The 55,376-nt window shown below is 70.0% G+C and carries 54 protein-coding genes and 6 pseudogenes (1 of these 60 only partly in view); 18 read left to right on the top strand and 42 right to left on the bottom strand.

From position 1 onward, the window contains the following. Positions 1 to 168, bottom strand: the 5' portion of a protein-coding gene (locus ACFYW7_RS36255) for a hypothetical protein (RefSeq protein WP_389510430.1). The gene continues 324 nt to the left of window position 1, outside the view; only the first 168 of its 492 coding nucleotides appear in the window; it begins with the start codon at positions 166 to 168; the stop codon falls past the left edge of the window. Between the two features lie 217 nt (positions 169 to 385). Here ACFYW7_RS36255 and ACFYW7_RS36250 point away from each other — a divergent pair, with 217 nt between their 5' ends. Beyond that, positions 386 to 958 carry a GNAT family N-acetyltransferase gene (locus ACFYW7_RS36250; protein ID WP_389510428.1) on the top strand — a complete coding sequence of 191 codons (573 nt, stop codon included), beginning with the start codon at positions 386 to 388 and terminating at the stop codon, positions 956 to 958. Positions 959 to 965: 7 nt separating this feature from the next. Here the strand turns inward: ACFYW7_RS36250 and ACFYW7_RS36245 are convergent. From ACFYW7_RS36245 to ACFYW7_RS36215, 7 genes and pseudogenes are all read right to left on the bottom strand, one after another. After that, positions 966 to 1,148 (bottom strand): annotated as a pseudogene (locus ACFYW7_RS36245) (transposase); the annotation flags it as partial. 7 nt (positions 1,149 to 1,155) lie between these two features. Beyond that, entirely contained in the window at positions 1,156 to 2,439 is a 1,284-nt protein-coding gene (ruvB, locus tag ACFYW7_RS36240; protein WP_389510426.1) for a Holliday junction branch migration DNA helicase RuvB, read from the bottom strand. Between the two features lie 44 nt (positions 2,440 to 2,483). Further along, on the bottom strand, positions 2,484 to 3,644 hold the full coding sequence (gene recA / locus ACFYW7_RS36235) for a recombinase RecA (protein ID WP_389510424.1): 1,161 nt from the start codon (positions 3,642 to 3,644) through the stop codon (positions 2,484 to 2,486). A 60-nt stretch (positions 3,645 to 3,704) separates the two neighbouring features. After that, complete coding sequence (locus ACFYW7_RS36230; protein WP_389510422.1) at positions 3,705 to 4,208, bottom strand: single-stranded DNA-binding protein; 504 nt, start codon at positions 4,206 to 4,208, stop codon at positions 3,705 to 3,707. A gap of 211 nt (positions 4,209 to 4,419) precedes the next feature. Beyond that, positions 4,420 to 5,211, bottom strand: a complete 792-nt coding sequence (locus tag ACFYW7_RS36225; protein ID WP_389510419.1) for a hypothetical protein — start codon at positions 5,209 to 5,211, stop codon at positions 4,420 to 4,422. Then, entirely contained in the window at positions 5,208 to 5,723 is a 516-nt protein-coding gene (locus ACFYW7_RS36220; RefSeq protein ID WP_389510416.1) for a hypothetical protein, read from the bottom strand. The genes ACFYW7_RS36225 and ACFYW7_RS36220 overlap by 4 nt, the downstream gene beginning before the upstream one ends. After that, positions 5,720 to 6,676 carry an ATP-binding protein gene (locus ACFYW7_RS36215; protein WP_389510414.1) on the bottom strand — a complete coding sequence of 319 codons (957 nt, stop codon included), beginning with the start codon at positions 6,674 to 6,676 and terminating at the stop codon, positions 5,720 to 5,722. The genes ACFYW7_RS36220 and ACFYW7_RS36215 overlap by 4 nt, the downstream gene beginning before the upstream one ends. A 393-nt stretch (positions 6,677 to 7,069) precedes the next feature. Between ACFYW7_RS36215 and ACFYW7_RS36210 the strand changes: the two genes are divergently transcribed. Together ACFYW7_RS36210 and ACFYW7_RS36205 are read left to right on the top strand one after the other, a co-directional pair. Next, on the top strand, positions 7,070 to 7,327 hold the full coding sequence (locus tag ACFYW7_RS36210) for a transposase (protein ID WP_389510451.1): 258 nt from the start codon (positions 7,070 to 7,072) through the stop codon (positions 7,325 to 7,327). Beyond that, positions 7,305 to 7,988 (top strand): annotated as a pseudogene (locus ACFYW7_RS36205) (IS3 family transposase); the annotation flags it as partial. The gene ACFYW7_RS36210 and the pseudogene ACFYW7_RS36205, both read left to right, overlap by 23 nt. Before the next feature lie 18 nt (positions 7,989 to 8,006). Here ACFYW7_RS36205 and ACFYW7_RS36200 read toward each other — a convergent pair. Further along, positions 8,007 to 8,372 (bottom strand): winged helix-turn-helix transcriptional regulator, encoded by a 366-nt coding sequence (locus ACFYW7_RS36200; protein WP_389510449.1) that lies wholly within the window; start codon positions 8,370 to 8,372, stop codon positions 8,007 to 8,009. Between the two features lie 156 nt (positions 8,373 to 8,528). On the opposite strand from ACFYW7_RS36200, the gene ACFYW7_RS36195 reads away from it, so the two are divergent. Continuing rightward, a complete protein-coding gene (locus tag ACFYW7_RS36195) occupies positions 8,529 to 9,410 on the top strand; it encodes an NAD(P)-dependent oxidoreductase (protein WP_389510412.1) in 882 nt (293 codons plus the stop codon). Positions 9,411 to 9,841: 431 nt separating this feature from the next. Here ACFYW7_RS36195 and ACFYW7_RS36190 read toward each other — a convergent pair whose 3' ends face one another. The 6 genes and pseudogenes from ACFYW7_RS36190 to ACFYW7_RS36165 form a co-directional block, all read right to left on the bottom strand. Continuing rightward, positions 9,842 to 10,861: an NADPH:quinone reductase gene (locus ACFYW7_RS36190; RefSeq protein ID WP_389510410.1), complete on the bottom strand. Its 1,020-nt coding sequence runs from the start codon at positions 10,859 to 10,861 to the stop codon at positions 9,842 to 9,844. A gap of 90 nt (positions 10,862 to 10,951) precedes the next feature. Beyond that, positions 10,952 to 11,125 (bottom strand): annotated as a pseudogene (locus ACFYW7_RS36185) (aldo/keto reductase); the annotation flags it as partial. 101 nt (positions 11,126 to 11,226) lie between these two features. After that, positions 11,227 to 11,784 carry a TetR/AcrR family transcriptional regulator gene (locus ACFYW7_RS36180; protein WP_389510408.1) on the bottom strand — a complete coding sequence of 186 codons (558 nt, stop codon included), beginning with the start codon at positions 11,782 to 11,784 and terminating at the stop codon, positions 11,227 to 11,229. A 314-nt stretch (positions 11,785 to 12,098) separates the two neighbouring features. Continuing rightward, a complete protein-coding gene (locus ACFYW7_RS36175) occupies positions 12,099 to 12,992 on the bottom strand; it encodes a 2-dehydropantoate 2-reductase (RefSeq protein WP_389510447.1) in 894 nt (297 codons plus the stop codon). 435 nt (positions 12,993 to 13,427) lie between these two features. After that, positions 13,428 to 14,045, bottom strand: a complete 618-nt coding sequence (locus tag ACFYW7_RS36170) for a hypothetical protein (protein ID WP_389510406.1) — start codon at positions 14,043 to 14,045, stop codon at positions 13,428 to 13,430. A 63-nt stretch (positions 14,046 to 14,108) separates the two neighbouring features. After that, complete coding sequence (locus ACFYW7_RS36165; protein WP_389510404.1) at positions 14,109 to 14,567, bottom strand: pyridoxamine 5'-phosphate oxidase family protein; 459 nt, start codon at positions 14,565 to 14,567, stop codon at positions 14,109 to 14,111. A 153-nt stretch (positions 14,568 to 14,720) separates the two neighbouring features. On the opposite strand from ACFYW7_RS36165, the gene ACFYW7_RS36160 reads away from it, so the two are divergent. Beyond that, positions 14,721 to 14,873, top strand: a complete 153-nt coding sequence (locus ACFYW7_RS36160; protein ID WP_389510402.1) for a hypothetical protein — start codon at positions 14,721 to 14,723, stop codon at positions 14,871 to 14,873. Between the two features lie 122 nt (positions 14,874 to 14,995). Here ACFYW7_RS36160 and ACFYW7_RS36155 read toward each other — a convergent pair whose 3' ends face one another. The 12 genes and pseudogenes from ACFYW7_RS36155 to ACFYW7_RS36100 form a co-directional block, all read right to left on the bottom strand. After that, positions 14,996 to 15,811 carry a DUF4239 domain-containing protein gene (locus ACFYW7_RS36155; RefSeq protein ID WP_389510400.1) on the bottom strand — a complete coding sequence of 272 codons (816 nt, stop codon included), beginning with the start codon at positions 15,809 to 15,811 and terminating at the stop codon, positions 14,996 to 14,998. 235 nt (positions 15,812 to 16,046) lie between these two features. Next, positions 16,047 to 16,241, bottom strand: a pseudogene (locus ACFYW7_RS36150) (hypothetical protein); the annotation flags it as partial. Between the two features lie 106 nt (positions 16,242 to 16,347). After that, entirely contained in the window at positions 16,348 to 16,830 is a 483-nt protein-coding gene (locus ACFYW7_RS36145) for a VOC family protein (RefSeq protein ID WP_389510398.1), read from the bottom strand. Between the two features lie 178 nt (positions 16,831 to 17,008). Further along, complete coding sequence (locus ACFYW7_RS36140) at positions 17,009 to 18,259, bottom strand: RNA polymerase sigma factor (protein WP_389510396.1); 1,251 nt, start codon at positions 18,257 to 18,259, stop codon at positions 17,009 to 17,011. Beyond that, a complete protein-coding gene (locus ACFYW7_RS36135; protein WP_389510394.1) occupies positions 18,256 to 18,657 on the bottom strand; it encodes a YciI family protein in 402 nt (133 codons plus the stop codon). The genes ACFYW7_RS36140 and ACFYW7_RS36135 overlap by 4 nt, the downstream gene beginning before the upstream one ends. Before the next feature lie 208 nt (positions 18,658 to 18,865). Continuing rightward, entirely contained in the window at positions 18,866 to 19,027 is a 162-nt protein-coding gene (locus ACFYW7_RS36130) for a hypothetical protein (protein WP_389510392.1), read from the bottom strand. Between the two features lie 381 nt (positions 19,028 to 19,408). Further along, entirely contained in the window at positions 19,409 to 19,921 is a 513-nt protein-coding gene (locus ACFYW7_RS36125; RefSeq protein ID WP_389510390.1) for a GNAT family N-acetyltransferase, read from the bottom strand. Between the two features lie 290 nt (positions 19,922 to 20,211). Continuing rightward, positions 20,212 to 21,270 (bottom strand): hypothetical protein, encoded by a 1,059-nt coding sequence (locus ACFYW7_RS36120; RefSeq protein ID WP_389510388.1) that lies wholly within the window; start codon positions 21,268 to 21,270, stop codon positions 20,212 to 20,214. 22 nt (positions 21,271 to 21,292) lie between these two features. Then, complete coding sequence (locus ACFYW7_RS36115; protein WP_389510386.1) at positions 21,293 to 22,591, bottom strand: hypothetical protein; 1,299 nt, start codon at positions 22,589 to 22,591, stop codon at positions 21,293 to 21,295. A gap of 240 nt (positions 22,592 to 22,831) precedes the next feature. Then, entirely contained in the window at positions 22,832 to 25,174 is a 2,343-nt protein-coding gene (locus ACFYW7_RS36110; protein WP_389510384.1) for an FUSC family protein, read from the bottom strand. A 304-nt stretch (positions 25,175 to 25,478) separates the two neighbouring features. Continuing rightward, positions 25,479 to 25,844 (bottom strand): ferrous iron transport protein A, encoded by a 366-nt coding sequence (locus ACFYW7_RS36105; protein WP_389510381.1) that lies wholly within the window; start codon positions 25,842 to 25,844, stop codon positions 25,479 to 25,481. Positions 25,845 to 26,159: 315 nt separating this feature from the next. Beyond that, positions 26,160 to 27,212, bottom strand: a complete 1,053-nt coding sequence (locus ACFYW7_RS36100; protein ID WP_389510378.1) for a PP2C family protein-serine/threonine phosphatase — start codon at positions 27,210 to 27,212, stop codon at positions 26,160 to 26,162. Positions 27,213 to 28,438: 1,226 nt separating this feature from the next. Between ACFYW7_RS36100 and ACFYW7_RS36095 the strand changes: the two genes are divergently transcribed. Continuing rightward, a complete protein-coding gene (locus ACFYW7_RS36095; RefSeq protein ID WP_389510376.1) occupies positions 28,439 to 29,320 on the top strand; it encodes a phosphotransferase in 882 nt (293 codons plus the stop codon). Continuing rightward, positions 29,317 to 30,303: a hypothetical protein gene (locus ACFYW7_RS36090; protein WP_389510374.1), complete on the top strand. Its 987-nt coding sequence runs from the start codon at positions 29,317 to 29,319 to the stop codon at positions 30,301 to 30,303. The genes ACFYW7_RS36095 and ACFYW7_RS36090 overlap by 4 nt, the downstream gene beginning before the upstream one ends. Positions 30,304 to 30,429: 126 nt before the next feature. On the opposite strand, the pseudogene ACFYW7_RS36085 reads toward ACFYW7_RS36090, so the two are convergent. Together ACFYW7_RS36085 and ACFYW7_RS36080 are read right to left on the bottom strand one after the other, a co-directional pair. Next, a pseudogene (locus tag ACFYW7_RS36085) lies at positions 30,430 to 30,694 on the bottom strand (Lrp/AsnC ligand binding domain-containing protein); the annotation flags it as partial. 133 nt (positions 30,695 to 30,827) lie between these two features. Next, positions 30,828 to 31,715 (bottom strand): helix-turn-helix transcriptional regulator, encoded by an 888-nt coding sequence (locus ACFYW7_RS36080; protein WP_389510372.1) that lies wholly within the window; start codon positions 31,713 to 31,715, stop codon positions 30,828 to 30,830. Positions 31,716 to 31,927: 212 nt separating this feature from the next. Here ACFYW7_RS36080 and ACFYW7_RS36075 point away from each other — a divergent pair, with 212 nt between their 5' ends. The 6 genes from ACFYW7_RS36075 to ACFYW7_RS36050 all read left to right on the top strand — a co-directional run bounded on the left by ACFYW7_RS36075 (position 31,928) and on the right by ACFYW7_RS36050 (position 36,735). Continuing rightward, on the top strand, positions 31,928 to 32,944 hold the full coding sequence (locus tag ACFYW7_RS36075; protein WP_389510370.1) for a zinc-dependent alcohol dehydrogenase family protein: 1,017 nt from the start codon (positions 31,928 to 31,930) through the stop codon (positions 32,942 to 32,944). Between the two features lie 44 nt (positions 32,945 to 32,988). After that, complete coding sequence (locus tag ACFYW7_RS36070) at positions 32,989 to 33,399, top strand: cupin domain-containing protein (RefSeq protein ID WP_389510368.1); 411 nt, start codon at positions 32,989 to 32,991, stop codon at positions 33,397 to 33,399. Between the two features lie 17 nt (positions 33,400 to 33,416). Continuing rightward, a complete protein-coding gene (locus tag ACFYW7_RS36065) occupies positions 33,417 to 34,082 on the top strand; it encodes an SDR family NAD(P)-dependent oxidoreductase (protein ID WP_389510366.1) in 666 nt (221 codons plus the stop codon). 209 nt (positions 34,083 to 34,291) lie between these two features. Beyond that, on the top strand, positions 34,292 to 34,639 hold the full coding sequence (locus ACFYW7_RS36060) for a cyclophilin-like fold protein (protein ID WP_389510364.1): 348 nt from the start codon (positions 34,292 to 34,294) through the stop codon (positions 34,637 to 34,639). 41 nt (positions 34,640 to 34,680) lie between these two features. Next, positions 34,681 to 35,937 carry an MFS transporter gene (locus tag ACFYW7_RS36055; RefSeq protein WP_389510362.1) on the top strand — a complete coding sequence of 419 codons (1,257 nt, stop codon included), beginning with the start codon at positions 34,681 to 34,683 and terminating at the stop codon, positions 35,935 to 35,937. Positions 35,938 to 35,967: 30 nt separating this feature from the next. Beyond that, positions 35,968 to 36,735: an SDR family NAD(P)-dependent oxidoreductase gene (locus ACFYW7_RS36050; protein WP_389510360.1), complete on the top strand. Its 768-nt coding sequence runs from the start codon at positions 35,968 to 35,970 to the stop codon at positions 36,733 to 36,735. 121 nt (positions 36,736 to 36,856) lie between these two features. Here the strand turns inward: ACFYW7_RS36050 and ACFYW7_RS36045 are convergent, their stop codons facing one another. Further along, complete coding sequence (locus ACFYW7_RS36045) at positions 36,857 to 37,471, bottom strand: TetR family transcriptional regulator (RefSeq protein ID WP_389510358.1); 615 nt, start codon at positions 37,469 to 37,471, stop codon at positions 36,857 to 36,859. 104 nt (positions 37,472 to 37,575) lie between these two features. Here ACFYW7_RS36045 and ACFYW7_RS36040 point away from each other — a divergent pair, with 104 nt between their 5' ends. Further along, positions 37,576 to 38,514 (top strand): aldo/keto reductase, encoded by a 939-nt coding sequence (locus tag ACFYW7_RS36040; protein ID WP_389510356.1) that lies wholly within the window; start codon positions 37,576 to 37,578, stop codon positions 38,512 to 38,514. A gap of 605 nt (positions 38,515 to 39,119) precedes the next feature. Here ACFYW7_RS36040 and ACFYW7_RS36035 read toward each other — a convergent pair. The 8 genes from ACFYW7_RS36035 to ACFYW7_RS36000 form a co-directional block, all read right to left on the bottom strand. Further along, entirely contained in the window at positions 39,120 to 40,058 is a 939-nt protein-coding gene (locus tag ACFYW7_RS36035; RefSeq protein WP_389510354.1) for a helix-turn-helix transcriptional regulator, read from the bottom strand. A 137-nt stretch (positions 40,059 to 40,195) separates the two neighbouring features. Then, positions 40,196 to 40,534, bottom strand: coding sequence for a hypothetical protein (locus ACFYW7_RS36030; protein ID WP_351611345.1), 339 nt, complete (start codon positions 40,532 to 40,534; stop codon positions 40,196 to 40,198). Between the two features lie 96 nt (positions 40,535 to 40,630). Then, positions 40,631 to 41,233, bottom strand: a complete 603-nt coding sequence (locus ACFYW7_RS36025) for a flavodoxin family protein (protein WP_389510351.1) — start codon at positions 41,231 to 41,233, stop codon at positions 40,631 to 40,633. A 394-nt stretch (positions 41,234 to 41,627) separates the two neighbouring features. Beyond that, positions 41,628 to 42,743, bottom strand: a complete 1,116-nt coding sequence (locus ACFYW7_RS36020; protein ID WP_389510349.1) for an MBL fold metallo-hydrolase — start codon at positions 42,741 to 42,743, stop codon at positions 41,628 to 41,630. A gap of 61 nt (positions 42,744 to 42,804) precedes the next feature. Further along, entirely contained in the window at positions 42,805 to 43,821 is a 1,017-nt protein-coding gene (locus tag ACFYW7_RS36015; RefSeq protein WP_389510347.1) for an alpha/beta hydrolase, read from the bottom strand. A 118-nt stretch (positions 43,822 to 43,939) separates the two neighbouring features. Then, a complete protein-coding gene (locus ACFYW7_RS36010) occupies positions 43,940 to 44,617 on the bottom strand; it encodes an NAD-dependent epimerase/dehydratase family protein (protein ID WP_389510345.1) in 678 nt (225 codons plus the stop codon). 62 nt (positions 44,618 to 44,679) lie between these two features. After that, positions 44,680 to 45,606: an SDR family NAD(P)-dependent oxidoreductase gene (locus tag ACFYW7_RS36005; protein ID WP_389510343.1), complete on the bottom strand. Its 927-nt coding sequence runs from the start codon at positions 45,604 to 45,606 to the stop codon at positions 44,680 to 44,682. Between the two features lie 92 nt (positions 45,607 to 45,698). Beyond that, positions 45,699 to 46,514, bottom strand: coding sequence for an SDR family oxidoreductase (locus tag ACFYW7_RS36000; protein ID WP_389510341.1), 816 nt, complete (start codon positions 46,512 to 46,514; stop codon positions 45,699 to 45,701). A 122-nt stretch (positions 46,515 to 46,636) separates the two neighbouring features. On the opposite strand from ACFYW7_RS36000, the gene ACFYW7_RS35995 reads away from it, so the two are divergent. Then, complete coding sequence (locus tag ACFYW7_RS35995) at positions 46,637 to 47,215, top strand: TetR/AcrR family transcriptional regulator (protein WP_389510339.1); 579 nt, start codon at positions 46,637 to 46,639, stop codon at positions 47,213 to 47,215. Between the two features lie 351 nt (positions 47,216 to 47,566). Further along, positions 47,567 to 47,943: pseudogene (locus ACFYW7_RS35990) on the top strand (PaaI family thioesterase). Positions 47,944 to 48,044: 101 nt separating this feature from the next. Here the strand turns inward: ACFYW7_RS35990 and ACFYW7_RS35985 are convergent. Genes ACFYW7_RS35985 through ACFYW7_RS35975 form a run of 3 tightly spaced genes read right to left on the bottom strand, consistent with a single transcriptional unit; the run spans position 48,045 to position 52,206 of the window. Next, positions 48,045 to 48,566, bottom strand: a complete 522-nt coding sequence (locus ACFYW7_RS35985; RefSeq protein WP_389510337.1) for a hypothetical protein — start codon at positions 48,564 to 48,566, stop codon at positions 48,045 to 48,047. Continuing rightward, positions 48,563 to 51,061: a hypothetical protein gene (locus tag ACFYW7_RS35980; RefSeq protein ID WP_351620148.1), complete on the bottom strand. Its 2,499-nt coding sequence runs from the start codon at positions 51,059 to 51,061 to the stop codon at positions 48,563 to 48,565. The genes ACFYW7_RS35985 and ACFYW7_RS35980 overlap by 4 nt, the downstream gene beginning before the upstream one ends. Continuing rightward, on the bottom strand, positions 51,058 to 52,206 hold the full coding sequence (locus tag ACFYW7_RS35975; RefSeq protein WP_389510445.1) for a tyrosine-type recombinase/integrase: 1,149 nt from the start codon (positions 52,204 to 52,206) through the stop codon (positions 51,058 to 51,060). Before ACFYW7_RS35975 ends, ACFYW7_RS35980 begins: the two co-directional genes overlap by 4 nt. A gap of 146 nt (positions 52,207 to 52,352) precedes the next feature. Between ACFYW7_RS35975 and ACFYW7_RS35970 the strand changes: the two genes are divergently transcribed. Then, complete coding sequence (locus ACFYW7_RS35970) at positions 52,353 to 53,336, top strand: ATP-binding cassette domain-containing protein (RefSeq protein ID WP_389510334.1); 984 nt, start codon at positions 52,353 to 52,355, stop codon at positions 53,334 to 53,336. 284 nt (positions 53,337 to 53,620) lie between these two features. Beyond that, the gene (locus ACFYW7_RS35965; RefSeq protein WP_389510332.1) at positions 53,621 to 54,034 is read left to right on the top strand and encodes a hypothetical protein; all 414 of its coding nucleotides are present in this window, start codon (positions 53,621 to 53,623) and stop codon (positions 54,032 to 54,034) included. Between the two features lie 321 nt (positions 54,035 to 54,355). Here the strand turns inward: ACFYW7_RS35965 and ACFYW7_RS35960 are convergent, their stop codons facing one another. After that, positions 54,356 to 55,150 carry an LppX_LprAFG lipoprotein gene (locus ACFYW7_RS35960; RefSeq protein ID WP_389510329.1) on the bottom strand — a complete coding sequence of 265 codons (795 nt, stop codon included), beginning with the start codon at positions 55,148 to 55,150 and terminating at the stop codon, positions 54,356 to 54,358. Between the last annotated feature and the right edge of the window lie 226 nt (positions 55,151 to 55,376).

Below are 55,376 nucleotides of genomic sequence, written 5' to 3'. Positions count from 1 at the left end.
CTGGGTGTCCCGCTCGGATTCGCATGGGGCGCCGAAATCCGCTTCGAGCCGGCGGACCAGCCCACCGAACGCTAGGCCCGTCGCGGCGCGGTCGTAGTGCAACGGCCGCTCCAGCCGTCCGGGGTCGTCGAGTTCGCGCAGGATGACCAGCAGCTTCGTCTCATCCATCGGCATCCGCCCATCCTCCCGTCCGACGGGCGGGAGTGGCAGAGCGGGCCGGCACCTGCGGCTGACACCGACGAGCACGAACAACGGCGGTCAGCGCTGGATCTCAGCGGAGGCTCTCGACTGAAGCGCGGGGCTGGTCGACCGGCTCCGGCAGCTTTCTCGTGATCGACTTGATAAGAATGAGTCCGCCATGCGGAACCGTTCAAGGGGGCGTCGAATGAAGCGACAAGGGGCCATCGCGATAGTGCTCATGGATGGTTCGGCGGCGGTGCAGGCCACGGACGCGTTCAGGCTGATCTACGCCGAAGCGTTCGCTGAGCCCCCTTACAACGAGACCGAGGAGGGCGTCGCTGCCGCCTTCCGTCGCTTCCCCGTGCAGGCTCGCAACCGCACCTTTCGGGCCGCTCTGGCCCATGCCGAGGACGGCGAGCCGATCGGCATGGCGTACGGCTGCTCGCTCAAGCCCGACACGGGGTGGTGGGACGAGCTGACCCACTCCGTGCCCGACGACGTGCGGCGCGAGGACGGGAAGCGCACCTTCGGACTCATGGAGCTCGCCGTGCGCGGATCATGGCGCGGGCAAGGCGTTGCACGGCGTCTGCACAGGACCCTGATCGACGGTATCGAAGCCGAGCGCGTGCTGTTGAACGTCCACCCGGCCAACAAGGTGGCCTCGACCGCCTATCGGGCGTGGGGGTATCGCAAGCTCGGTGAGGCGCAACCATCGGGCGAGGCCGCAGACCTCCATGACGTGATGTTGCTCGATCTCCGTCGCGTCGAGTCCTCGTAGGCCTGAAGGGCGGAAGCTGCCGCCACGTGCAGCCCGAGGTGGCCACGAAGATGATCGCTGCCAGACATTCACGGTCACCGGCCCGCCGTCTTCCGCCGCCTTGCGGGCGTATGACCTCCGTCGACGGGACCACCCGCCGGAAAGGCGTCCACAACTCGTCCGGCACCAACCGCTCCACCAGATCAGTCATGCACGGCTCAACGAGTGATCACGCCACTAGAACCGGCGTCCTGGCGGTTCTCGTACGGGCAGCCATGGGTCTCACCGTCGCGGGGGCCGGTGCCGGGGGCGGCCGGGGAGGTGGTCCGTCCGGTGCGGCCTCCGGGCGGGGCGGCCTGTCCGGAATTGCCGTTCTGGTGTCCCGGGGGCGCGGACCGGGACGGCCCGGGCGGCGGTACGAGCCCGAAGTGGGCCCAGGCGGCGGGCATCGCGACCCGTCCCCGGGGCGTCCGGGCCAGCAGCCCCTCCCGGACCAGGAAGGGCTCGGCGACCTCCTCCACCGTCTCCCGCTCCTCCCCCACGGCGACCGCGAGGGTGGACAGACCGACCGGTCCGCCACCGAACAGCTTCAGCAGGGCGTGCAGCACGGCCCGGTCCAAGCGGTCCAGGCCACGACCGTCGACCTCGTAGACCCCCAGGGCCGCGGACGCGATCTGGCGGGTGACCGCTCCGTCCGCGGTGACCTCGGCGTAGTCCCGCACCCGGCGCAGCAGCCGGTTGGCGATGCGGGGCGTACCGCGGGAGCGGCCGGCGATCTCGGCGGCGCCCGCGGGCTCGACCTCCACCTCCAGCAGCTGGGCGGAGCGGTGGACGACGCGCTCCAGTTCGGCCGGGTCGTAGAACTCCATGTGGGCGGTGAAGCCGAAGCGGTCGCGCAGCGGCGGCGGCAGGAGTCCCGCGCGCGTGGTGGCGCCGACGAGGGTGAACGGCGGCAGCTCGAGCGACATGGCGGTCGCGTCGAGGCCGGTGCCGACGACGACGTCGACGCGGAAGTCCTCCATCGCCAGGTAGAGCATCTCCTCGGCGGGCCGGGACATCCGGTGGATCTCGTCGAGGAAGAGGACCTCGCCCCCGGTGAGCGAGGCCAGGACCGCCGCCAGGTCCCCGGGGCGCTGGATGGCGGGGCCGGAGGTGATGCGCAGTGGGGCTCCCATCTCCGCGGCGATGATCATAGCCAGGGTGGTCTTGCCGAGCCCCGGGGCACCGGAGAGCAGCACGTGGTCGGCGGTGACGCTCCGCTGCCGCGCGGCCCTGAGGACGAGGTCGAGCTGTTCGCGGACCCGTGCTTGGCCGATGAACCCGTCCAGGTCCTTGGGGCGCAACGTCGCCTCGGTGACCCGGTCCTCGCCGTCGGCGGCGGCCGCGACCGGCCGGTGGACCGGCTCCGCCGCAGTGGGCCGGCCGACGGCGGTCCTGCCCGGGGTCGGCGTCTCGTCCCTAGGCGTGGCGGCGCCGGGGAACATGGTGCCGCCCCGGTTCACCGGCGTTCGCCTCGCGCCGGAGTGAGGGAGCGGCCGGCTGGTCTTCACGGCCCGGCCGGGGTGCCGTCGAGGAGGACGCGGGGGGCCGGACCGCTCGGGGCCGGCCCGGTGGAGCGCCGGCCGGCCGCGGCCGGGTCGAACGGCGCAGTGCCGGGTGCGGCCGCTCGGTTCGCCCTGTCCGCCCAGGGCTCCGCCGCCGGGGCCTCCGGCTTCGCCCCGATGCCCAGTTTCTCCCTGGTCTTCTTCTCGAGCTCGTCGGTGGGGTCGGGGTGGTCCCTGAGGAAGGCGCGGGCGTTCTCCTTGCCCTGGCCGAGCCGGTCGCCCTCGTACGTGTACCAGGTGCCGGACTTGCGGACGAGGCCTTGCTGGACGCCCAGGTCGATCAGCTCGCCCTCGCGGCTGATGCCCCGGCCGTAGAGGATGTCGAACTCGGCCTGCCTGAACGGCGGGGCGACCTTGTTCTTGGCCACCTTGACGCGGGTGCGGTTGCCCACCGGCTCGGTGCCGTCCTTGAGGGTCTCGATCCGGCGGATGTCCAGGCGGACCGAGGCGTAGAACTTCAGGGCGCGGCCACCGGTCGTGGTCTCCGGCGAGCCGAAGACCACGCCGATCTTCTCGCGCAGCTGGTTGATGAAGATCATCGTGGTTCCGGAGTGGCTCAGCGCGCCGGAGATCTTCCGAAGCGCCTGGCTCATCAGCCGGGCCTGCAGGCCGACGTGCGGGTCGCCCATCTCGCCCTCGATCTCCGCGCGCGGCACCAGCGCGGCGACGGAGTCGATGACGATGAGGCCCAGGGCGCCGGAGTGGATGAGGGTGTCGGCGATCTGCAGGGCCTGTTCGCCGTTGTCCGGCTGGCAGACCAGCAGGGTGTCGGTGTCGACGCCGAGCCGCTTGGCGTACTCGAGGTCGAGGCCGTACTCGGCGTCGATGAACGCCGCGGTCCTGCCTGCCTTCTGCGCGTTGGCCATGGCGTGCAGGGCCAGGGTCGTCTTGCCGGAGGACTCCGGGCCGTAGATCTCCACCACGCGGCCGCGCGGCAGGCCGCCGACGCCGAGGGCGAGATCCAGGGCGATCGAGCCGGTGGGGATGACCTCGACGGGGACCCCCGGCTCATCGCTCAGGCGCATCACCGAGCCCGCGCCGAACTGTTTTTCGATCTGGGCGAGGGCGAGTTCGAGCGCTTTCTCGCGGTTCTGTTCCTTCATGGGTCCGCCTCGGATGGGTGCGGTGTGTGGTCGCGGCCGGCGCACGGGTGCGCCGGCCCGTCAGAAGGGCTCCGTTTCCTTGTGGAGGGCATGCTGTCCGCTCTCGGCGGGGACCGGCCGCTCGTCGCCGCCGGGCCGGGTGAACGGGTCTTCGGTGGGAGGGCGGGGGCCGCCGTGGGAACCGGCGGGGCCGGCGGTGTGCGGGGGTTTGGTGATCGTCACGGCGGCGAACCGCAGCGACGGGCCGATCTCGTCGGCCTCCAGCTCGATGACGGTCCGCTTCTCGCCCTCCCGGGTCTCGTACGTCCGCTGGCGCAGCCGCCCCTGGACGATGACGCGGGTGCCGCGGGTCAGGGACTCGGCGGCGTGCTCCGCTTCCTGCCGCCAGACCGAGCAGCGCAGGAACAGCGTCTCGGCGTCCCGCCATTCGTTGCTCTGCCGGTCGAAGGTGCGGGGGGTGGACGCGACGGTGAAGTGCGCGACCGTGTCGCCGGACGGGGTGAGGCGCAGCTCGGGGTCGTCGGTCAGGTTGCCGACGACGGTGATGACGGTTTCACCGACCATGGCGGTTTTCCTCTCGTGCGACGGGTGGTCCTCACCCATGCCGGTTCGGGTTCGACGGGCAGCCTCGTACTGGTGGTGAGGGTGACCGGAGGGGAGGCTGCGCCGCTCCGGCCAGGTGTGAGGGGGAGCCGGGCGGCGCGGGTCTCCAGGGAAGTCGCGGTGGCGAGGGAGGCAGGGCTCCGGTACGCGGCTTTCCCCCGGGTCGGGGCGATCACCGGGTTCGCCTCGTTTCCCCCTCCTGCCTCGGCCCGGGCTCGGCGAGCCCGGCTGCGAGGAGCCGTGCCTGGTGGGCAGGGGTCCTCCTCAGCGGGATTCCGAGCCGGGGGACGGTGCAGGGACGGCCTGCGGCGGCCCCGCACCAGGGACAGGGCACGCGGAGGGACCGGACACGCGCGTCGCGCTTCGAGCCGGTGAGGTGGGAGGGCGGACTGCCCGGGGCGGCGGGTGTGCGCTGAACTCGCTGTCCTGAGGCGATCGCGGTCACCAGCGCGAGGAGTTCCGCACGATAACGGCGCGGATCGTCAGGGTCGCTGTCCGGAAGTGGCAGCGGGTTGCGGGCGAGCCGCTCCTCCCGGATCGCGCGCACCTCGGCGCGGATGTCGGCGGCGGCGATATCGGACCGCTGCTTGCCCAGCCGGATCACAGCCGCCCGTACATCGGCGACGTCCAGGTCGGCGAGCAGCAGGTACCAGGCGTCCGTCGTGGTGTCTTCCAGGTGCATCGACGGGCACATCGCCGCGACCAGGGCGACGAGTTGGGCCGTCTCGGCTGGCAGCATGCGTTCTTCCCTTCCGCGGGGGAACGTCCCGGCTGACGCCGGCGCGCCGCTTCCCGCCGCATCCGCCGGCTGCTGGTACACGTACAGGACGGCCCCGCAGGCGCACCGCAGCCGCTTGTCGTCCTCGAACGTCCAGCGGCCACAATCGAGGTGACCGGTTTGGGAGACCAGGAACCACACCGTGTCGAGCGTGTCCCGGTCGGGGTGGGCGACGACAGCGGTCATGGATCCTCGCCACCCTCGAGGGGGAGCAGACGGCGCAGGTCGAGCGTGCCGATGTGCAAGGCGCGGGCGATCCGTTCCCGCCCGCCGGGCAGGGGGCGCAGGCTGAACGACCGCGGTTCGGAGGCCGACAACACACCCAGCCCCGGGATCGCCTCGCCGGTGTACGGGTCGACGACCGGCTCGAGGCAGGTCAGCCGAGCGAGAAATTGCCGCTGCCAGCTGGGGCGCGCCCGGACCAGCGTCTCCACCTCGCCGGGGTGGTTTTCGGCCACCCAGGCGGTGAAGGCCTCTTCGTCGGCGACCACGACCGTCGGTTTGGGGTCGACGAGGGTGAGGGTGGCGACCGGTGTGTCGTCCGGCAGGGCCACCCGGACCGACTTCAGGTTCAGCTCGGCACGGGCCGCGCGCAGCCCCTCGAGGACCTCGTGGCGCTCGGTCTGGTACTCGGCGTCGACGGTGTCGCGCAGCACCCGGAGCACGGCGACCCGGGTGGCGTGCTCCTTGAGGCTCATGCGGACTTGTCCTTCCGCTCGGTCCCGTTCGCCCGCCTGGTCCCGGCCCCGGACTCGACGTCCTCGGCGACCCTGTTCTTCGCCGCCGCGATGCCGTGGCGCACTATCAGCTGGCCGAGCGTGCGGGTCTCCCCGGTGTCGTCCAGGACGGCGGCGCCGAGCAGGTTGTGTCGACGGGCCTTCTCGTACAGGTCTCGCAGTTCCTCGTGGCCGGCGCCCGGCGCGGTGGCCGCCGTGACGTAGTCGGAAACGGAGGGGACGGGCTTGCCGGCCTCCAGCCATTCGAGGACGGCCTCGGCGAACTCCGGGCCCGGCCTGTGGAGCACCGTCCCGGACAGTGGCTTCGCCCGGGACTTGGAGATCACCAGGTTGTTCTCGTGGTCGAGATCGCCGACGATGTCGAATTCGTACTCGATGCCCTCCCGCTGCTCGGGCTTGAGCCCGATCTTGCGCGGCACCTTGCGGCCGCGCTCGTCGGCCTCCACGACGTACTCGGTCTTGGTGCGCATGGTGACGATGAGGTGACCGGGGTAGGCGAGCAGGGCGTCGATCATCGCCCGCTCCTGGGGGCGGGCCTCCTTCCAGCCGGCGAAGTTGCCGCCTGCCCCGAGGCGCTTGGCCGCGTTGTCGACCTGCTCCAGCATCCCGCCGGTGCCGGACCAGAAGTGACTCAGGGAATCGACGATCATGACGTCGTAGCCCTCGTGGGCGGCCACCGCGAGCGCGTCGACGAGGGTGGTGGGCTGGAACGTCGTGAGCGGGAGGGTGTCGAAGGCGAACTCGTCGGCGTACTTGGCGGCGCTGCCGTGCTCGGTGTCGATCAGGGCGACCCGCTCGCCGAGCCCGGCGGCGGCGACCAGGGCGGTGTAGGTCTTGCCCGATCCGGTGGGACCGGCGAGCGCGATACGGGCCTTGGCCTGTTCCTTGGTGGCGGTGGTGAAGGTGAGGTTCACGCCGTTCTCCTGGCGTCTGCGACGGCGGTTCCGGGTGGGCCTGGCCGACAGGGGACGCGGTCCTCGTCCGGCAGGACGTGCCCCCGCGTGGCCGTCGCTCGAATCGAATATGCATTCGAATTACTGTCTGCACCCACGCTAGGCGCCCCAGAAGTGAAAATCCACCCTTTTCGCAAGAAAAATGAAAGAAAGGGAGAAATGTCGGCAATGAAGCGTATAATGCCCCCGCACGCGTGCGGGTATCGAGCGCCTCCGGCCTCAGCCGGCGTCAGCGGCCGGGCGTTCGCCCTCCCCTGCGGCCGGGTCCGTGGTGACAGCCAAGGGATGGGGACAACACCGTGTCCTGCATGGTCAGCTTGAGGAAGCGCTTGTAGCAGCAGCCCGAAGCCGCAGATCAAGAAGCTCGCGGTCGATCTCGGCGTTCATCCGGAGGCCCTGCGCGGCTGGATCCGGCAGGCCGAGGCGGACGCCGGCGAGCACGATGACCGGCTGACCACCGACGAGCGAGCGGAGCTCGCGGTGCTCGCGGTGCTCGCGGTGCTCGCAAGGAGAACGTCCAGCTCAAGCGGGCGAACGAGGTTCTGCGAACGGCTTCGGCGTTTTTCGCGGCGCAGCTCGACCCGACCCGGCCCAGGTGACGGCGCTCGTTGACGAGCACCCTCACCTGGGGGTCGAGTGCGTACTCCGGGAACTTTCCATCGCCTCCTCGACGTACTACCGCTGGCGTCGTGCCGAGCGCGAGCCGTGCGAACGCCGGCGCCGGGACGTGGAACTCACCGAGCAGATCAAGGAGATCCACGCCGGCTCGGGCGGGATCTACGGCTCGCCGCGCGTGCACGCCGTGCTCAAGCGCGAGGGCGTCCACGTGGGCCGAAAGAGGGTCGAGCGACTGATGCGCGAGGCCGACATCGCGGGCATCAGCCCGCGCCGGGGCGGCTTCACGCGCCGCGATCCCAAGGCCGCACTCGCCCCGGACCTGGTCGAGCGGGACTTCACCGCACCGGCGCCGAACCGGCTGTGGGTCACCGACCTCACCATGATCACCACCGGTGAGGGGCCCTTGCGGCTGTCGGCGATCCGGGACGCGTTCTCCCGCCGGGTGGTCGCCTGGGAGACCTCCGCCCGCGCGGACGCCGACCTGGTCCTGACCACCCTCGAGTACGCCCTCGCGAGCCGGGAAGCCGAACCGGGCAAGCTGATCCACCATGCGGATCACGGCTGTCAGTACACATCCGTGAAGCTCACAACTCGACTGCCGCGAGCAGGAGTTGAAACATCCATGGGCTCGGTCGGGGACAGCTACGACAACGCTCTCGCGGAGAACCTTCGGTCAGCAGCGGACGCGGGCCGTGTCGTCACGGACGTGTCGGGTGCCCGAGTGGCTGGGACCAGTGCTTTCAGCCCTGTCCTCCGGCAAGCGGGCAGTCGACCGCTCACGCCCCCAGGTGGCCAGAGGCTGGAGCGCGTCGTTGAGGCGCATTCCGTTCTCGGTCAAGGAGTACTCGACGCGGGGCGGCACCTCGTCGTAGGACACGCGGCGCACGACGCCGTCCGCTTCCATCTCGCGCAGATGAGAAGCCAGCACCTTCTCGGTGATCCCCGGGAGCAGCCGACGCAGCTCGCCGAAGCGGCGACAGGGGTGCTCATGGAGCGCCCAGAGGATCAGTACCTTCCATTTGCCGCCGATCACCTCCATCGCGGTGTCGATCCCGCAGATGTGTTCGTCCGGTCCACCCGGCCGGTTCAGCGTCGTCATGCCCCACCCCTCTGACGTGCCCGCTCACCCCAGGGTAACCACCCACTCCGAAGTGCGTACTTGATCACCTTTGGGCCTGTGGCCAGCCTTGTCGGCATGACACCGCACACTGCTGAGAAGACCTCCGTCACCCTGCTGGGCCTCGGCGCGATGGGAACCGCGCTGGCTCGCACCTGGCTTGCCGCCGGCCACTCGCTCACCGTCTGGAACCGCACCCCGGTCCGCGCCGCGGCACTCACCGCCGAGGGCGCGAGGGCCGCGGACAGTGCCGCTGAGGCGGTTGCGGCGAACACCCTGATCGTCGTTTGCCTGTTGGACGACTCCTCGGTCGAGGAAGTGCTGTCCGGCACCGGCCTGGCCGGCAAGGACCTGGTGAACCTGACCACCAGCACACCTGCCCAGGCCCGCGCTCGCGCCGAATGGGCCCGCGAGCGCGGCGCCCGTTACCTGGACGGCGGCATCATGGCCGTCCCTCCGATGATCGGCGTCCCGGAAGCCGGCGGTTACGTCTTCTACAGCGGCTCGCCGGAGCTGTTCGAACGGCACCAGGAGACCCTGGGCGTCCCGGCCGGCACCGCCTACGTCGGCAAGGACGCGGGCTTCGCGGCCCTGCACGACGTGGCCCTGCTCAGCGCCATGTACGGGATGTTCGCCGGGGCCGCGCACGCCTTCGCCCTGATCCGCAAGGAGAACATCGACCCCGTGTCGCTCGCTCCGCTGCTCGTCGACTGGCTCGTGGCGATGACCCCGGCAGTTCACCAGACCGCCGACCAGCTGCGGAGCGGCGACTACACCAAAGGTGTTGTCTCCGATCTCGCCATGCAGGTGGCCGGCACGCAGACCTTCCTGAGCACCGCCGAGCAGCAGGGTGTCAGCCCTGAACTGCTCAGTCCCTACTTCGAGCTGATGCGCCGCCGTCTGGATGAGGGCAGCGGCGAGGAGGGACTGACAGGCGTAGTCGACCTGCTGGTGCGCTGACTGGCCCCTTGCTTCCCCAGGGGGCGTCCCTACCGATCGCAGCCTCAAGGGCCGGTGCGACCAGGGTTTTCGCAACAGACCTCGGAGCCGGGCCGCTGAGTGGTCATCGTGTGCGCGCTGTTCCACTGCCGGGAATGATCACCTGAGGGGCCGAACTCTCGGCGAGCAAGCGATGGAAAGAGGGTTGCGAGCGAGGCTTGATGTGGATCGTCGAGCCTCGCTCGCAGACCTCAACAGGCGGTTCTCCAGGAGCCAGAACTGGCCTTCCACGCCCCGGAGGCGGCCCCGCCGGGGCGTCCCGCATTCGCGCATGATGGTCCATGCCGTCGAACTCCCTGCCGCAGCGGACCAGTTCGCCGACCACGGCCGGAAGAGCTGCGGCGTGCCGATTGCGGCTACGCGCAGATGTCGGCACGGCGGCTGACCATGGGTCAGGACGTGATGTCCACCAGGACTTTGCCGACCGTGCTGCTCTCCACTGCCCGGTGTGCGTCGGCGGTGCGGTGGAGCGGGAGGCGGAGCAGTGGCAGGCCGTGTTCTTCGCCGACCGGCAGGGCGCCGTCGCGGACCGCGGCGGCGACGTCCTCGACGGCCGCGGCGCGTGCCTCCGGGCCGGCCGTGTAGAGCACCAGGAACTGAAGGCGTGTGTTGAGCACCATGTTCTGCAGCACGTTCAGCTCGACCGGCTTGCCGCCGTCGTTGGCGTAGGTCGCGATCGTGCCGCGCGTCCGCAGCACGGCCAGGTCCAGTGCGAGGTTCGCGCCGAGCGCCACCTCGGCGATGATGTCGACGCCGTCCGGAGCGATCTTGCGGATCTCGGCGGCCGGGTCGCCTTCGCGGTAGTTGATCACGTGGTGGGCACCGGCGGCGGTGGCCAGCCGGGCCTTCTCCGGGCCGCTGACCGTGCTGATCACGGTGGCGCCGGCCCAGCGGGCGAGCTGGATCACGGCGTGCCCGACCGCCCCGGCCCCGCCCGCGGCGAGCACGACCTGGTCGTCGAGCGCCCCGGGACGGAGACGGCCAAGTCCGTCCTCGGCGACGGTGAGCGCTCGATGAGCGGTCAGCGCGGGGACGCCGAGTGAGGCACCGAGGCCGAAGCCGGCATCGTCGGGCAGCGGCACGGCCCGCTCAGCGGGTACGACGGTGTACTCGGCGGCGGTGCCGGTGGGCCGCCCGGCGGCGGCCATGTACAGCCAGACCCGCTGGCCGGTCCGGCTCTGCTCGACCCCCTCGCCCACGGCGTCGATCACGCCGGCACCGTCCAGGTGCGGGGTGACCTCGGCGAACAGCTTGGCATGGGCGGCGCCCGAGCGGGCCTGCCAGTCGGTCGGGTTGACTCCGGACACGGCGACCCGGACACGGACCTCGCCGGGGCCAGGCACGGGCAGGTCCCGGTCGACTAACTGGAGAACCTCGGGGCCGCCGTTGGCGCGGTAGATGATGGCTTTCATGATCTGTCCTTAGATCCTTGGCGGACATGGGCTGTGCGCCGTGGTCGGGTGCCCGGGCTGTGGTCGCGAGCCGGACCCGGTCGGTTCCGGTCAGCCGATGGGGACTTCGTTGGAGCGGGACTCGATGGCGTCGAGGGTGGTGAGAGTCGCGGCATCGAGGGTCGCGGCGTCGAGGGCGATCTCGCCGGCCGCGGTGTCCGCCTCCAGGTGGGCGGCGCTGGCGGTACCGGGGATGAGCAGCACGTTCGGGGCGCGGCGCAGCAGCGCGACGGCGTCGCTGCGGCGGTCGTGCAGGCGCTCGAGCCGCAAGGCGCCGTAGCCGATCCGGAAAACGGTGCGGGCGGCTGACGAAGCGGTCGAGGTGGTCATGACGCTGTCTCCTCGGCCGGTGACCGCAAGGCGGTGTGCAGCAGTTCGGCCAGGTGGAGCGCCATCACCCGGTCGGTGATCGGGATGGCCTGCTCCTGGGCCTCGGCCGGGTCGAGGTGTTCGACCTTGACCAGGTGGGCCATGACGCAGTCGTGCACCATGGCGCGCATCCGGTCGATCGTGTCGACGACGATGCCGCGGACGGCCGGGTTGGTGGTCGCCTCGGCCCAGGTCTGCACGCCGACGCGGGCCTCGGCGGGGTCGATCGCGGCGATCAGGCGGGCGAGCAGTTCGTCGGGGCCGGGCGGGGTGTCGCTCGCGGCGTAGTCGCCGAGGGCTTCGGCGCGCTTGGTGAGCACCGCGTGGGCGGAGGCCTGGACCAGGTCGGCCTTGCTGCGGTAGTGGGCGTAGATCGAGCCGTTCGAGAGGCCGGACTCGGCCGTGATGTCGGCGATCGAGGTCCGCTCCAGGCCGTTGCGGCTGAAGCAGCGTACGGCGGCCTCGGTGATCTGGGTGCGCCGAAGTTCCTTGCGTGCGTCGGTAAGCCGCGGCACTGCGCCCTCCAGCAAAAGGAATCACTGCTCTGCTTGTAGCACCCACCATACAGAGCCATGGCTCTGTATGCAGTCGAGAGACCAGGGTCGGCACACGGCCCTGGAGGCTCTCCCCCGCGAGCCGTGGTCGTACCGCACAACGCGGAACGAGTACTTGTGCTGACAGCGGCAGAGCCTTCGGATCGGCGAGTATCGGCGTCGATGCAAAGGTCTGTGAACACGCCTTGACGTGGATCGTCAAGCCGCGTTCACAGACCTTTCGACGCCTCACGACGATGGGTACCGCGCCCTGGAACCTCACCTTCCAGCGGACGTTACGTCACATCCCCGGATTCGCTGATGGCTTCGAGCAACGCGGCCGCGGTCTCGTTGTACGGAGTGGGGATGCCCAGGCGGGCACCTACGCGCACCACTGCGCCGTTGCGCGCGTCGTATTCCATGGGCCGGCCTGCCAGACGGTCCCACAGCATGCTGCTGCCGGACTCGGCCGGCATGGTCCGCAGCCGGGCGATGACCCGGTCGGCCATGTCCTCGGGGAGGTTCGCCCCCGACGCGGCGGCGACCTGTCGCGCCTCTTCCACCAACGCGTGGCCCAGGCGGGCGATGCGGGGATTGACGAAGACCGGCATGCGGCGCATCGTCAAGGCGGTGACGGCACCATTGGCCGCGTTCAGGCACAACTTCGCCCACGCTGCGGTCACGAAGTCCTCGGCCAAAGTCACGGTGATGCCGCTGTCCTCGCACAGGGCCGCGAACTTCGCACCGTCGTCGCTCTCGGGTACCACGATCCTCGGGCGGTCGAACAGCCGGATGCGGCCGCGCTCCGGTGATTCGGCAGAGATCTCCACCACCGTCGGAAGGACCCGAGCAGCGCCCGTCAGCGGTGCGACCCGCTCAACGTGCTCGACACCGTTCTGCAGCACCACGACACGGGTGCCCGTATCGCACAGTCGTTCCAGCCAGGGAGCGGCCCCAGCCGTCTGATGAGCCTTGGTCGCCAGCACCACCCACTCGACCGCGGACACCTGAGCAGGGTCGAGGATCTCTGGAACCACCGTGTGCTCGACCGCACCGTCGGACCGCGTGATCCGCAGTCCACCCAGCGGCGAACGCACACAGGCGGTCACCTCCACACGCTCCGTCGAGGCCAGGCCCGCGGCCACCACAGCGCCCACCGCGCCCATGCCCACCACCGCAACACGTGTCATGGCCACCGAGCCTACCCGCGGGTACACGGCCGGGGTGCGTGCTGGCGTCCAACGGGCTTCTCGGACAAGGTGGTTCGCTCCCTTGCGGGTCGCCCACCTGCCTGGCGTCGACATCACCCGACAGTAAGGCGAGGCATACGACGACTACCTGGAGATCCTCGACCTGATGGGCGCGTTCGAAGAGTCGCGGAAGGGTCTGCGAACGCGGCTTGACAGGATCATCGTGCAGTGTTCACAGCCTCCTCCCGTCCTGCCGGTGCGGTTGGGATGGGTCGCCGGCTCCCGCACAGCCACCCTGGCCATGATTTCAAACTCGTCGAGCCCGCCCAGCAACGGAGGATCAACCCCTGTCGGCAGATACGACAACCCGAGTTCAAGCTCAGTAAGTGCAGAAGGCGAGAATGCAGATCGAGGTGGCGGAGGCACCACCCGCGCTCAGCGGCCTGCCTTGAGGCGTTCGACCCAGCGGCCAAGCCCCCGACGTGGGCGGCGAAGCCGGGTGCGGGTGGGCTCGCGATCCCGTTCGCCGGACCGATTGACTTCACCAGGGCTTCTTTCCCGGTGAACGTCGGGCGACAGGTGCCGCGCCTCGCGTTCCGCCTGGACTCGGATCTCGACGTGAGCCGCATGCGAAGTATTGCGGAACGCCTCCTCGTAGGACGCCAGCGCAGCACTCATGGCCCCGCCCGCAAGTCCCCGGCGGCGAACGTGCGCCGCCAGCCACGTGAAGAAGCCCAGGACCGCGACGAGGCTGCCGAGGCCGACGAGAACCGGCAGGAGGAGATCCACGGACGCGAGGCTACCGGCTGCCGACGATGCAGTGACCGCCGCCCCGGTCCACTCGGACTCGAGTGCGCCGCCCTCCTCCGACGCCGCCACCGGACCCGTCGACTCCACCGTCTGTCGGGCGCACCAGCCCGCCGCCGGGGCTGTCGGCATCGGACGTTCGACAAGGCCGACCACCGCGCGCGGAACGCTGTCGGCTGCGGGGTCGACCGCCTCGATCGCCGACGGGCTGTGGCAACGAGGCACGACAGGCTCGCCGTCCGCCACAAGGTGACCGTGCTGGTCGCGGTCCTCAACGAGTGACTGCGACCAGCACGGACCCGATCTGCGCTATCCGTCGATGTCGAGCGCCGAGCCGTACAGTCGGTCCACCTTCAGCCTGATGACCACCCGCCGCTCGGCGACCAACTCCTCCAGGAACGCTGCTTCGTCCTCCGGCCTTCCGGACTGCGGGATCATCCCCAGCAGTTCCCGGCCGACAGCGTCCCCAGGAACCGCCGTGCTCTCCGAGACCACAGCCTCGCCCTCGGCGACGGCGAACGACCACACGTCACCGCCCGACACGTGCAGCGCCGCGTGCGGATCGAGCCGCAGGTGCTGGATTTTGACACGATCGGCCGTGGTCGAGAACCGCACGACGCGGGCTTCGGGGTCCCAGCTGTACACCATGGTTGTCAGGTGGGGGTGGCCACTGCGTTTGACGGTGGCGAGCGTGCCGAACTGTTGCTGGGCAAGCAAGTCGGAGAGGGCTTCGTCGGACAGTGGGCGAGGCACTGGTCGTTGCGTCATGAGGTGGTCAACGTCCTTGGCCGTACGGCAATTTCATGGAACTCATCAGCCCAGCACCACACTTCACAACACGTCCTGGCCCATCGCCCGAACGCCCCGGGGCAGGCCGCTGGCCTCCTCGGGCACGCTCGCCCGCTCTCGCAGGGAAGGCCCGTGCAACTCCCCCACCTGCGGCGGCGCCTCGACACCACCGCCGCCGCGGCGTACACGGGAGCGCCCGACGACTCCTTCGCGTCCGGCCGGCGGACTCCCCTCGGCAACGTCGACGCGCGTCCGGCCGCACAGCGCGAGGGTCCGAACCGGTGACGGACCCGCACCCGGTGCGACCGTCGTCAGCACGCGGTCCCCACACCGCACTGAGGCGGCCAGGAACCCGACAGGAGATGGCACTCGGGCGTCGTGGCCCAGGTATCGGAGCATCGGTCCGTTCACCGCTCCCAGAACACGGCCAAAGCTCCCTCCCTGTACGGGGCGGGACTGACGCTCAGGTCGCCGGCGAACGGGCGGTCCAGGACGAAGACCAGGAGCAGGCTGAAGCCGACGAGTGCGGCGACCGAGGCGACGAAGAGGATCTGGACTCTCAGTTTGCGCAGCCCGTAGAGGAACGTGAGCGGGAGCAGGACGAGTGCGCCGCCGAAGGCCAGGGTCTGGAGCAACGGGGGGAGTTCCTGGCGGGCCATCGTGATCCGGGCGCGGCGCTGGGTGGCGACGTCGTTGAGATGGGTGACCGCCTCCTCGTAGAAGACCTGTTCGCTCTGGCTCTTGGGTTCGTATTCCTGGAGTGCCTGGAAGGCGGCACGGAGGTGGGTTTCCGTGGCTCCGTAGCTGGGATTTCCCTCGCGCATCCGGGGCCACTGGTCCTCGACGACCGCGTGGACGTAGCCGCTCATGGCGGAGTCGAGGCGGGAGCGCGCCAGTGGTGCGAACGCGGCCGCGTCACGGGTGATGAGCGCCGCGTCGGTGGCCTCGGTGGCGACGATCGTCTGGGTGTCCTCCAGTTGGGTCCAGAGGGTGACGATGACGAAGGCGAGGATGATCCCGTAGATGGCTCCGAACATGCCGAGTGTCACTCCGACCATGTCGTTGTGTTCGCCGCGGGCCACCGAGGGGTATCTGCGGCGCAGCAGCACGCTGCCGGCGACGGCGAGGCACACGGTTCCGCCTACGGTGACGACGGCCAGCGTGAAGGTGCTGAAGTGGTTGAGCAGCCACAGCGAGACATGCGCGGATTCCAGTGGGGACACAGCTGCCCAAACGCACGGTGCCGACGAGCCGCTACGGGTGGGGCCAGGAGTTCATTCCACCGAGTGAGCTGCCGGGCCTGCCAGGCCATGAGCCCGCCGAGGTCAGAATCCGGGTCCGAGTCCGGTGGTCCCTGTTCCCTTTTCCCTGTTCGGCGCTCGGCGCGTACACCTGGTCCGGTGTCCGGTTCGTCGGCAGTCGTCCGGCCCCCTGAGCGTGCCGTCACTGCCTTGCCGGTCAGAGCACGTCGACGGGGTCACCCGTGGCTTGCACGGCCGGGGTCGTCGAGGTGCCCGCGAAGTCGTAGCGGAAGCAGCCGTCGACGGTGGCCGTCGCGGTCGTCCTCAAGTTGCCGCACGCGTCCGACTCGATCGTCTTCAACTTGGTGTACGTGTCGCTGGTCTTCTTGCGGAACTGGAGCTGCACCGACTGGAGGATGAGGAACTTGTGGGGCCATGATCAGCAGATTCGAGCCGACTGGGTTGCGTGGGAGGGGTTTTCGGCAGGTGCCGCGCCTCGACGCACCGTTCCGTCTCTCTCACATCGACGCTGGGAGGCGGCGCAGAAGCTCGTCCTCGGTCAGGTCCTCCAAGTGGGTGAGGAAGACCCAGATGTGCCCGGAGGGGTCTTTGATGATGGCGGTGCGGTCGCCGTGGAACATGTCCTTCGGCGGTTGGATGATCTCGGCTCCCGCGGTCTGCGCGCGTTCCGCGAGTGCGTCGACGTCCGGTACGAAGACGTGCAGGGTTGCGGAGGTGCCGCCGAGCGAGGTCGGCGCGGCGAACGCGGACGCCTCCGCCTCGGCGACACTCGCGTCGCCCAGCATCAGGACCGACGGCCCGACTGTGATCTCCGCGTGCAGGATCCCGCCGCCCGGCGCGTCGATCCGGAACTCCTCGCGCGCGCCGAACGCCCTGCGGTAGAAGTCGATCGCCGCGGAGGCGTCGTCGACCATGATGTGCGGGATCACCGCGTTGCGGTAGCGGTCGGGGATCACGTGGCTGACGGCGTCTTCTGTCATGGCGGATCTCCTCGGAAGGCGCCACCGGTCGGTTCCGGCGGCTCTGGAACGACCGTAGGAGCTCAAGCTTTGTTGAGGTCAAGGGGCCAGTCGACCGATGGCTCCGCGTGATGCCGGGCGGGTGCCGAGCGGGTGCACCGATCCGGGCGCAGCCCTTCGGTAGCTGCCGACGAACGGATCAGCCGGTCGCCGACCTCGTCCGCCGGCGCGACCCGGCTGCCTTGGCCGTCAGGTAGCGCTGTTCGGGGAGGCTCGTGGTGAGGGACGCCGCCAGGCGGTAGTGACGCGCCGCGGACGCCGCGTCTCCCGCCATCTCCAGCAGATGGGCGCGTACCGCGTGCGCCCGGTGATGACCGGCCAGTGGCGCGCGGTCGTCGCCGTCGAGTCGGTCGAGCAGGGCCAGGGCGGTGCTCGGGCCGTCGACCATCGCGAGGGCGACCGCGCGATTGAGGGTGACCGAGGGGCTGCCCGCCACCTGTTCGAGCAGCTCGTACAGTCCGAGGATCTGTGGCCAGTCGGTGTCCGCCGCCGTGGCGGCCTCGTCGTGGACGGCGGCGACGGCCGCCTGCAACCGGTACTCGCCGGGCCGCGCGCCGGCCGTGAAGGTACCCATGAGCAGCGCGGTTCCCTCCGCGATCAGTGCGCGGTCCCAGCGTGTACGGTCCTGCTCGGCCAGGGGGATCAGCTCGCCGTGCGGGCCGGTGCGCGCGGGCCGGCGGGCCTCGGTCAACAGCATCAGGGCCAGCAGTCCGGCCACTTCGCCCTGCGTCGGCAGGATCCGGTGCGTCTGCCGGGCCAGGCGGATGGCCTCGCCGGACAGGTCCGCGCGGCACAGGGCCGAGCCCGTGGACGCGGTGTAGCCCTCGTTGAACAGCAGGTACAGCACGTGCAGTATGGATCGAAGCCGCGCGGACCAGTCCGGTGTGTCCCGCGCAGGCATCGCGAACACCGCCGATGACGCCTTCAGCCGCAGTTTGGCCCGGCCGATGCGCTGCGTCATCGTCGCCTCGGGCACCAGGTAGGCGGCGGCGATCTGGGCGGTCGTCAGACCACCGACGGCCCGCAGGGCCAGGGCTATCGCGGAAGCGGGTGTGAGCGTGGGATGGCAGCACATGAAGAGCAGTGCCAGGGTGTCGTCGGCTGACGGGGTCTCGGTCGGGGCCGGCTCACTCGCCACGCGTTCCTCGCGTCGCCGTCGCGCCGTCTCACTGCGCATCTGGTCGGTGTGGCGGCGGGTGGCCGTCCGCAGCAGCCAGCCGCGCGGATTCTCCGGGACCCCGTGTGCGGGCCAGTGCCGGGCGGCGGCGATCAGCGCTTCCTGGACCGCGTCCTCGCAGGCGTCGAAGTCCCCGGTCCGCCGCGCGAGCAGTGCGAGGACCTGCGGCGCCAGCGAGCGCAGCAGGTCCTCGACGGTCGGGTGGCCCGTCACAGGTCGAACGCGGTGTGGTCCATCACCTGGCGCACCTCGACGGGCTGTCTCGTCGGAACCCTGCCGGGGCCGGGCACCGCCGAGATCATGGCGGCGATCTCCAGGGCGCGCTCCTCGGAATCGACGTCGACGACGTTGAACCCGGCCAGAACCTCCTTGGACTCCGGGAAGGGGCCGTCGGTCACCACCGGGGCCCCGGCGCCGTCCGAGCGCACGATCCTGGCGCGGCGCGGATCGGCAAGTCCGGTGAACTGGACCATCTCGCCGCTCGCGACCAGTTCCTTGGTCAACGCCGCGTAGTAGTCGAAGTGCGCGGTGACGTCATCGGGGGCCCACTCGTCCATGGGCTCCTCGAAATCGCCCCCGTCGTGATCGACCATCAGCAGGAACCTCGGCACGTGAACTCCTTGATCTCCGGCACACCGGTGTGGCGCGCTCACCCTACAAACGGAGCCGACGAGCGGTTCCCTACATCGTGGGGAACGAACTCGGGGGCTGGTCGACCGTGTTGGGTGCCACGCCGCGTTCGGCCGGGTTCGCGGACCAACGGGTTCGTTCGGTCGGGGCGGTCCGGGACGCAAGACATGTGCAGGGCCGGCAGCCGGCTCACGAGCGCGCGTCCACACGTGACAGGTGGTCGGGGAGGTCGGAGAGCCGTTCGCCGCGGGGCACCGACTCGGGCGCCGTCGGGGACGGTCCACCGGTGACGAGGTCGACGCCTCGGTCCAGCCGGATGCCGGTGGGGCCGGCGCGGGCGGCCGCGTTCACGTCCCCCCTCCAGCATGTCGCCCACGTTGACCGCCCGGGAGGGGTCCCTCCCCATCCACCGGCAGGCGTAGGCGACGGGTCCGGCCGCACCGAGCCCGGTCGGGGTCAGGACGGCTTCGAAGCGCTCGAGGAGGCCGAACCGGGCCAGATCATCTCGTTGATGGCTGTCCCCGACGGCCGAACGCGGATGTCGTGCCCCTCCTTCGCGACGGTTGTACAGGCCGACGGTGGGCCTCGGCCGGCGGCCTGCGTTCGTCCGCCCCGCACCCGGTACACAGCGGTCTGTCTCGCACCGTTTCGAACCATGCGGCCGCGCCGGTCGTAGTGCCGCGCCCCGATCGGACTTCTCCAGCTCACAGTCGGGTCGGTGACGGAGAGCGGTCAGGGCGCCGGCTCGGTGGCCAGCAGGTCCATCAAGAGGCCGTCGTGCCAGCTTCCGTCCGGGCCCCGCTCGTACTGCCGCATGATGCCCACCGGCCGAAACCCGGCCTTGGTGTAGCAGCGGATCGCGGCGGTGTTGTCGGCTGCCGGGTCGATGACCAGACGGTGATGACCGTGGGCATCGATGAGATGACGGGCCAGTGTCCGTACGGCGTCGGTGCCCAGGCCCCTGCCGTGCACGGCGGGATCGAGGAAGAGGTCGATACCGGCGTGCCGGTAGTCCGGCTCCTCCTCGGCGTACCACTGGATCATGCCGATGATCCGCTGCCGGGACTCGATCGTCAGACACCGGGTGCCGGCGTCCTCGAGATCGACGGCGATGTCCGCCGCGAGGTCCTCGCCGCCCCTCCATCGTGCCCGCACTTCGGGTGTGGCCCGGATCGCCGCCAAGGCGGGGATGTCCGCAGGGACGGTGGGGCGAAGGACTACCAGAGCGCCGCGCAGCACAGTCATGACCGACGACCTTAGTGCGAACAGCTTCGGAGCAGCCGCAACCGATGGACAACAGTGCGGGATCGGCGCTCCGTCGGTCGGCTCTCGTGGCCGTCGCGGACGAACTCTCGTGTGCCGTGAAGGCCTCACCTCGCCGGCCGCGGGCGCTGCCGCCACGGCCGGTCGCGGTGGCTGGTGCGGGGGCAGAACGTCACAGTGGTGCCGTCGGCGTCGCACAGGTCCCCCGGCGGGTTCGCCCGGTCGGGGTGGCCATGCACCGCTCCCCCGCGGCGGGGGCACGTGTACTCAACTCAGGGACCTTCAGCGGCCAAGCGGCCGTGTCGGGCCGCGGCCGCTCGTGCCAGCGCCTCGGCCGTCCGTGTCCTGCCGAAGCGGAAGAGCATGGTGAGCAGCAGCCTGAACCGGGAGGTCGGATGCCAGAAGGAGGACGCGTGTCCCTGTCCGGGGTCGGACCCTGCCGGGCCGGTGGCGCTCCTCGGAACTGTCGCGCCCAGCAGCAGTCCGGCCAGGGATTCCGGCGACGCCGGTACCAGGACTTGGCCGGTGTGTTCCCAGGCGTCGGGGACTCGGGCGGCCTTCGGCCGGATGCCCAGGCTCTCCGCCGGTACCGGGATCCGGCAGTGCACCACGGCCGCGACACTCATCGCCGCGATGTCTCCCAGCAGTCCCAGCACCGTCAGTCCGTCACGGCCCGCTTGCACACCGAACTCCTCGGCGATCCCCCGGGCGGCGGCCGTCTCGAAGGCAGGGGAGTCGGCGTCGAGATCGTCCGGCTCCATTCCCTCCTCGAACGAGCAACTCCAGGAGAGGGGGTGGTAGTTCACGTGGTGACTGCGTCGGTTCATCACGAGCATGTTGTCCGCGGTCTCGATGACTCCGTGTACCGCGGTGATGTTGGGCACGGGAGCACGGCTGCCGCTCAGCAGTTCCGACAGGAACGCGGTGCGCCCCGGCGAGTGGCCGTGCAGGGCGAGGAACCCGGCCTGCGCTCCCTGCACTTGGCCCCAGTCGGTCGGTGTCACCTCGATCTCGGACTGCCCCCCGGCTCTCGTACGCAGGCGGTGCACCGCGACCTTGGGGCCGCTGTACTCGTCGGCGTGCCGCTCGCGCCAGTCGGCGTGCCAGCGCGCGGTGAGCGTGTCGGCTGGCCAGCGGGGCGATGTGCTCGGCCGCACGGTGAGCGAGGGCGGCCGGTCGAGGTCGCAGGTGCGCAGGGAGTCGCCCAGGTCGACGGCGCCGTCGATCACGGTCTTCCCGGCCCTGGTGTCGGCCGGACCTTCAGCCACGGGGGTGAACGGTGTGCTCAGGAGGGACGGGGGAAGGAACTTCATCGTGTGGTGGGCGTCCATGCTGTTCGGTCCTCCGGCTGGTTCATGTGGCGCCGCGCTGTGTCCAGGAGCCTCGTCTGCCCGCCGCCATCAGGGTGTTGACGATGTGCGACCGCCTGCGGCCGCCTCTGAGCAGTCGTTCGGCGGCCAGTCCGAACGCCAGGGCGGGTGCCGCGAATCCGAGGGCGTCCGCCGCCCCGATGGCCAGTCCGGCCCCGGCCAGCCCCGCTTCGACGGCGGCCCAGCCGAGATGCCCTGATCCTTGCCCGGCGGCCGGCAGCTTCTTCCTGACCGTCCGCAGCAGCGCTGCCAGGGCGTCGTCGGCCGCCGCCGCGTCCCCTGCCCGCAGCGCCCGTTGGTAGTCGTCGCGCAGGCGGGTCACGGCGTCGTCCAGCTGGATCTTCGCGATGTCCTGCCAGCTCAGTGCCCCGACCGCCGCCAGGTGGTTCGGGGCCAGTCCGGGCCCGGCGGGCGACGCGGTGGCGGGAGTCGAGGGCTCGAACAGCGCGTCCGTGGGACTGCCGAGGTACAGCCCCACGTCGGCCGCTTCGGGAAGGGACCGCGGGGACGCCCCGTCGGTTCCGAGCGTACGCTGCACGGCCGCGTTCCACGCCTGGGTCGCGGTGTTGCCCATCGCGATCCCGTGCGGCGGGTTCGTCGCGTCCAGGTGGGCGATGAGCAGGGATCTGCGATGACGCTCCGACTCTCCGAGATGCTCGTCGAGGTAGGCGAGTGTGCGGGCCACCGGTGCGTAGTCGCGGCCGGGGAGGCCCGGCAGTTCGGCCACCTCCTCGAGCACCTCGCAGTACGAGCTGGGGCGAGCCACCGTACTGGTGCCCAACGGCACCCCGGCTTCCGTGGAGAAGTGGTGCAGCGTCCACGCCACGGCCTCGAGCCGCTGTCGGGTCGCGCCGCCTTCCTCGTACAACGCGCCCAGGGCGGTGCCGCGCGCGAACAGCGGTCCCGGGTTGGCGTCCCGACGCTCCAGGACCGCTTCCGACAGCCGGATCAGGGGCTCGGCCGTGTCGAACGACGATGAGAGCCAGCCGGGTTCCAGCGTGCGCGGTAAGCCGGCGGTGACGAGGGTGAACGGGTCGCTCCCGGTCGGGGCGCCGGTGGTGCAGCGCAGGAACCCGGGGCAGCTGCGTACGAAGGATCTGAAGTCGTCGGACGCGAACAGGGTCTGCACCACCGCGCTGTCGATGAGCTGGATGTCGCTGAGGACCACCGCGTGCCCCAGCAGGGCCTGGATCTTCAGCATGACGGCCAACGACTCGTCCTGCCGGTCCCAACCGGACAAGCGCAGGTGCTCACCGTCGAGCCAGTAGGCATAGATCTCCATGACGTTCCTTCCGGTTCGTACGAGTGGTTCCTGCGACGGCAGTTGACGTCGTGTCACTTCCTTGTCGCGGTCAGGGTGCCGTCCTTGCGCCCTCGGTCCTCCGACGGGCTCGCGTTCGTCGACGCCTCGGGAGACGGCGAACGTCGCCCGGTGACAACCCCGTTGATATCCGCCATGGGGTGATCATGCCTATCGTGGGCGGGGTTCGGCAGTGGGCGGGACGGATTCGGCCCGCCCGATTCACCTGGGTCGCCGGGAGGGCCGGAAGCGGCCCAGGCGTGCGTTGTGTCCGCGTTGGAGCTCGGCCACGGCACGAGCGGGCCCCAGCACACTCCGCTGGAGCCGTCGCGCGGCCTCGATGTGGTCGGCGGTCCACACGACCCGGATCGCGGCCGACGACCGCCGGTTCGTCTCGTCGACCAGGTCCCGCTCGACCGCGCTGATCAGCCGCGCGTCGGCCTCGACGTCCTTGGGCCTCGCCTCGGGCACCTCGCCGAACCCCGCCAGCGCGTTCGCCGTCGCCTCGTACCAGCTGAGCAGCGCGTCCCCCGAGCGATCGATCTCCGAACGCGCCGCGGTGCGGTCGGCTTCCGACGAACCCTGGTCCCTCTCCCACAGGTCGAGTACGGCGTCGGCGGTGAGCCGCAGGACGGCCACGGCGGTCACCAGGCTGGTGACGTCGGCGAGCGGCAGGTGCTTGGTACCTCGTTCGGCGAGGAACCCCCGAAAGGCGTCGTCCAGCCGCCGTGCCGCGGCCGCGGCACGGTAGCGCTCCTCGTCCGGGAGCGGAGCGGTCCGGACGAGGCCGTCGCAGCGGGTCACGCCGTAGCCGATGGCTCCGCGCAGGTACCGGGAGCTGTCCGAGACTCCCTCCGCCAGGGCGCGGCCGAGGACGGACGCGGCGCCGCGGGGCCAGAAGAGCAGCCCCACGACGACGCTCACGGCGCAGCCGATCGCGACGTCCTCGATCCGTACGATGCCCACGGTCCAGTCCACGGGTTCGAGAATGGTGAAAAGGATCAGGATCGACACCGTGAACCCGGCCTGACCGGCGGCGAAGGAGATGGTCGCCGGCGCGAGGCCGGTGAACAGGACGGCGACGGGGAGCAGGATCCACAGGACCGTGGTGTTCGATCCGATCAGATAGATCAGTCCGCCGCCGATGACGATGCCGACCGTGGTCCCGGCGATGGCTCGCAGGGAGTTCTGACCGGTCAGCACGGCGCTGGAGCGCAGGACGGCCAGGGTTCCGAAGACGACCCAGAAACTGTGCTGCACTCCGGACAGTTCCGCGACCAGGACGGCGAGCGCCAGCGCGATCGCGCCGCGCACGCTGTTGCGCATCCACACCGAGTGCCGCTCGGTGTGCGCCCCGGCGCGTTCCTGCGCCGATGCCAGCGTCGAGATGGTGCCTTCGGGGCGTTGCCCGATGAGCCGCTGCCACAGGGTGCGACGGCGTGCCGCGAGGACCAGTTCGATGTTCCTGGCGATGGCGGATACGGCGAAGCTCATCTCCTGCGCGCGGAAGCTCGGTTCCAGCGAGCTGACGAATCCCGTCGCGGCGTTGCCGGAGCGGGGCTGGTCGTGGTGTGCCTCGGGTTCCCCGTCCGCCGGGTTCACCGGCCGGGACGACGTGACGGTGTTCTCCATCGCGGACCGCGCCTGGACGAGTCGTTCCTGCGACGCGGTGAGAGGTACGGGTCCTCGGTCGTCGTTCGCGGCGAGTTGTTCGGCGCTCGTTCGCAGCAGGTCCGCGGCGGCGGTCTTCACTCCGCAGACGACGAGGTCCGAGGGGGTCGGCCTTTCGCCCACGGGTGCGCGGTCCAGGATCGTGGCGAGCAGCAGCACCTCGTCGACGAGGCGGATCAGGACGCGCGTGGACGTGGACAGGCCCGTGGGCCGGTAGGGGGTGGCGAAGTACGCGTCGCGCAGACCTGTGACCGCGTCCTTCGCGTCGTTCACGATCGTGCCGAGCGCCTCCCGATCCGCTGTGCCGTAGCCGCGCAGTACGCAGTCCGCCTCGGCGCGCAGTTGCACCGCGAGCGCGCCGCACGCGCCGGCGGCGGCGTTGCGCAGGGGCTCTCGCACGGGACTGGGCCACAGCAGCCACAGGGCCAGGAGCGAGGCCGCGCCGGCCAGCCCCCAGCCCGCGAGCCGGTCCGGGATCGCGTCCGGCGTCCCTGGGAGCGTGGCCGCCAGGACGAAACTCACGAGCAAGGAGGTGGAGGCGCCCGCCAGCGCCGAGCTGACCACACCGGAGAACAGCACGAGGAAGCTGACCACGGCCGTGGCCACCGTGGAGAGCCATACCTCCCGGGACACCAAGGTGCCGAGCGAGATCAGCACGGCGCCCGTGACGATCAGCGCCGCTTGCTGGACGAGCCGATCCCGCATGGACCCGGCGAACTCCACGAACAGCAGCATCGCGATCGATCCGAACGCGGCGAAGAGCGGCACGACCAGGCTGTCGGTGGTCGTGGTCGTCAGGGCGAAGAGTCCGGGAGCGACGGTCGCTGCTCTCACGGACCGGCGTAGCGCGGTGAAACCGGTGTCGCGCTGGAGCAGGGACCGCAAGGTGTTCACAACAGACGCCTCCCAGGCACATCCGGTCGCACCACTCACGTCACTCTGACACCTCCGCTTGGTGAACACACGTCAGGCTCCGCGGACTAGCGTGGTGGACGGGCGTGATGGACGACTGTCGGGCAGTTCTAGGAACACGCCATCGAGCGCTCCAGGACGACGGGCGAATCGGTCGACCTGGAGGAGTGGTGGGTGGCCCGACCGCTGGGGAACGGTCGGAAACGCTGCCGGTCGCCACCGTCGGAGGGCCGCACCGCGTAGCCCCGGCGGACGGTTCCGGTGGGGCACCTCGACCTGCGAGATCCTACGGCTCCGGCTCCGGCTCTGGCTCCGGTTCGGCCCTCAGGTAGCGATCCCAGATCTGGGCCTTGCGATAAGGACCGCTCCCCCCGCTGTCGAACTGCGGCATGTCGAAGGTGACCCAGTACAGCAACTCGCCGTCGAGCGCCTGGGCGTGTCCGTTCGGCTCGGGAGCGCCCATGGCATCGATCGTTCCGGTGAACTCGACCTGCCAAGGACCGTCCCGGTTCACGTCACGAACGACCGTCACCCGGCTGCCCGCCGCCAGGGCACTCGTCGGCCATGTCCGGCTCAACGGACGGCCGCGGATGCGCTCGACCGCCCGGCGGTCAGCCACGTCCGCGGGGACAGGACCGGCATCATCTGTCATTGCACCCACCCTGCCAGCACCGATTCGGGAGCGCCAACGGACAAGGCCGGGCTGAGCGGCGGCCGGATCACGAAGCAGCGGAGCCGGCCGCGGGTGCCTCGTGAGTGCGGGGGCGCGCGGGTCGAGCATGTCGGCCCACGAATGAACAACTCGCGCCCGCCCGGATGGCCGGCGTGTGCTCGTACGGACCAGATCCTGCGTCGTCGGCTCGACGAACGCCGCCCCCGGTGTCGTCACCTTCGGACCGCCCCCGCACGTGCGGAGGGAAGCCGCCCCGCGTCCGTGATCAAGGGGAGGTCCGACGGGCAGGGTTCGTCATGCGGTGGGGCGTGTGTGGGTGATGGCCAGCAGGGCCATGTCATCGGCTCTCCGTCCCCCGGAGTGCCGGTGGACATCGGACAGCAGGGCGTCGAGGAGGGCATCCGGATCGGCATGCCGACGTCCGGTGAACCTGCCGACGATGTCGTAGAAGGCACCCTTCTCGTTACGGGCCTCCGTGATCCCGTCGGTGTAGAGCAGCAGAGTGGCCCCTTCCGGGAACGTCAACGTCTCCACGCACTCCGAGCCGGCCGAGAGGGCTGTCATCCCCAGGGGCAGTCCTGGCTGCCTGGGCTCGACGTAGCGCGCGGTGTCCGCCAGGAAGAGCACAGGCGCCGGGTGGCCTCGGTTGACCAGACGGACTTGCCTTCCGTGCCGCGAGAATTCCGCCACCACGCCCGTGACGAACCCTTCCAGCTCGGTCACTCCTCCCACCTGCTCGGCCTCGAGGGTGACCGCGCGTTCCAGTCGTTCCAGGAGCACGATCAGGTCGGGTTCCTGCATGGCTGCCTCACGAAAAGTGACGATGCTGGTCGCGACCGCCCTGACCGCTTGCATGCCCTTGCCACGCACATCGCCGATCATGCAGCGCACGCCGAACGGCGTGTCGACCACGGCGTAGAGGTCTCCGCCGATCTGCGCGTCCGCCTGAGCGGCCTCGTAGCGCGCCGTGAAACTCAGCGGGCCCGCTGTCTTGGGCGGGTCCGGCAGGATGGCGTGCTGCACGGCGGCGGCGACGTCCCGCGCGGACCGCAGCTGGGTCTGCAGGTGATACAGGAGGCGGTTGAGGAAGGCCGCGATCACTGCCACCGTCGCGACCATGGACAGTTCGCTGACCTGGGGCGCGGTTCCGTGGTAGCCGAAGTACCCGAACATGGCGAGGTCGAGGAGGAAGGCGACCACCCCGGTGATGATGGTGCCGCGCAGGGACAGCACAGGGGCGGCCGTCAGGGGTGCGGCCGCGTAGAGGGCCGCGGCGCTGACCGTCTCCGGAGTGGCGAAGTCGATCACTACGGCCAGGAGGAGGAGGACGGCCGGCAGTAGACACATCCGCCTTCCCAGCCGCTGCCATGCTCCCGGCCTCGCCACTCGCTGCTCCATGTGTCGGCTTTGCCTCCCTGCCCTGAGGCTAAGGTCTGACCGCCCGCTCCGCGCTCGCCGCGCCGCGCCGCGCCGCGCCCGCCAGGCCTTGCCGATAGCCCGAGCTCCGCGCGGTGCGGACACACGGGGGATCGCCGCCTGGCTCTCCCCGGACAGCCGTCGCGGTCGTGGGGTGATCGGGCGAGGTCGGCTCGCTGAGAGTCCCGGGGTTCGCGGACCCGGCCGGGCAGGTCACCCGTCTCGCCCACCGTCGCCCTGCACGCGCGGATGCCCCACGCACTGCTCGGACCGGATTCCGCCCGGTCGCGCCCGCGGGGGTACTTCCCTACTTCCTCTTCGTCACTCTCCCAAGGCCACGGCTGACGGCTGACCGGGGTCTCGGGCTCCCGGGCGTCGACGTGTCGGCGGTCCGGCCCGCCGGGCCGGCAGTCCGTGCACGCCACCCTCGCGGGCGTCCTGCGTCCTGCGTCCGGCATCCGGCGTCCGGCGTCCGGCGTCGAAGACGCTGACGCTAGCCGCCGGTCCGCACGATCCCCGGCCGCCACTCCCGCATTTGATCCGGTCGGCCAGCACGGTATGAGCAGTTCAAGCCATCTCGTCGGCCGCCCGGCTTCGGGGGTCCACCGCCGGTTCGGAGAATCCTTCTTCCTGGTTCCGTCGCAGCTCATCCGGCCCGATCGCGGACCGTCGCTCGACGTCGGACGGGCTGCTCGGATTGTCCGGATCCCGGCACCGCCCCGCCTGATTGTCAGTGGCGTGGCCGAAGGTTCCCTCCGCGGTGCCCCGCAACGACTCATCGAGGAGACCGGTGCTTTCGACGCCCTCACGCAATCCGCCGCTCGGGTTACCGCCTCACCGCTGTCACCTTGCCGAGTGAATCGAACGGGTGGAGGCGCCGACCGCGCTTGCTCACGGCACCCCATCTCGAACTTGCGCTCGACCCGTCGCCCGGCCTGCCCCGTATCGACCCCGTGATCAGCGACGTTGTCCGGGGTGCTCGACCCGATCCCTACCGAGGAGAAATCCGTGAATCCCGTGCGTCCCCTTCCTGTCACCCACCCCGCGTTCGAAAATCCTCCCGTGCAGCCCGTCCAGTCCGCGGTGCTCCGGCGCCCGGCGGACGCCCGCCGCGCTCCTTTCGCATCCGCGTCACGACCGTCACCGAGGTGGGGAGCATGAGCGGCCCGAAGGCTCTTCCCACAACTCTGTGCAACTGGGCCGAGCGAGAGATCGGGGCTGTCGATGAGGTCCGGGACGCCTCGCACCCGCGGGAGAACTCCCGGGTCTGGGAGCTCGTGCGCGCCGACGGCTGCCGGTTCTACCTGAAGGTCTCCCCCCAGGCGCGGATGTACGAGAGGGAGACGTTCGCACTGCGGCACGCGGTACCCGCCATGGGAGCCGGGCGAGCCCCACAGCTACGGGCGTCCAGCGCCGAGCACCTGGCCCTGCTGACGACCGCCGTGCCCGGCAGCCCGGTCGAGGCACTACCGCTCACACCTGCCGAGGAGTACGAGGCGCACCGACAGGGCGGTCTGCTCCTGGCCCGGCTTCACGCCGCCGGTGACCTGACCGGCCACTGGCGTGTCGAGGCCGAGGGAGCGCTGTGCGCCGCGGCGGCGGGTGCGGACCGGCAGTTGGAGGAGGCCGGGGACCGGCTGGCACCGGCGGAACACACGCTCGTACGCGATCTGGCGGAACAGCTGCGCGTCGCGGGGCCGGTGCCGCTCGGGTTCATCCACGGCGACGCCTGGCCGAGAAACCTGCTCTGGTCGGGGTGGGCCGCGTGGGTCGGCTTCGAACGGTCCCGATTCGCGCCCGTCGCGCAGGAGTTCGTCCAACTGGCCTGCGGAGTGTGGGCGGACAGCCCGCGGCTGCGCAGCGCCTGCCTCAGCGGGTACGGCCGCGAGCTGACACCGGACGAGTCCCACGTGTTGACCTGCCTGGCCGGCCTGAACGCGGTGAGCGCCCTCAACTGGGGCGAGGCGCACGGCGATCCTCGTGTCACCGCGCACGCGCGGCGCACCCTGGACCGGCTGACGGCGGGGGTGTTCGCGTGAAGCGTCCCCGTATCGGCACCCGGCCGCCGACTACCGCCGAACCACAGGTGCCTTCCGCCGCGGAGGACACGGCGGCCGTTCCCGCCGCGCGCGGGGCGGTTCCGCAGCCCTCGGCTCCTCCCGAGCTCGACTACAACGGGCGCAAGCACCGCCGGGCCATGGACGACGCCACCCTGTGGGACATGGCCCGCAGGATCCCGATGGCGCTCGCCCAGTCGGCCCGGCTGGCCTGGTCCGTCGACCGGCGCATGACGATCACGATCGTCCTGTGCCAGTTGTTGTCCGGGCTGGGCACCGCCGTCATGCTCACCTCGGTCGCCGAGGCCCTGCCCCACCTCACCACCGATGCCCGCACGGGGCTCGGCCAGGCATGGCCCGCGCTGGCCGTCGCGGTCGTGGCGATGGCGCTCGGCGCCGGGATGTGGATCCTCGCGGACTGGGCCACCCGCCGGCTGAACCCGAAGATCGCCTCCGCCGCCGATCTCACCCTGGTGGACCTCCACATGAGAGCCGAACTGTCCGCCTACGACGCCGAAGGGTTCACCGACCGCAGCCAAGCCGCGGAGATCGGCGCCCTGCGCGCGGTCGACCTCGCGGACGACGCCAAGACGCTCACCAACGGATTCGTCCAGCTGGTTTCCGCCGCGACCGTCCTGACGTCGCTCCACCCGCTGCTCCTGGGCGTGCTTCTGCTCTCGGTCGTCCCCAGGGGCCTGGGCGGGGTGATCGCGGCACGGATCGACTACCGGGTCCACGACCGCACCCTCTCCGCCCGCAACGTGCGCGGCATGATGCGCTGGTGGCTCACCACCTCCGAGCTCGCCGACGAACTGCGCGCCAACACCATGCGCCCCTACCTGCACTCCTGGTACCGGACGATGTGCGACCGGGTCGAAGGACGCGAACTGGAGGGAGCCCGCCCGTACCTGTTCGTGACGCTCCTCGCGGCATCGCTCGCCGGCCTGCCCCTTCTCTCGGGTTGAACGTGTGGCGCGAGCGCTACAGGAAGGGTTTGTGCAGCTCAACGCCGGTGAAAGTCACCGTAGCGAGTGCAACAGTTGTGGTGCCATCGCTGGATCGAGCGATTCAGCGCAGCAGCTTGTTGATGGCTAGCTCCCGGGTAGGGGCCGGTCGTCGATGACGTTCTTCATGACTGGGTGGAGGTCAGGCGTTGAACTCCGGGTAGGCAGGCAAGTTGCTGGTCGTAGAGCTGCCGGAACGGGGCCAGGTCAGCGGTCGCGACTCGCAATAGGTAACCGGGTTCGACGAACGTGCGTTGTGCCTGCAGCACGTTTTGGGGACGGCGGCCACAGCCTCTTCGAAGGCGGTGGCGGTGTCGAGGGTCTCCCAGCACATGGTGGCGAAGACAATCGCCATCGGATCCGGTTGGTTTCGGGCCGCCTCGGACGGGATTGACGGGTTCATGGGCTGCGTGGACTGCCTGTTGTCAACGATCGATTGCCGACAGGATCGGCGCGGTGATCCGGCCAACTACGGTCGGGGATCCTCAGTCACTGGCGTGCGGTGCGGGTGCAGGGGTCTGGGGCGTGGCGGCCCAGGAGGCGAGCAGGCGCAGGCCCTCTTCGGATGGGGAGGCGGGTTCGGCGGTGTAGATGGTGAGGGTGAGGCCTGGCGCGGCGGCCATCTCCAGCCCTTCGTAGGCGAGCGTGAGTTCGCCGACGGCCGTGTGGTGGTAGCGCTTGAAGCCGGTGCCGTGGTGGCGGACGTCGTGGGCGCCCCAGCGGGTGCGGAAGGCGTCGCTGCGGGTGGAGAGTTCACCGACGAGGTCGTGGAGGTCTTTGTCGTGGGGGTTGCGGCCGGCTTCGGTGCGCAGGATGGCGACGGTGATGTCGGCGGCCTGGTCCCAGTCGGGGTAGAAGCGGCGGGCGTCGGGGCTGAGGAAGGTGAAGCGGGCGAGGTTCTCCTGGTTATGGGGGTCTGCGTAGACGTCCGCGTAGAAGGCGCGGGCGAGCCTGTTGGTGGCCAGGAGATCCATACGGCCGTTACGGACGAACGCCGGTCCCTCGGTGACCGCGTCCAGGGTCCATTGCAGGCTCGGGTGCGGCTTCCACCGCCGGGTGGAGCGGCGGCGGGGCCGGGTGAGGGCGTCGGAGCCGTCGGCTGTCTGGGCCAGGTGGAGCAGGTGGGCGCGTTCGGCGTCGTCGAGCTGGAGTGCGCGGGCGACGGCTTCAAGGACGGCCGGGGAGACGCCGGCGAGGTTGCCGCGTTCCAGCTTGGCGTAGTACTCCACACTCACATCGGCGAGGGCGGCGACCTCGCTGCGGCGCAGGCCAGGCACACGCCGACGGCTGCCGGAGGGAAGGCCTGCCTGCTCGGGGGCGATCTTCGCTCGTCGCGAGGTGAGGAACTCGCGGACCTCTGCCTGGTTGTCCACGCCTTCGACGGTACGTCTCCCGCGCGGCCATAGGGATGTACTGGCGGTACACCCCTTGATGGTGTCTCGCTACCCACGCGATGAGCGGGTTACCTGGATGACGTGGTGCTTTCCGCCCTCCCCGTCACGGCGGGCGTGCACCTGACCCTGTACTCAGCGACGGTCCCGGTCATCCGGTGGCCGTCCGCCTCGACAACCTAAAGGAACCCCCCATGCGCGGCGCAGTGATTCACGCCCCCGGTGACGTCCGGTTCGAGACCGTGGACGACCCGAAGATCCTTCAGCCGACCGACGCGGTCATTCGGACAGCCGTGACCTGTGTGTGCGGCTCGGACCTGTGGCCCTACCGCGGCGCCGAGCCGATCGGCGACCCGCATCCGATGGGGCATGAGTACGTCGGGTTCGTGGAGGAGGTCGGCTCCGGGGTCACCTCGGTGAAGCCGGGCCAGTTCGTCGTCGGCTCGTTCGCGACCTCGGACAACACCTGCGCGAACTGCCGCAACGGGTTCCAGTCGAACTGTCTGCACCGTGAGTTCATGTCGACCTGCCAGGCGGAGTACGTACGCATTCCCAACGCCCAGGGCACCCTGGTCGCCACCGACGGCGTGCCGGACGAGAACCTGTGGCCGGGGCTGCTGGCGGTCTCCGACGTCATGGGCACCGGCTGGTGGGCCGCGGACGCGGCCGAGGTCAAGCCCGGTTCGACCGCCGTTGTGGTCGGTGACGGCGCGGTCGGCCTGTGCGCCGTGATCGCCGCGAAGGAGATGGGTGCGGAGCGGATCATCGCCATGTCCCGGCACGAGAGCCGCCAGAAGCTCGCTCGCCAGTTCGGTGCCACCGACATCGTTGCCGAGCGCGGTGACGAGGGCGTCGCCCGGATCAAGGAACTGACGGACGGGATCGGCGCGGACAGCGTGCTGGAGTGCGTCGGCACCGCCGAGGCCATGCGGCAGGCCCTCCACACGGCCAGGCCCGGCGGGAACGTCGGCTTCGTCGGGGTCCCGCACGAGGTCGCGATCGACGGGCAGGAGCTGTTCTTCTCCCATGTCGGCCTGCGCGGCGGCCCCGCCCCCGTCCGCCGCTACCTGCCCGATCTCATCGACCGCGTTCTCAGCCGCCGGATCGACCCGGGCCAGGTCTTCGACCTCACCCTGCCCCTGGACCAGGTCGCCGAGGGCTACAAGGCCATGGACGAGCGCCGAGCCATCAAGACCCTCCTCACGCCCTGACCCCAGGCATCCCTTACGCCTCTTCCACCTGACAAGGAGCAACCATGCAGATCACCCGCAGCTCGATCGACACCGCGAAGGGACCGGCCGACTGGTTCACGGGCGACGTCTACATCGACGCCGTCGCCGCCGCACCGGCACCGTCCCGGGTCACTGCGAACCTGGTGCACTTCATGCCCGGCGCCCGCACCCACTGGCACCGCCACCCGCTGGGCCAGACCGTCTTCGTCACCGAGGGCGTTGGCCTGTGCCAGCGACGCGGCGGCCCGGTTGAGGTCATCCGGCCCGGCGACCGTGTCCTGTTCGAGGCCGATGAGGAGCACTGGCACGGCGCCGCCCCGAATCGGCTGATGGTCCACCTGGCCATCAACGAGGGCGACCACGACCATGCCGTCGTGCACTGGCAGGAGCCCGTCACCGACGAGGAGTACACCGCCGCCCCGGCCACCGACTGAACACGAAAGGGAGCACCGTGACCACCTTCGCTCTCATCGGCGCCGGCCCCGGGCTGGGGCTGGCCGCGGCCCGCCGCTTCGGCGCCGCCGGCCACCGCGTCGCCCTCGTCTCCCGCAGTGCCCAGCACCAGCAGGAACTGGTTGCCGAGCTGGCCCAGGACGGCATCGAGGCCCGCGGGTTCACCGCCGACGTCCTTGACCCGGTCTCCCTCACTGCGGCCCTGCGCGAGGCCGCCGACACGCTGGGGCCCGTCGAGGTCCTCCAGTTCAGTCCGGTTCCGCGGGCCGACTTCATGAAGCCGGTCCTGGAGACAGGTGCCGCCGACCTGGACGACCCGCTGGCCTTCTCCGTCAAAGGCCCGGTGACCTGTGTGAACGCCGTGCTGCCGGGGATGCGGGAGTTGGGTCGGGGCACGCTGCTGTTCGTCAACGGCGCCAGCGCCGTCCGCCCGAATCCCAAGGTGGCCGGCACCTCGATCGCCTTCGCCGCCGAGAGCGCCTTCGCGCACATGCTCCACGACGCCCTCGCCGACGAGAACATCCACGTCGCCCAGCTGATCGTCCCCGGCGCGATCCGACCGGACGCCGAGCACTCCAACCCGAAGGCCCTGGCTGAGCGCCTGTACACCCTCCACAGCGAGCGCGGCACCTTCCAACACTACGCCGAGCCCATGCCCGCATGACGACCCCGGGGATCCCTTCCACGAACTCCGCAGTCCGCCATCGTCTGGTCCGCGCCGCTCCAGCAGCAGCCCTGCTGCTGGCCGTGACCGCATGCTCCAGCGGCACGCAGGGAGCCACCCCGACCGTCCCGTCCTCCACCCCTGCGTCCCCGAGGCAGCAGAAGACATCGACCTCCACCCCGCCATCCCCCACCGAGAGGAGCACCGCCATGGACATCCGGGTCACCCTCGACGGCCACCCCGTCGAGGCCACCTTGAACAACAGCCCCCCGGCCCGCGACTTCGCCGAGCTCCTCCCGCTCACGCTGGACCTGGAGGACTTCCACAACACGGAGCGAGTCGCCGACCTACCCCGCAAGCTGGACACCGATCGCGCTCCCGAGCCGGTCGCGGCCAAGGTCGGCGACATCGCGTATTACGCGCCCTGGGGCAACCTGGCCCTCTTCTACAAGAACGGGCCCGCCCCCTCCGCCGACCTGCTCGTCCTTGGCCACCTCGACATCAGCGCCGCCCAGCTTCGTGGCGCGACGCGCATCATCATCGAAGCCGCCCCCTGACCGGGTTCCACCTGAATCCCCAGAGGAAGAGAAGTACCTCTATGCCTTCCGCAGCCAGCACCCCAGCGGGCAAGCTGCCCTTCGTTGTCTGGGTGCTCGCCGTCGGCACGTTTTTGATGGGCACCACCGAGTTCGTCATCGCCGGACTGCTCCCGGAGATCGCTGGTGACCTCGGTGTCGGCGTTTCCCACGCCGGCCTGCTGATCACCGCTTTCGCGATCGGCATGATCGTCGGCGGGCCGGTCATGGCCCTGGCCACGCTGCGCCTGCCCCGGCGCCTGACCCTCGTCTCGGCTCTTGCGGTCTTCGCCCTCGGACACGTCGTCGCCGCGCTCAGCGCCTCCTTCACCGTCGTCCTGGCGGCCCGCGTAGTGACCGCGCTGGCCACCGGCGCGTTCTGGGCCGTCGGTTTCGTCATCGCCACAGCCGCCGCGGGTCCGCCGCGGGCCACCCGGGCCGTGGGCGTCATGATGGGCGGCCTGACTCTGGCCAACGTGATCGGCGTGCCGATCGGCTCGTTCGTCGGCCAGTACACCGGCTGGCGCGGCCCCTTCTGGGCACTGGCCGTTTTCGCGGGACTCGCGGCCGTGTTCGTCGGCCGCTTCATCCCCGCCACGGAGCAGCGGGCCGAGGTTTCGGTACGAGCCGAATTCCGCGCTCTGCGGCAGGGCCGACTGTGGCTGGCGCTGGCCGCCGCCGTCCTGATCATGGGCGGGGTCCTGGCCACGTACACCTACATCACCCCGCTGCTGACCGACCGCGCAGGCATTCCGGCTGGGGCCGTCCCGCTGGTCCTGACAGTCTTCGGGTTCGGTGCTCTGGGTGGCACCGCCGTCGGCGGCCGTTTCGGCGACCGCCGCCCGATGGTCACCACCATCACGGCAGCCGCAGTCACCGCCCTGGCCCTGCTCCTGATGATCCCGTTGTCGACCCGTCCCGTCACCGCCGTGGCCCTGGTCCTTCTCATGGCCCTGGCCGGGTTCAGCGTGAACCCCGTCGTCACGTCCCTAGCCGTCCGCTTCGCCGGCGACGCCCCCACCCTCACCTCAGCGCTGACCACCTCCGCCTACAACACCGGCATCGCCGTCGGTTCCGCCCTGGCCGGCCAAGCCCTGGATTCCTCGCTCGGCCTGACTGGACCCGCCCTGGTCGGCACCGTCTTTGCCGCCCTCACCCTCCTGCCACTCATCGCCCTCGCCCTCAGCGGCCCCCGTCGCCGGACCCGGACCCTGGCCCAGCACGCCGCCCCGACCCGTGCCCGGGATGACGAGGAGGCACCCGTTCTTGCCGGGCGCTGACACCGCATCCGCCGAAAGGATGAAGAGCCCATGAACCCCACCTACGACTTCAACGGCCAGGTCGCCTTCATCACCGGCGCCTCATCCGGCATGGGCCTGGCCACAGCCCGGGCCTTCGCCGAAGCGGGCGCGGCTGTCGGTCTCGCCGACATCGACGAGGACGCCGTGAACAAGGCGGCGAAGGAGCTCACCGAGGCCGGCCACCGGGCCTTTGCCCTGGTCTGCGACGTTGCCGACGAGGACCAGGTCGCCGCCGCCGTCGACCGCACCGTGGAGACCTTCGGACGGCTCGACATGGCCTACAACAACGCCGGAATCATGCCCCCGCCCACCGACGCCGCCGACGAGAGCGCCGACCAGTTCGACCGCGTCCAGGCGATCAACCTGCGCGGCATCTGGGCGAGCATCAAGCACGAACTGCGCCACATGCGCGCCCAGGGCAGTGGCGCGATCGTCAACTGCTCCTCCCTCGGCGGCCTCGTCGGCAACCCGGGCCGCGCCGCCTACCACGCCACCAAGCACGGCGTGATCGGCCTGACCAGGAGCGCCGCCCTCGAATACGGTGCTCGCGGCGTGCGCATCAACGCCGTCTGCCCCGGCACCATCGCCACCCCCATGGTCGACGCCATGGTCGACGGTGGCGAACTCGACCGCAGCCAGGCCGAAGCCGGCCAGGCCATCGACCGGCTCGGCACCGCCGACGAGATCGCCCAAGCCGTCCTGTGGCTGTGCAGTCCCGGCGCGAGCTACGTCACCGGCGTTGCCCTGCCCGTCGACGGCGGCTACACCGCCCAGTAACCCCGGTGCCCGCCGTCTTGCTACCAGCAACTGGCGGATGCCGCGGCGGCGCGCATGTCCTTCGCGCTCACGGTGTCGCGGAGGCAGCTGCCTGGTTGATGATCTCGCTCCGGGCGAAGTGCTACGAGCCGGCGGCTGCCGGGACTGTATCGCTGGCGGTGGCGGGGAACAGGCGCTGCACGGCGGCGACGATGGCCGCCCGTCGCGCCGTCAGGTAGGCATCGCGTTCCTCGCCGACGGGAGTGAGGTCGCTCTGGCCGGCCCACGACAGGGCCAGCTGGCTGACGAACACGAGGATGTCTTCCGGCGCCCACGCGGGATCGAGGTGACCGGCATCCTGCGCCTGGCGCAGCAATTCGATCTTGCGGCGCAAGGCCTGCTGCAGCGGGTCATCGGCGGGAGCCGGTCCAGGCGGAAGTTCCAGCTGGCCCCACATCATCAGCCGGTGGCGTTCGGGATGGCGGGTGGCGTGATCATGCATGCGGCCGGCGTAGCCGGGAAGGTCGGTGGGATCCAGCTGGACGGCATCGGCCATGGCCGCTAGTTCCCGTCCGGCAACGAACCGGTAGAGCGCCTCCTTGCTGCGGAAATACGCATACACGCGTTCTTTGCCGGTCCGTGCCTCCTTGGCTATCCGCTCGACCCGTGCTCCCGCGATGCCGTAGCGGGCGAATTCAGCGGTAGCTGCGGCAATGATGCGGTCGCTGGTGGCGTCGGTGCTGTTGCGGGTGGCCATGCGCCCAGCCTACCTAACCGAAACGTTCGGTTCGGTGTCGCGATGGACCCGTGTACGATCGAACCGAAACGTTCGGTTCGACAGTGAAGCAGGAGAAGAACCTCATGCGACAGCGCACTCTGGGCCGGCAGGGCCTTACCGTCTCCGAGATCGGCTACGGCGCGATGGGCACCGCCGTCGGCTACGGCCCCTCGGACGACACCATGTCGATCAGCGCGATCCGCCGCGCCCACGAACTCGGCGTGACCCATTTCGACACCGCGGAGATGTACGGCTGGGGAGGAGGCGAGAAGCTGCTCGGCCTCGCACTCGGGCCGATCCGCGACGAGGTGACGATCGCGACCAAGTTCGGACTTACCCCGACCTTCGCTCCGAACTCAAGGCCGGAGCACATCCGGGAGGTGGTCGACAACAGCTTGCGCAACCTGAACGTCGACGTGATCGACGTGCTCTACCAGCACGGTCCCGACCCGAGCGTCCCGATCGAGGACGTGGTGGGCGTGATGAAGGAGTACGTCGACGCCGGCAAGGTCAAGTACCTGGGCCTGTCCAACACCGACGCCGACGCCATCCGTCGTGCCCACGCGGTGCACCCGATCTCGGTCCTGCAGCACGAGTACTCGGTCTTCGCCCACGATTCCGAGCAGTTCTTCCCCGTCCTGGAGGAACTCGGAGTCGGGCTGGTCGCCTACTCCCCGCTCGCCCGTGGCTTCCTCAGCGGCGCCGTCAAATCCCGGGAGCACTATGACGCCCACGACTTCCGCCGGATGATTCCCTGGTGGGCCCCGGAGAACTTCGACCAGAACCTCTCCATCGTCGGCGAGCTCACCACGCTCGCGGAGAGCAAGGGGGCCACTCTCTCGCAGCTCGCCCTGGCCTGGCTGCTGGCGAAGAAGGACTACATCGTCCCGATCCCCGGATCGCGCAACCCCGAGCGGGTGGCGCAGAACATCGCCTCCGCCGACCTCAAGCTGACCGCCGACGACCTCATCCGCATCGACGAGATCGCCCCCGATGGCGCCATCGGGGGACGAGGTATGTGAATCCCCCTACGACTGGGCCAGCCGGTACCGGCTGGCAAGCCCGACCCGGCAGGCCCCGATCCGGCCTCGGAGCGGGCCCCCGGGCCGGCTGGGCGGCGGCTGTTGAGCGGAGGGTCGTTGCACAGGACATCACGCAGCGCCGGGGGATGCATGAAGGTGAGGACTGCGGCCTTCCCCCCGGTTGTGGCTCTCTCCTGGCCGGTCTTGAGCCCGTCTGCAAGACCGAGCTACCCCTCCGTTTCACAGTGGCGTCGTGTGCAAGATCGGCTTCACTCTTCGCAGGCGCCGCTCAGCTCGGCACGGTTACCTGCCTTCGGCGTTGTAGGTCGGGTCCGCCGGTTCTCAGATGAGGCGTTGCACCAGCGGTCAGTCTCGGGCGGAGCGCCGACGGCGATGCGGCTGGCCCGGTCGCGCGACAGCCAGCCGAGTGACAGCCGTCCGGGCCGAGTGCAGGATGCAGTCGGCGGATGCGGCCCAGAGTGACCCAGTGCAGTGGGCCGACCCCGTCCGCCTCCACGAGGACTTCAGGCGCCTGCGGACCTGCCTGGCGTCGCGTGCGCCGGTGCCGCCTCCCCCCTCTCCCTCAGCGAAGCGGGCGCCGTCCGTCACCGGACATGAGGGCGGGACGGGCCGGATTCACCCGTCGGAACCCTTGGCTGAGGACTGCCCGCCTGACCTCCGTCAGTGGCACTGCCGGTGGAGGTGCGGTCGGCGGCCCAGGACGCGAGCCGGCGCAGGCCCTCGTGCGAGGCGCTTTCCGGCTCGGCGGTCCACACGATGATCTGCAGGCCGGGATCGGCGGCCCACGTAATCGCGTTCCAGTCCAGGAACAGGTCTCCGACAACCGGATGGCGAAGGTGCTTCTCCCCGGCACCCCGGATCGCGACGTCGTGGGCAGACCACCACTGCCTGAAGTCCCTGTCCTGCTCGGAGAGCAGGTCCACCAGTTCGGTGAGCTTCGGATCGTCCGGATGGCTCGCGTTGTGCATCCGCATCTGGGCGATCGACAAGCGGGTGACCGACTCCCAGTCGACGTACAACTCACGCATCGCCGGATCGGTGACCAGCAGTCTGATGAAGTAGCGCTGCTCCTCGGGGATCTTCCCGAAGTCAGCGATCAGGGCTGCGCCCATGGTGTTCCACGCGGCGATCTCGGTGCGTGGTCCGATGGCGAAGGCGGGTGTGTGCGCCAGGTCGTCGAGGAGACGCTGCACCTGTGGCTTCACGGTGGGGTGCGGAGCGGGAGGCGGAGGACGGTAGGCGTTCCTGGCCGCCAGTTCATGCAGGTAAGTGCGCTCCGCGTCGTCCAGGCGCAGAACTCTGGCCAGCGAGGCGAGAACCGACGGTGACGCCTGGATGCGGCCCTGCTCCAGGCGGGTGTAGTAGTCGGTGCTGATGGCGGCCAGCACTGCGACCTCCTCTCGGCGCAGTCCTTGGACGCGCCGAGGGCCGCCGTCGGGCATGCCGACGTCGGCCGGGCTCAGTTCCGCGCGGCGTGCTTTGAGGAATTCGCCGAGGTCGGAGCGGTGGGGGTCGCGCTTCATGATGTCCAGTCTGCATCGCCGTCGGCGGTCAATTCACCGGAGTGAACGGCGCGCGGGGGGAGAGGTCCGTCCTTCGTTCACCGGCCCCGCCTGCGGTAGCCCTTCGGGCCTCCCGCAGGCGAGCGGTGCCGGTGGACTCAGCGGACCCGGGTCCAGGCGCCGTTGAGCTGGATGAAGTTGCCACCGACGACGGAGCTGGCCATGCAGGTGCCCTCCGTGTAGTCCTCGATGTGCGTGACCATGTCTCCGGAGTCCGGCTCGGTCCAGCGCACCACGAACAGGCCATCGCGCAGCTTGACCGCGGTGTAGTCCATGGTCTGGCTACGGCCTTCGATGGCGCCCCCGGTGACGAGGAAGCTCATGGTGGTCGGTGACTCGAAGGTGATCTCCACCGTGAAGTGGCCGAGCGGGGTGTCGGGGCCCAGGTCCGCCAGCCAGGTCTGCCCGACACTGGGAAGGATTGCGTTGGTCTGCATGAGTACAACCTCGTTTCATATTAAGCATTCCGAATGAAAAGCCGGATTCGATGGTGCTCTGTAGGCGCGGTGCACGCACCCCGGGGCATTCGCAGGTCAGCTGGCCATGACGGTGCGGCCGGCGGCGAACACAGCCGCTTCACGGGCAACGCGGGCGCCAAGATGCTCGGCGGTCGCGATGTCGGACTTGTGCACGGCCTCGGCTCCGGCATCGGTCGGGCTCTGGGCGGCGGCGCCCGCGAAGTAGCCGAGCCGGTTGAGATCGTTCTCACTGCCCGTGGTCGAGGCCCAGCCGGGCTTCAGGCCCAGGCTGATCCAGTGCATGCCGTGTTGAGCAGCCATCGTGAAGAAGTAGTCCAGCGTGGACGACTTGTCCCCGGCCTTCGCACCGGAGTTGGTGAAGCCGGCCGCGAGTTTGCCTGCCCAGTCCTGGACGAACCAGCGCTTGGTGCTTTCCTGAGCGAAGGCGTGGAAGGCTGCCGATGCAGTGCCCATGTAGGTCGGCGAGCCGAAGATGATCGCATCAGCGGCGTCCAGCGCCGCCCATTGTTCGTCGGTAACGGCATCCACCGCTATCGAGACGACGTTGGCGGTGGCCGACCGTGCACCTCGGGCAACGGCTTCTGCCAGAACGGCGGTGTGCCCGTACCCGGAGTGGAATGCCACGGCTACGGACGGGCGGAGGGGAGAAGACTGCATGGGGGGCTCCTGGGGAAGAGGCTGATGGGCCAGGTCCACCACGTTGCGCCACTTGGCCTGAGCGGACCAGGGAGAGAAACCTCCCTGGATGATTCCGTCCCCCGTCACGGGCGCCGCCCTGCCCCTCGACAGCGGCTGCACCGCCCAGTAGCCCCCATGACACGGTGGCCACCGCTCAGCGTTCTCACGCCTCACCCCGTCGTCCTCGTCCAGCTCCGGCGCTTCCGGGTCCGGTAGGAGCCTCGTGGCGCCGGCGGCCAGCGTGCTGCGGACCCGGAGGGGCCGGGGCTCGACGAAAACGATGCCGGAGCAGGACCTGCGGCCCGGCCCGCTGATCGTGGCGCGCTGGGTCGGCGAGGCGCCCACGTGGTGGCGTTGCGGGTTGGGTCCGACCTCATGCGAGGCGTTGCCACCAGCCGTCCACCTCGGGTGGAGCGTCGGCGTCGACGCGCTGGCCCGGACGGGGGACGGCCAGTCGGGTGCCGGAGGTCCGGGCGGCGTGCTGGATACGGTCGGCGGGCTCGGCCCAAGAGTGCAGGGCAAGGTCGAAGGTGGCCCAGTGCAGAGGGATGAGGAGGTCACCGCGGACGTCGTGGTGGGCCGTGAGGGCCTGTTCCGGCGTCATGTGGATCTCCGCCCAGGCATCGCCGTAGGCGCCGATCTGCATGAGGGTCACATCGAACGGCCCGTAGGCGGATCCGATCTCGGCGTAGCCGGGGAAGTAGCCGGAGTCGCCGCTGTAGAAGACGCGCCGGTTCTCACCGGCCAGCACCCAGGAGGCCCACAGGGTCCTGTCGCGGGTGAGGCCGCGGCCGGAGTAGTGCCGGGCTTCGGTCGCGGTCAGCCGTACGCCGTTCACGGTGACGCTCTCGTCCCAGTCGAGTTCCACGATGCGGGCCGCGGGGACGTTCCAGCGTTCCAGGTGCGCGCCGACGCCGAGCGGCACCACGAATGGTGCGGTCTGCGATCGGGTGAGTGCGCGCACGGTGGGCGCGTCGAGGTGGTCGTAGTGGTCGTGCGAGATGACGACGGCATCCAGGGGCGGCAGTTCCGTCACGGGGACGGGGCTGGGGTGCAGGCGGCGCGGGCCGGGGAGCGGTGCGGGTGAGCAGCGGTCGCTGAAGACGGGGTCGGTCAGGATCCGGGCCCCTTCGATCTCCACCAGGGCGGAGGAGTGGCCGTGCCAGGTGATGTGCAGCCCACCCGGGGGCAGCCTCTCGGCAGTGGGCGGGGCGGTGACGGGAACCGGGCCGGCGGGCCGGCGCTGGCGGCGCCCTGTCGCCCAGGCGCGAGTCGAGTCCAGGGTGGTGCCGGGCTCCAGTGTGGTGGTGGGTATCCGGTTGCGGAACGCACCGTCTCGGTACTGCGGAGAGCGGCGTATCCGTTCCGCCCGGTCCCCTGCCACGGGCGCGCCGCGGGTGCGCCGTACGCCCCTGACGACTGGGGCGAGGGCGGCCGTGCCGACCAGTGCCACCGCTGCCCGTATCTGCAGCTTCGTCGGCTTTGTCATCGCTCGGTCCTTGCGTTTGTTGAGCTGATCCGTTCCGCTCGGCCGTTGCGACCGGGGGCGTTCACCGGTTTTCGGCGGACAGGACCCTGCGCAGCCACGGGCCGCGGGCCGCGAAGGCGTCCTGGGAGACGGCCGCATGAGGAGCCATCAGGTCGAAGCCGTGAAAGGCGCCGGGCCACACATGGAGTTCTGCCTGGCCTCCGGCCTGCCAGATGCGGCTGGCATAGGCGACGACCTCGTCGCGGAACGTCTCGGCGGAGCCGACGTCCAGGAAGGCGGGCGGCAGGCCGGACAGGTCGGTGGCACGAGCGGGAGCGGCGTAGGGCGAGACGGCGTCGGTTCCGCGTGCCTCGCCCAGCAGGGCGCCCCAGCCCGCCTGGTTGGATGCCCGGTCCCAGACGCCGAGTCCGGCCATCTGGTGAGCAGAGGGGGTGTCGTTGCGGTCGTCGAGCATCGGGTACATCAGCAACTGCGCGAGCAGAGCGGGGCCGCTGCGGTCGCGGGCCATCAGGGCGAGTGCAGCCGCGAGGCCACCGCCTGCGCTGGCCCCGGCGACGATGATCCGGGCCGGGTCGATGCCGAGTTCCGCCGCGTGCGCGGCGGTCCACAAAAGGCCGGCGTAGCAGTCTTCGACGGGGCCGGGGTGCGGGGTCTCGGGGGCGAGCCGGTACTCCACGGACACCAGGGCTATGCCCATATCGTCGATCAGCCCCAGGAGTTCGGGGACGCTGCCCCGCTTGTCGCCGCTGATCATGCCGCCGCCATGGGTGTGGTAGATCACCGGGGTGGGGGCGGTGACCCTGGTGGGGCGGCAGATCAGCAGGGAGATGTCCGGTGCGCCTTCGGGGCCCGGCACCGTGCGCTCCTCGACGGCGAAGGCGCCGCCGCGGGTGAACGCCTCCTGAGGAGGCTGTTCCCCGCCCCCCATTTCCCGCAGATGGGTCAGGTTGGCGGGGTCGGCGAACGCGTCGGGTGGCAGGACCTCGTTGATCGCGGCCAGGGCTGGGGCCAGTTCGGGATCGAACGGCACAGGAGGTCCGATGAGGGTGGCGGTGTCGGGGACGGAGGTGGTGTTCATGGCGGCTCCTTCGGTTTCGGTCCGGCCCGGACGCCCTCCCGGATGGGAGGACCGGGGCGGCGCTTCGGCACAGGTCGGGCGGGCAGTCGGTGGGGACGGGGTGGGGGGCTGGGTCTGTTCAGGCTGTGGGGCGGGCGGCGGCAAGTTCGTTGATGTCAGCCGTCTCCAGCACCCGGCGCCGGGAGCCGTGACGGGTGGCCTGGAGCATGGCCTGGCCCAGTTGCAGGCTGGTGGTGACGTAGCGCGGGATGAGGCGTCGCAGGAGCGGGTAGAGCGGGGTGACGACCCGGTAGAGCAGGACGTAGGACTTCGTCTTCGCCTTCGTCCCGGGCAGGGGGACGATGAACGCGGGGCGGAACATGTAGGCCCGGGGGTTCAGCTCCAGCAGGGCGTTCTCGGTCTCCCCCTTGACCCGGGCCCACATCATGCGGGTCTTGCCGGTGCCGTCGGTGCCGGCGCCGGTGACGTAGCAAAAAGCGGCATCGGGGGCGGCGGTCAGCAGGGCGCGGGCGGCGGCGAGCGGGAAGTCGGAGGAGACGACCCGGTAGTCGGCTTCACTCATGCCGACGGCGGAGGTGCCCAGGCAGTAGAAGCAGGCGTCGTAGCTGGCCAACTGGTCCTGGACGGCGGTGAAGTCGGTGAAGTCCTCGTGGTGGAGTTCGCGCAGTTTGGGGTGGGAGAGCCCGGTGGGCGTGCGGCCGAGGGCGAGGACCTCGGTGACCCCCTCGTCGCGCAGGCAGGCTTCCAGTACTCCCTGGCCCACCATGCCGGTGGCGCCGAAAACGATGATGCGCACGCTGTTCCTGTTCGGTCGGCTTGTTCCGTCAAGTCCCCTAGCCAGGGGGCACGGGGCAGGGGTCAGACGGGGAAGGTGACGTCGGTGAGCTGCTCGGAAACCGCCCACAGCCGCTGCTGCATCGCCGTGTCGTGGGACTTGGCGCTGGAGGCGACCGCCTTGGGATAGCCCCGGGTTCCGCCCATGCCGGAGGGGCCGTAGTACTGGCCTCCGGTGACGTCCGGGTCGGTGGCCGCGCGCAGGGTCGGCAGCGCGCCCATGGCGGCGTCCTGGGTGACCAGGGGGAGCATCAGGTCGGCCGCCTTGCGCAGCGGGCGGGGCAGGTTCTGCTGGAGTTCGGTGGCAGCGGCGCCCGGATGCGCGGCCGCCGCGATGGTGGTGCCGTGCGGGGCGAGACGGCGCTGGAGTTCGTAGGTGAACATCAGGTTGGCGAGCTTGGCCTGGCCATAGGCGGCGACGCGGTTGTAGGAGCGGTCGAACTGCAGGTCGTCGAAGTGGATGTCGGCCTGAATGCGATGACCGAAGCTGCTGACGGTCACCACCCGCGAGCCAGGGACCGGCAGCAGTGCGCCGAGCAGGAGCCCGGTGAGCGCGAAGTGGCCGAGGTGGTTGACGCCGAACTGCATGTCGAAGCCGTCCTGCGTCTTCTGCCGCGGGGTGTACATCACGCCGGCGTTGTTGATCAGCAGGTCGATCTTCGGGTGCGCGGCGCGCAGCTCAGCTGCCGCCGTCCGCACCGATTCCAGGGACGCCAGGTCCAGGCGCTGCAGGCTGAGCCGGGCGCCGGGCACGCGGTCGGCGATCCCGGCGACGGCCTGACGGCCCTTGTCGAGGTCGCGGACGGCAAGGATCACGTGTGCGCCCCGCGCGGCCAGCACCCGCGCGGTCTGCAGGCCCAGGCCGCTGTTGGCGCCGGTGACGACGGCGGTGCGGCCTTCCCGGGACGGGACGTCATTCTCGGTCCACCGGGCGGCAGTCTTGCGGGCCATGATCGTGCCTTTCTGTGCGGGGTGACGACTGGTGCAGGAGGTGCGCGGGCTCGCGTCCAGGCCGGCGCAAGGCGCTGGGCGGTGGAACGCGGTCAGCCCTGGGCAGCCTGGGAGACGGGGGCCCACTCGGTCCACGCTTCGAGGCGCTGGCCGTAGACGTTCTTGACGTGGTCGACCATGTGGCTGCCGAAGAGCACGCGCAGCGGCGGGTTCTCGGCGTCGACGATCTGCAGCAGCGCCTGGCCGGCGGCCTCGGGGCTGCCGTACTCGGTACCGGCGAGCTGCTCGGCCAGCGCATCGCGAAGCGCCTGGTAGACGGGGTTCGGCTTGGCGTGCACGGCGGAGGAGCTGCCCCAGTCGGTGGCGTAGCCGCCGGGCTCGACCAGGGTGACCTTGATGCCGAAGCCCGCGACCTCGGCCGCGAGGGACTCGGACAGGCCCTCGAGGGCCCACTTCGAGGCGTGGTAGACGCCGGTGTGGGGGAAGGCGGTGACACCGCCGACGCTGGAGACCTGGACGATGTGGCCGGATCCCTGTGCGCGCAGGATCGGCAGCACGGCCTGCGTGACGTGGAAGACGCCGAACACATTGGTCTCGAACTGGTCGCGTATCTGCTGCTCGCTGACCTCCTCGACCGCGCCGAACTGGCCGTAGCCGGCGTTGTTGACGACTATGTCGAGCCGCCCGAACCTTTCGTGCGCGGCGGACACGGCCCCCTGCACTCCGGCCCGGTCGGTGACGTCGAGGGTCAGCGGCAGCACGGCGTCGCCGTACTTCGCCGCCAGGTCGTCGAGGGTGCCGATGGTGCGGGCGGTCGCGGCGACAAGGTCGCCGCGGCCGAGCGCCGCCTCGGCGAAGGAGCGGCCGAAGCCACGCGACGCACCGGTGATGAACCAGACCTTGCTCATGAGAATCCCTTCACATTCCGGAAGCGGAACGCCGGGGGAAGCGTCCCACCACTGCAACCAGAATACTAGACTCGTCTAAAAATCGACGAGTCCAACAAGTATGATTCCGAAAGGGAGGATCCATGAGCCTGCGGGAACGCAAGAAACTGGCCGCGTGGCGCGCCATCAGCCAGGCGGCACTGCGCCTGTTCGAGGAACAGGGCTTCGAGGCGACCACGATCGAGCAGATCGCAACCGCCGCCAACGTGTCCCGGGCCACCTTCTTCAACTACTTCGCCAGCAAGGAAGCCGTCGTCTTCGACCAGGACCCCGAAGCCCGTGATCGCTGGCGCACCCTTCTGGAGTCCCGGAGCCCCGGCGAGTCGCTCTGGGAATCGCTGGCCGCGATCATGATCGAGGTCAATACCGGACTCCGCGAGCGCATGCCGCTCATGCGCCGCCTCAAGGCACAGTCCCCGGCCCTCGCCCGGGCCAGCCAGGCGTCCGGAGAACAGCTGCGCACTGATCTCCAGACCTGGATCCTGGCTCAGATCTCCGGCGAGGACGCGATGATCGGGATCCTCCAGCTCAACGTGGCTCTCGCCGCCGCCGGCACCGCCTACCAGAGCTGGAAGACCGACGAGGACTTCGACACCTACATCGAGCGCCTGCGCACCTGCCTTGCCGTCGCAGGGGCCGGCGCCGCGTCCCCCGCTCCATGACCAAACGGAACCGGCCACCCCTGGCAGGTGAAGTACCTGACCACGCTCACGCAGAAGGTCGGGAAGAACGCTTTGACGCCGAGTTCGCCTAGGCGATCACGGGCAGCGACCTTGCACGATCCTGAGTATCCGGCCTATGGCCGCCCAGGCTGTTACTCGCCTCAGCAGTGTCATGATGATCGTCATCTGTGCCGTCCTGCTGGTGGATCGCCTGGCCGACTGAGGATCCCGCCCGTCCCTCCACCCCATTACAGGCGCGAAGGAAAGCACATACGTGGAAGGGCGGCCCAGTAACGGCGGAGTCCGGCGGTCCAGAAGCGTGTCCGGGACAGTTTCGACCTGCAGTGCCTGATGTCTCACCTGGGCGCGAAGCTTCCCCACATCGGGCTTGTCGTGTGCACATCATGCTCCCGGCATGTCCTGAGGAGACCCAGCAGCACGGCTACGTCCACGCCGGCGCCACCAGCGTCGTCGCCGACAGCGCTGGCGGCTACGCCACCCTCACCCCGTTCGACGATGACTCCGAGGTCCTCACCGTTGAGTACAAGATCAACCTCCTCGCTCCAGCAGCCGGCGACCACCTCGAAGCGATCAGCACCGTTCTCAAGCCCGGACGCACCCGGACCGTCTGCCAGTTGGAGGTCTACGGCGTCCAGGCCGACGGTGCCCGGAAGCTCATCGCGAACGGCCAGCAGACCCTGATCCGCGTCAACAAGTCCGCCAAATGAGCGCACTACCCGTCTATTTCAGCCCAGGTGTCCTGGCTGAAGTGATGACAACACCCTGACCACCCCAAGGCCCCGCGGAAGAAGCCGATCTCGCGACGTGGTCAACCACGCTGGTTGAGGGCACGGGTCAGATCCCGGTTGGCTGCCCGTGCAGCGTCAAGTTCGGCTTGGCGGTCGTCCAGGGAGCGGGTCAAATCGACGGCACGCTGTTCGAGGTGCGTGATGCGCGACTGCAGTTCAGTGACATCGGCTGGCGCCGCTATGCCGGAGGCGCGCCAGGCGTCCTCTCCCAGGACCTTGGACAAGCGGGCTTCAAGTTGATCGATCCGTGCGGCCATGCGAGTGCTGCGTGCGTTGGCATTGGCGAGGTCGGCGAGGAGGGATGCCCGGGTGGCTCCGGGGCCGTCGGCGTGAGGCGTGGCGGGTTCACGGGCGGCGATGTGGAGGGTGTCGAGCAGGTCGCGGTGACGGTAGAGGAATGTCCGGTCGACGGCAGCGGCGCGAGCGATCGCGGAAGCGGTCAGCGGGGTTCCATCGCGTTGCGCGGCGCTGATGGCTGCGGCCACGCGGCTGCGGCGGCGGTCGGTGCCGGCCTGGCGGCCTTCTTGCATCGAGGCAGTCACGGCAGAGTCCTTACGGGGCGGACGTCGGGGAGCGGCTGGCCGACGCGGGGCATGCCGAGGTGGACGGTGCGGGTGCTGCGGACCACGGCGATGGCCTGGTCGATCTGGGCGCGGTCCTCGGCGGTGAGATTGTCCAGGTCGCCGCTGACGCGGTCGATGAGCCGACGCACGCGCTGGATCTCTTCTGCGGCAGGCATGGCCTGCGCGCGGGCCCAGTCGTCGGCTTCGAAGGCTGACATGAGACGTTCGCGGCTGCGCAGCAGGTCGGCCAGATGGGCCTGGAGGTCGGGGAGGTAGGAGACGTCGGTGGAGTAGTGCTCGCAGCCGAGACAGCGAAACCGCAGGGGGCAGGCGTGGCCGCCCGCGGCGACGTTGGACGGTTCACGGCAGACGCCGTAGGGGACGGCCACCTCGCCGATCGCGCGGCGGACGTGCTCGGAGTCGAGCAGGCTCTGCGCGGTACGCCAGACCCGGTTGCCGTGCCGGTCGAACTGCAGGGCGGTGACCCGGTCGACGGCCTCGCGTCGGCGTTCCTCGCCGACGCGGTAGTAGCCCATGGTGGTGTGGACCAGTCGGTGGTCCATCAGTTCCTTGAGAACGTCGACGGGGACTCCGGCGTCGGCGTGGCGCTGGGCGTAGCAGTGGCGGTAGGCGTAAGGGAAGATCCGGGTCTTGTCGAACGGCACCAGCTGAGTCAGGCGGGCATCGTCGGCGCTGACGACGACAGGCACGAGGAGGTCGGGCAGGGAATTCACCCAGGCCCGGTGGTAAGAGGAGATCTCTGCGAGCGGTTTGGTGCCTTCCGGGTTGACCTTGGGACGCGGCAGGAGCCGCAGCCGGGCGGGGTCAACGGCGGGGAAGCGTGCCCGGACGCGCTGCTGTTGGTGTCGGATGGTTGCGGCCGTCTCGGTTCCGATCGGCAGGCGCCGCCCGAGGCGGTATGCCTTGTGGTTGTCGTAGACCAGGATGTCGGAGCCGTCGGGGTCCTGCTCCAGGCAGTTGAGGGGAAGGGTGTTGATCTCGTCGGGGCGTCGCCCGGTGTCGATGAGCAGCTCTGTTGCAACCCGGACCTCAGTGCTGCTCATGGTCTCCAACTCGTCGAGGTGTGCGCACAGCGCACGCATCACCTCGTCCGGGAGGTCGCGGCCGGCCTCGGTGTCCTCGGGCTCGTCGGGCATGTCCTCGGGCAGGATCGCGAAGTCGACCGGCATCCCCGCCAACAGCCTTCCGGGCGCGGTGAGGCCAAGGGTGCGGAAGCGGTGCAGGACCCGGCGGGCGTATCGGGTGAAGGCCAGGCGTCGTCGGGGCGTGATCTGCCCGGTCGAGGTGAAGTAGCCCATCCGGTTGGTGAACGCGAGGATGTCGCTGCGGCCCCAGGCCGCGGGCACCCTGCCATGGTCTGCACGCTGCACCCGCAGGCTTTCCGAGAGCATGCCCATGGCCGCAATGACCGCGCGGGCGTGCTGGACGGCGTTCTTGTTCCGGCGCCGGGGCAGGTCGTCGTACACCCAGATTTTCATCGCCTCCCGCAGTGGTTCCTGCAGGATGGGGGCGAAGGAGATGTGGCCCGACAGGCCGAAGACCACCATGTCCCAGCGGTCCTTGAGGCGTTCGGTCTCCGGCGTCATGTTCAGCAGCTGCAACTCCCGTTGCCAGGCCCGGATCATCGTGACCTGCTCGCGGCTGTGCCCGTGAGCAGCCGGATCCGTCACCTCCACAAGTTCCTGTACCTGGTGCAGCCGCAGCCGGTCGTACAGCTGGCGCAGGCACTCGGGCCGGGACTTGAACCCTTGCCGGGTGCGAACCCACAGGCCGAAAAGGAGTTCTGCGACGAGGCGGTCGGGCAGCCCGCGCAGGCTAGCCTCTCGCGTGGTGCAGATCGCCTTGTCCGTCCGGCGCCAGTGCGCCTCGTCAAACCCGGGCACATTACGGGCCCGGTAGAAGCGGTTGAGGTGCGCCTTGCAGTACGGAGGAGTGCGGGCGGTGCGGTCGAGATAGCACGCGGCGACCTCGCACGATCCGAGCCGGACAAGCCCGGTGACACTCGGATGGCCAAGGAACTCCTCCAAAGCCAACGTACGCAGCCCGACCGTGGTGTGCTGAACACGGTGCGCGTCACACAGCAGGCCGGCAACGGTGAGGCGGGGCCGCTCGCACCCTTGCACCGCGCACGGCACCTGGCCAACTCCACGGCTCTCTGCCTTCGTTACGAGGAGGAATTCCTCCAGCGGGAGGTTGGACTTGCTCCACCGCAGCATGCAGCCGCCGCACATCGGCCGCGTCAGAACAGTGATCGCCAGAGGGCATCCCGGCACGGGGCAATCCGGCAGACCGATCACCGGATGCTGTCGGGGCCACGTGACCACCCGCCGATCCCAGTCCCACCCCAGCAAAACCAGGAAGTCCTCGTCCACCGCCCGGAGGATCTCTGCCAGCCGCTTATCGGCCGCCAGCGTCTCGTAAGCCGGCGGGATCGCTGCACGCGCGCCCGTCACCGTTCCACCTCCGGGCCGCCGCGCCCGCGCGGCGAGGGCACCCGGTCAACTGCGGCCCGCACACGCTGCGGATCCGGAAACACGTACGGCCCCTGCGAGTCGAGACTCCTCTGCCCAAGCACCGCGGCCACTTCATCCGGAGCACCGCCTGCATCGGCGACGTTCGACGCGAACGCGCGGCGCGCCATGTGCGCGCCCACCCTCCTGTCCAGCCCGGCCCGGCAGCTCAGCCGTTCCAACAGCTCCCCGATCGCCTCCGGGGACATCGGCTCACCCAGTGGGGCCCGGAACAGGTTCACCAGCAGGAAGTCACTCCCACCCGACCCCAGCAGCCGGTAACGCTCCTCGTAGTAGAGGTCGAGCGCGGACACCACCAGGAAGTCCAGCGGCGCCACCCACGCGTGCCGCGACTTCGACCATGCCCCGTTCTCGTTCTCCCGTCGTCGCACGTGCACATGGGCACCCGGGTAGTCGCAGCCCAGCGCACGGGAGTCCGGCAGCAGATGCATATCGCTGCGCCGCAGCCCGGCCGCTTGGCCGCGGCGCAGCCCGACCCTGCTCACGAGCAGGACGACGAGCCGGTCCCGTGCGCTGTGGCACGCGCCGAACATGGCCACCAACTCGGTGTCCGCGGCACGGTCTACCCGCGTCTCCGGCTCGCGCAACGAGTGCACCGGCCGCAGCCGGTAGAACAGGCCGCCGTCCTCACCCTGCGCCTCCGCCGGAAGGTCCCGGCTGTCGGCAAGCTCGTAGATCTGCCCGAGCACCGACCTGGGCGCCTCGCCCACCGACACGGCGTACGACAGCAGGCCCCGCACCGCCACTAGGACGCGGTTGATCCGCCGCTCGCCGCGCACCGGCTTCGCTCCCGGCCCGGGCTGAACAACCGGGGCCCCATCCGGCCGGGGCGCCGGGGTGTACTTCAGCCAGACCATGAACAGCCCGAGGTCCTGGCCGGCCGCCGTCCACTCTCGATGCGTCGACTGGCACCAGCGCAGGTAGAGCGCGACACCGCCGGCGTATGACTTCGTCGTCAGCTCCGCCCGGTCGCGCCCAAACCGCAGATTCCGAAGCCACCGATCAGCTGCAGGGACGGCCTCCAGGTCGTCGTCAAGGACCGTCCAGTACGTCTGCCCGGACGGCATCACCACGGGGAACGCCCGCATCCGTATCTCCTGCCACGAGTTGTGCAACAACCCGCCGCAGAGCCACACCCCCCGAGAACGAGTCCCAGGAGCTCAACGACCCCACCTCACCCCACGTCACGCCACATCCGGCCCCGCCCCAGAGAATGTTCACACTCGGCATGTGGGTCTCCCTGGCCACGCTCGTCCTCTCGGGGGCCATGTCCACCGCGATCGCCGGCACGGCCGTCGTCGCCTCGCAGACGGCCGGACGCGCCCTCAACTCGATCGTGCGGTACGGCGCCGTGATGTTCCACCACGGCCTCTACCTCAGCGACTACTACACCTTCATCGACGAAGTCCGCTCCATGACCACCGCCCGCGGCACCACCCAGGCCGAGGCGCCGCGGCAGATCCGCCTGTGCGCGGCGGAATTCGCCTACCCGGGCAAGGATGACCCCGCCCTGCACCCGATCACCCTCACCCTCGACCGCGGCGAGATCGTCGCCCTGGTCGGCGAGAACGGCGCCGGCAAGTCCACCCTGATCCGCATGCTCACCGGACTGACCGTGCCGACCGGCGGGACCGTCCGGTGGGACGACACCGACCTCGCCACAGCCGACGCGGAATCCGCCTGGCGGCACGTCGGCCTCGTACCGCAGAAGAACGGCCGCTGGCCGCTGCGGGCCAGAGAGAACATCACCCTCGGCCAGCCCCGTGAACACACCGACGACCGCGTCTGGGACGCCGCGGACCGGGTCGGCATGACCGACGTGCTCCAAGGCCTACCGGACCGCCTCGACACCCTGCTGGCCCGCTCGGTGTGGGGCGGACACGAACTGTCTGGCGGCCAGTGGCAGCGCCTGGCCTGCGCGCGAGCGATGTACCGCGAACCGGCCGTGCTCGTGCTGGACGAGCCGACCAGCGAGATGGACGCCCGCGGCGAGCACCTGATCTTCCGCAAGCTCCGCGAGATGGCTCCGGACCGGATCACCGTGGTCGTCACGCACCGCCTGGACAACGTACGAATGGCCGACCGCGTCATCGTCCTCGATCAGGGACGCATCCGCGAGGAGGGCACCTTCGACGCCCTCGTCGCGACAGAGGGAAGTCTCCTAGGCGAGCTTTACGCGCTCGCCCAGGACCGCTGATCCCCGCCACCCGTCCCCGGTGGGGCCGCGTCCCCGGCGCGGCCCCACCCCCTTCCGTCACAGGACCTCGCTCGGCTTCGCGAGCCGGTGTCCGATTCATACGCGTTGCGCCCATCCAACGCAGGAGGAACGGGAGTTGGGTCCGCGCGCTACGGCCTAAAACTGCCCTAGGGTCGTCACATACCGGTGTGGTCGCAGGTCACAGCATCTCCGATCGTCGGCCGGACGGTATTTCGGATGGCCTGTACGAGCGCGTACAGGCACGCAAAGGGAGCTAACGCAGCGTGAGTTTCATCAAGAAGGCCTTCGAGGTCATCGAGAAGGGCGTGGACGCGGGCGGCGACGCCATCCACGACTACACCGTCAACCGCCGTACGGCCGAGCTTTTCCTGAAGCTGGGCATCGCGGTCTACGCCGAGCAGCGCCTCGGCGGCTCCCGCGAGGCGGTGGATCGCATGTTCGAGGCTCTTGAGGGACACGTGGCCGAGAACGGCGAGGTCGAACTCGACCACCTGCGAGAGGCCCACGAGGTGCTCGGTGAGGCGTTCGTCATCCAGCACACCGCCGAGATAGAGGCGAGCGAAGCGGCGGAGGCCCAAGCGGTCGAGGCCGCGGCGACCGCGGCGGCCGCAGCGGCGGCCGCGCCTGCGCCCGCCCCCGTCCCGGCAGCCCCGGAGACTCCCGCCACGGTCGCCTGACCCGCGTTCGACCGTGCCCCGGCCCCGCCTTGGGGGCGGCCCCGGACAGGGCGCCCCCAAGGCAGGTGTGTCACATCGGCAGAGGCAGTCCGCCCGGATCGCCGCAGCGGGTGCAGGCTCCAGGCATCGGGCGGGCTGCGGACCGGCGGACCTTGGAGATCGGCTCCGCACCGCCACCGGAGGCAGACCAGGCAACGGAGGCAGTGCACGCAGTGCAAGACCGCCGTGATTCGCGGTCCATCACCATGCGCGCCTGCATACAAGATCCCCCGGGCAAGAAGCTGACTCGCCGTTCAGAAGCCGGGGCGTGAAGTCTTCGGCTCAGCCGTTCAGTACGCCGGTGGCGCTGGTGACGGGCACGGTCTCCTCGGCCTTGGGGACCTTCACCCGTACCGGCTTCCCGAAGTCCGTGAGCACCAGGGTCACGGTCACGCTCCCACTCGACAGGTCCAGCCTGATGCGCGCCTGTGCGAGCGCTCCCTTGCCGTCGACCCAGGCGTCCGCGAAGGCGGGCAGGTCGCTGCCGACCATGGCGCGGGCCTGGTCCATCTTCTTCCGCATGTCTTGCGCCATCCGCAGGGTGAGCGCGTCGTGGTCGAGCATTCCGCGGTAGTGAACGGTTCGCACACCGTGGACGCTCTCCTCGCCCTCGCGGGAGACCTCGCGCATCGCGGAGAGCTGCTTCAGCACATGCTCGGGATCATTGAGAGGCGCCCGCAGCGCGTAGTGCGCCTCCGCCTCGTCCCGGGGCATGACTCCCCACTTGCCCTTGGTGATTCCGTGAACGCTGTTGATGTAGATCTTGCCGCCCGCGAAGACCTCCTCACCATGGCTGATGCCACCTTCGGGGAAGTCGACGGCGATACGGCCCCGGTCTCCGGCGAAATCGAATCCGCCGGTGACTGCGAGCTTGTACGTCGATCCGTCGCCCACGATCTCGATCTTCTCGACGATACGGGCCGTGTCCCGACGGACGGTCGCGACGGCGGCCCGCACCACAGACCGCTGCTGGGCCGAGGACGACTTCGCCGGCTTGGCGTCGCTTTCGGTGTCGGCCGTGGAACAGCCGGTACACACAAGGGTGGTGACGGCGACCAGCAACAGCGGGCGACGCATGAGGTTCCTCCGAAAGTCGTGGTCGAGCAGCGGTCGGACCGCGCCGCACGACACGCGCTGTCGGTCTCCGACCGGGAACAGTTCCGCGAGCAAGGGACTGGGAATCGCCTCGCACAAAGATCATACAATTCGCACAGGGCAGCGGCTGAAGTCACACGGGGCGTAGCACCTGCGCAGGGAGTGGCCACGAGGGTTCCAGGGTCCAATGGCCGGGCCGTACTGGTGA

It is taken from the genome of Streptomyces sp. NPDC002580, from assembly GCF_042889485.1.
In the GTDB taxonomy this organism is placed as follows: Bacteria; Actinomycetota; Actinomycetes; order Streptomycetales; family Streptomycetaceae; genus Streptomyces.
The sequence above is the reverse complement of the archived record's forward strand: the minus strand, read 5'-3'. Positions and strand labels throughout refer to the sequence as shown.

Coding starts and splice junctions, on each gene's coding strand:
- ACFYW7_RS36005 (WP_389510343.1), bottom strand. CDS start 45,606: ATGGCCCGCAAGACTGCCGCCCGGTGGACCGAGAATGACGTCCCGTCC.
- ACFYW7_RS35970 (WP_389510334.1), top strand. CDS start 52,353: ATGTTCACACTCGGCATGTGGGTCTCCCTGGCCACGCTCGTCCTCTCG.
- ACFYW7_RS36120 (WP_389510388.1), bottom strand. CDS start 21,270: ATGGACGCCCACCACACGATGAAGTTCCTTCCCCCGTCCCTCCTGAGC.
- ACFYW7_RS36100 (WP_389510378.1), bottom strand. CDS start 27,212: ATGTGTCTACTGCCGGCCGTCCTCCTCCTCCTGGCCGTAGTGATCGAC.
- ACFYW7_RS36030 (WP_351611345.1), bottom strand. CDS start 40,534: ATGCAGACCAACGCAATCCTTCCCAGTGTCGGGCAGACCTGGCTGGCG.
- ACFYW7_RS35960 (WP_389510329.1), bottom strand. CDS start 55,150: ATGCGTCGCCCGCTGTTGCTGGTCGCCGTCACCACCCTTGTGTGTACC.
- ACFYW7_RS36200 (WP_389510449.1), bottom strand. CDS start 8,372: ATGGAGGTGATCGGCGGCAAATGGAAGGTACTGATCCTCTGGGCGCTC.
- ACFYW7_RS36095 (WP_389510376.1), top strand. CDS start 28,439: ATGAGCGGCCCGAAGGCTCTTCCCACAACTCTGTGCAACTGGGCCGAG.
- ACFYW7_RS35995 (WP_389510339.1), top strand. CDS start 46,637: ATGAGCCTGCGGGAACGCAAGAAACTGGCCGCGTGGCGCGCCATCAGC.
- ACFYW7_RS36175 (WP_389510447.1), bottom strand. CDS start 12,992: ATGACACGTGTTGCGGTGGTGGGCATGGGCGCGGTGGGCGCTGTGGTG.
- ACFYW7_RS36230 (WP_389510422.1), bottom strand. CDS start 4,208: ATGGTCGGTGAAACCGTCATCACCGTCGTCGGCAACCTGACCGACGAC.
- ACFYW7_RS36105 (WP_389510381.1), bottom strand. CDS start 25,844: ATGACAGATGATGCCGGTCCTGTCCCCGCGGACGTGGCTGACCGCCGG.
- ACFYW7_RS36025 (WP_389510351.1), bottom strand. CDS start 41,233: ATGCAGTCTTCTCCCCTCCGCCCGTCCGTAGCCGTGGCATTCCACTCC.
- ACFYW7_RS36165 (WP_389510404.1), bottom strand. CDS start 14,567: ATGACGCAACGACCAGTGCCTCGCCCACTGTCCGACGAAGCCCTCTCC.
- ACFYW7_RS36220 (WP_389510416.1), bottom strand. CDS start 5,723: ATGAGCCTCAAGGAGCACGCCACCCGGGTCGCCGTGCTCCGGGTGCTG.
- ACFYW7_RS36145 (WP_389510398.1), bottom strand. CDS start 16,830: ATGACAGAAGACGCCGTCAGCCACGTGATCCCCGACCGCTACCGCAAC.
- ACFYW7_RS36040 (WP_389510356.1), top strand. CDS start 37,576: ATGCGACAGCGCACTCTGGGCCGGCAGGGCCTTACCGTCTCCGAGATC.
- ACFYW7_RS36225 (WP_389510419.1), bottom strand. CDS start 5,211: ATGACCGCTGTCGTCGCCCACCCCGACCGGGACACGCTCGACACGGTG.
- ACFYW7_RS36020 (WP_389510349.1), bottom strand. CDS start 42,743: ATGACAAAGCCGACGAAGCTGCAGATACGGGCAGCGGTGGCACTGGTC.
- ACFYW7_RS36060 (WP_389510364.1), top strand. CDS start 34,292: ATGGACATCCGGGTCACCCTCGACGGCCACCCCGTCGAGGCCACCTTG.
- ACFYW7_RS36070 (WP_389510368.1), top strand. CDS start 32,989: ATGCAGATCACCCGCAGCTCGATCGACACCGCGAAGGGACCGGCCGAC.
- ACFYW7_RS36035 (WP_389510354.1), bottom strand. CDS start 40,058: ATGAAGCGCGACCCCCACCGCTCCGACCTCGGCGAATTCCTCAAAGCA.
- ACFYW7_RS36195 (WP_389510412.1), top strand. CDS start 8,529: ATGACACCGCACACTGCTGAGAAGACCTCCGTCACCCTGCTGGGCCTC.
- ACFYW7_RS36075 (WP_389510370.1), top strand. CDS start 31,928: ATGCGCGGCGCAGTGATTCACGCCCCCGGTGACGTCCGGTTCGAGACC.
- ACFYW7_RS36250 (WP_389510428.1), top strand. CDS start 386: ATGAAGCGACAAGGGGCCATCGCGATAGTGCTCATGGATGGTTCGGCG.
- ACFYW7_RS35975 (WP_389510445.1), bottom strand. CDS start 52,206: ATGCCGTCCGGGCAGACGTACTGGACGGTCCTTGACGACGACCTGGAG.
- ACFYW7_RS36050 (WP_389510360.1), top strand. CDS start 35,968: ATGAACCCCACCTACGACTTCAACGGCCAGGTCGCCTTCATCACCGGC.
- recA (WP_389510424.1), bottom strand. CDS start 3,644: ATGAAGGAACAGAACCGCGAGAAAGCGCTCGAACTCGCCCTCGCCCAG.
- ACFYW7_RS36055 (WP_389510362.1), top strand. CDS start 34,681: ATGCCTTCCGCAGCCAGCACCCCAGCGGGCAAGCTGCCCTTCGTTGTC.
- ACFYW7_RS36015 (WP_389510347.1), bottom strand. CDS start 43,821: ATGAACACCACCTCCGTCCCCGACACCGCCACCCTCATCGGACCTCCT.
- ACFYW7_RS36115 (WP_389510386.1), bottom strand. CDS start 22,591: ATGGAGATCTATGCCTACTGGCTCGACGGTGAGCACCTGCGCTTGTCC.
- ACFYW7_RS36190 (WP_389510410.1), bottom strand. CDS start 10,861: ATGAAAGCCATCATCTACCGCGCCAACGGCGGCCCCGAGGTTCTCCAG.
- ACFYW7_RS36000 (WP_389510341.1), bottom strand. CDS start 46,514: ATGAGCAAGGTCTGGTTCATCACCGGTGCGTCGCGTGGCTTCGGCCGC.
- ACFYW7_RS36125 (WP_389510390.1), bottom strand. CDS start 19,921: ATGACTGTGCTGCGCGGCGCTCTGGTAGTCCTTCGCCCCACCGTCCCT.
- ACFYW7_RS36045 (WP_389510358.1), bottom strand. CDS start 37,471: ATGGCCACCCGCAACAGCACCGACGCCACCAGCGACCGCATCATTGCC.